The 57,671-nt window shown below is 63.8% G+C and carries 48 protein-coding genes (1 of these 48 running past the window's edge); 26 read left to right on the top strand and 22 right to left on the bottom strand.

The window, feature by feature from the left end:
- The first annotated feature begins 47 nt into the window (after positions 1-47).
- From HZR81_RS07555 to HZR81_RS07575, 5 genes are read left to right on the top strand one after another with little or no spacing between them, the layout of a single operon-like run.
- Positions 48-1,958 (top strand): ATP-binding cassette domain-containing protein, encoded by a 1,911-nt coding sequence (locus HZR81_RS07555; protein ID WP_500127727.1) that lies wholly within the window; start codon positions 48-50, stop codon positions 1,956-1,958.
- Positions 1,955-2,539 carry a mechanosensitive ion channel domain-containing protein gene (locus tag HZR81_RS07560; RefSeq protein ID WP_200596033.1) on the top strand — a complete coding sequence of 195 codons (585 nt, stop codon included), beginning with the start codon at positions 1,955-1,957 and terminating at the stop codon, positions 2,537-2,539. Before HZR81_RS07555 ends, HZR81_RS07560 begins: the two co-directional genes overlap by 4 nt.
- A 3-nt stretch (positions 2,540-2,542) precedes the next feature.
- On the top strand, positions 2,543-3,301 hold the full coding sequence (locus HZR81_RS07565; protein WP_500127728.1) for a TerC family protein: 759 nt from the start codon (positions 2,543-2,545) through the stop codon (positions 3,299-3,301).
- Positions 3,302-3,343: 42 nt separating this feature from the next.
- Positions 3,344-3,976, top strand: a complete 633-nt coding sequence (locus HZR81_RS07570; protein ID WP_230726088.1) for a LysE family transporter — start codon at positions 3,344-3,346, stop codon at positions 3,974-3,976.
- A 14-nt stretch (positions 3,977-3,990) separates the two neighbouring features.
- A complete protein-coding gene (locus HZR81_RS07575) occupies positions 3,991-4,446 on the top strand; it encodes a YaiI/YqxD family protein (RefSeq protein ID WP_267932937.1) in 456 nt (151 codons plus the stop codon).
- Here HZR81_RS07575 and HZR81_RS07580 read toward each other — a convergent pair.
- The 3 genes from HZR81_RS07580 to elbB all read right to left on the bottom strand — a co-directional run bounded on the left by HZR81_RS07580 (position 4,421) and on the right by elbB (position 7,942).
- Positions 4,421-6,553 (bottom strand): putative bifunctional diguanylate cyclase/phosphodiesterase, encoded by a 2,133-nt coding sequence (locus HZR81_RS07580; RefSeq protein WP_500127729.1) that lies wholly within the window; start codon positions 6,551-6,553, stop codon positions 4,421-4,423. The two genes, HZR81_RS07575 and HZR81_RS07580, sit on opposite strands and share 26 nt — an antisense overlap.
- Positions 6,554-6,664: 111 nt before the next feature.
- Entirely contained in the window at positions 6,665-7,132 is a 468-nt protein-coding gene (locus HZR81_RS07585) for a thioesterase family protein (protein WP_110778208.1), read from the bottom strand.
- Between the two features lie 144 nt (positions 7,133-7,276).
- Complete coding sequence (gene elbB, locus HZR81_RS07590) at positions 7,277-7,942, bottom strand: isoprenoid biosynthesis glyoxalase ElbB (RefSeq protein WP_500127730.1); 666 nt, start codon at positions 7,940-7,942, stop codon at positions 7,277-7,279.
- 302 nt (positions 7,943-8,244) lie between these two features.
- Between elbB and hemB the strand changes: the two genes are divergently transcribed.
- Together hemB and ppk1 are read left to right on the top strand one after the other, a co-directional pair.
- The gene (gene hemB, locus HZR81_RS07595; RefSeq protein WP_500127731.1) at positions 8,245-9,258 is read left to right on the top strand and encodes a porphobilinogen synthase; all 1,014 of its coding nucleotides are present in this window, start codon (positions 8,245-8,247) and stop codon (positions 9,256-9,258) included.
- A gap of 20 nt (positions 9,259-9,278) precedes the next feature.
- Entirely contained in the window at positions 9,279-11,495 is a 2,217-nt protein-coding gene (gene ppk1, locus HZR81_RS07600) for a polyphosphate kinase 1 (RefSeq protein WP_500127732.1), read from the top strand.
- Positions 11,496-11,550: 55 nt separating this feature from the next.
- On the opposite strand, the gene ppx is transcribed toward ppk1, so the two are convergent.
- Complete coding sequence (gene ppx, locus HZR81_RS07605; RefSeq protein WP_500127733.1) at positions 11,551-13,053, bottom strand: exopolyphosphatase; 1,503 nt, start codon at positions 13,051-13,053, stop codon at positions 11,551-11,553.
- A gap of 182 nt (positions 13,054-13,235) precedes the next feature.
- Here ppx and trxA point away from each other — a divergent pair, with 182 nt between their 5' ends.
- From trxA to HZR81_RS07625, 4 genes are all read left to right on the top strand, one after another.
- The gene (gene trxA, locus HZR81_RS07610) at positions 13,236-13,562 is read left to right on the top strand and encodes a thioredoxin TrxA (protein ID WP_003283463.1); all 327 of its coding nucleotides are present in this window, start codon (positions 13,236-13,238) and stop codon (positions 13,560-13,562) included.
- Between the two features lie 233 nt (positions 13,563-13,795).
- Entirely contained in the window at positions 13,796-15,055 is a 1,260-nt protein-coding gene (rho, locus tag HZR81_RS07615; RefSeq protein ID WP_003295563.1) for a transcription termination factor Rho, read from the top strand.
- 123 nt (positions 15,056-15,178) lie between these two features.
- Positions 15,179-16,645, top strand: coding sequence for a 4-hydroxy-3-polyprenylbenzoate decarboxylase (gene ubiD / locus HZR81_RS07620; protein WP_500127734.1), 1,467 nt, complete (start codon positions 15,179-15,181; stop codon positions 16,643-16,645).
- Between the two features lie 73 nt (positions 16,646-16,718).
- On the top strand, positions 16,719-17,690 hold the full coding sequence (locus HZR81_RS07625; RefSeq protein WP_500127735.1) for a CDP-6-deoxy-delta-3,4-glucoseen reductase: 972 nt from the start codon (positions 16,719-16,721) through the stop codon (positions 17,688-17,690).
- A 52-nt stretch (positions 17,691-17,742) separates the two neighbouring features.
- On the opposite strand, the gene HZR81_RS07630 is transcribed toward HZR81_RS07625, so the two are convergent.
- The 3 genes from HZR81_RS07630 to HZR81_RS07640 form a co-directional block, all read right to left on the bottom strand.
- A complete protein-coding gene (locus tag HZR81_RS07630; RefSeq protein WP_500127736.1) occupies positions 17,743-18,408 on the bottom strand; it encodes an SPOR domain-containing protein in 666 nt (221 codons plus the stop codon).
- Complete coding sequence (argS, locus tag HZR81_RS07635; RefSeq protein WP_500127737.1) at positions 18,409-20,148, bottom strand: arginine--tRNA ligase; 1,740 nt, start codon at positions 20,146-20,148, stop codon at positions 18,409-18,411.
- A gap of 115 nt (positions 20,149-20,263) precedes the next feature.
- Entirely contained in the window at positions 20,264-22,486 is a 2,223-nt protein-coding gene (locus tag HZR81_RS07640; RefSeq protein ID WP_500127738.1) for a primosomal protein N', read from the bottom strand.
- 195 nt (positions 22,487-22,681) lie between these two features.
- On the opposite strand from HZR81_RS07640, the gene rpmE reads away from it, so the two are divergent.
- The 3 genes from rpmE (at position 22,682) to HZR81_RS07655 (ending at position 25,121) form a co-directional block, all read left to right on the top strand.
- The gene (gene rpmE / locus HZR81_RS07645) at positions 22,682-22,894 is read left to right on the top strand and encodes a 50S ribosomal protein L31 (protein ID WP_003301052.1); all 213 of its coding nucleotides are present in this window, start codon (positions 22,682-22,684) and stop codon (positions 22,892-22,894) included.
- Positions 22,895-22,914: 20 nt separating this feature from the next.
- A complete protein-coding gene (locus tag HZR81_RS07650) occupies positions 22,915-23,709 on the top strand; it encodes a thermonuclease family protein (RefSeq protein WP_500127739.1) in 795 nt (264 codons plus the stop codon).
- 143 nt (positions 23,710-23,852) lie between these two features.
- A complete protein-coding gene (locus HZR81_RS07655; RefSeq protein ID WP_500127740.1) occupies positions 23,853-25,121 on the top strand; it encodes a malic enzyme-like NAD(P)-binding protein in 1,269 nt (422 codons plus the stop codon).
- A gap of 67 nt (positions 25,122-25,188) precedes the next feature.
- Here HZR81_RS07655 and HZR81_RS07660 read toward each other — a convergent pair whose 3' ends face one another.
- Positions 25,189-27,609, bottom strand: coding sequence for a penicillin-binding protein 1A (locus HZR81_RS07660; RefSeq protein WP_500127741.1), 2,421 nt, complete (start codon positions 27,607-27,609; stop codon positions 25,189-25,191).
- Between the two features lie 181 nt (positions 27,610-27,790).
- Here HZR81_RS07660 and HZR81_RS07665 point away from each other — a divergent pair, with 181 nt between their 5' ends.
- The 11 genes from HZR81_RS07665 to hemE all read left to right on the top strand — a co-directional run bounded on the left by HZR81_RS07665 (position 27,791) and on the right by hemE (position 43,320).
- Positions 27,791-28,855: a pilus assembly protein PilM gene (locus HZR81_RS07665; RefSeq protein ID WP_500127742.1), complete on the top strand. Its 1,065-nt coding sequence runs from the start codon at positions 27,791-27,793 to the stop codon at positions 28,853-28,855.
- Entirely contained in the window at positions 28,855-29,427 is a 573-nt protein-coding gene (locus tag HZR81_RS07670; protein ID WP_063539613.1) for a PilN domain-containing protein, read from the top strand. Before HZR81_RS07665 ends, HZR81_RS07670 begins: the two co-directional genes overlap by 1 nt.
- Positions 29,424-30,047, top strand: coding sequence for a type 4a pilus biogenesis protein PilO (gene pilO, locus HZR81_RS07675; protein WP_125868794.1), 624 nt, complete (start codon positions 29,424-29,426; stop codon positions 30,045-30,047). Before HZR81_RS07670 ends, pilO begins: the two co-directional genes overlap by 4 nt.
- Entirely contained in the window at positions 30,044-30,571 is a 528-nt protein-coding gene (gene pilP, locus HZR81_RS07680; protein ID WP_125868795.1) for a type 4a pilus biogenesis lipoprotein PilP, read from the top strand. Before pilO ends, pilP begins: the two co-directional genes overlap by 4 nt.
- A 53-nt stretch (positions 30,572-30,624) precedes the next feature.
- Positions 30,625-32,715 carry a type IV pilus secretin PilQ gene (locus HZR81_RS07685; protein ID WP_500127743.1) on the top strand — a complete coding sequence of 697 codons (2,091 nt, stop codon included), beginning with the start codon at positions 30,625-30,627 and terminating at the stop codon, positions 32,713-32,715.
- A 5-nt stretch (positions 32,716-32,720) separates the two neighbouring features.
- A complete protein-coding gene (aroK, locus tag HZR81_RS07690; protein WP_500127777.1) occupies positions 32,721-33,266 on the top strand; it encodes a shikimate kinase AroK in 546 nt (181 codons plus the stop codon).
- A gap of 22 nt (positions 33,267-33,288) precedes the next feature.
- Complete coding sequence (gene aroB / locus HZR81_RS07695) at positions 33,289-34,392, top strand: 3-dehydroquinate synthase (RefSeq protein WP_125877248.1); 1,104 nt, start codon at positions 33,289-33,291, stop codon at positions 34,390-34,392.
- Positions 34,393-34,402: 10 nt separating this feature from the next.
- The gene (locus HZR81_RS07700; RefSeq protein ID WP_500127744.1) at positions 34,403-35,962 is read left to right on the top strand and encodes an AAA family ATPase; all 1,560 of its coding nucleotides are present in this window, start codon (positions 34,403-34,405) and stop codon (positions 35,960-35,962) included.
- A 179-nt stretch (positions 35,963-36,141) separates the two neighbouring features.
- Positions 36,142-40,590 (top strand): glutamate synthase large subunit, encoded by a 4,449-nt coding sequence (gene gltB, locus HZR81_RS07705; RefSeq protein WP_500127745.1) that lies wholly within the window; start codon positions 36,142-36,144, stop codon positions 40,588-40,590.
- A 107-nt stretch (positions 40,591-40,697) separates the two neighbouring features.
- Positions 40,698-42,116 carry an FAD-dependent oxidoreductase gene (locus HZR81_RS07710; protein WP_014595713.1) on the top strand — a complete coding sequence of 473 codons (1,419 nt, stop codon included), beginning with the start codon at positions 40,698-40,700 and terminating at the stop codon, positions 42,114-42,116.
- Between the two features lie 139 nt (positions 42,117-42,255).
- Positions 42,256-43,320: a uroporphyrinogen decarboxylase gene (hemE, locus tag HZR81_RS07715; RefSeq protein WP_230726070.1), complete on the top strand. Its 1,065-nt coding sequence runs from the start codon at positions 42,256-42,258 to the stop codon at positions 43,318-43,320.
- A 58-nt stretch (positions 43,321-43,378) separates the two neighbouring features.
- On the opposite strand, the gene HZR81_RS07720 is transcribed toward hemE, so the two are convergent.
- Positions 43,379-44,605, bottom strand: a complete 1,227-nt coding sequence (locus HZR81_RS07720) for an MFS transporter (RefSeq protein WP_048330384.1) — start codon at positions 44,603-44,605, stop codon at positions 43,379-43,381.
- A 229-nt stretch (positions 44,606-44,834) separates the two neighbouring features.
- Between HZR81_RS07720 and HZR81_RS07725 the strand changes: the two genes are divergently transcribed.
- Complete coding sequence (locus HZR81_RS07725; protein WP_011911798.1) at positions 44,835-45,734, top strand: LysR family transcriptional regulator; 900 nt, start codon at positions 44,835-44,837, stop codon at positions 45,732-45,734.
- Between the two features lie 9 nt (positions 45,735-45,743).
- Here the strand turns inward: HZR81_RS07725 and HZR81_RS07730 are convergent, their stop codons facing one another.
- The 13 genes from HZR81_RS07730 to HZR81_RS07790 all read right to left on the bottom strand — a co-directional run.
- Complete coding sequence (locus tag HZR81_RS07730; RefSeq protein WP_013981662.1) at positions 45,744-46,034, bottom strand: hypothetical protein; 291 nt, start codon at positions 46,032-46,034, stop codon at positions 45,744-45,746.
- Positions 46,035-46,151: 117 nt separating this feature from the next.
- On the bottom strand, positions 46,152-46,592 hold the full coding sequence (locus tag HZR81_RS07735) for a hypothetical protein (RefSeq protein ID WP_045159379.1): 441 nt from the start codon (positions 46,590-46,592) through the stop codon (positions 46,152-46,154).
- A gap of 30 nt (positions 46,593-46,622) precedes the next feature.
- Positions 46,623-47,855 (bottom strand): beta-ketoacyl-ACP synthase, encoded by a 1,233-nt coding sequence (locus HZR81_RS07740; protein ID WP_181090286.1) that lies wholly within the window; start codon positions 47,853-47,855, stop codon positions 46,623-46,625.
- Positions 47,855-48,583, bottom strand: a complete 729-nt coding sequence (gene fabG, locus HZR81_RS07745; protein ID WP_063539628.1) for a 3-oxoacyl-ACP reductase FabG — start codon at positions 48,581-48,583, stop codon at positions 47,855-47,857. The genes HZR81_RS07740 and fabG overlap by 1 nt, the downstream gene beginning before the upstream one ends.
- Positions 48,580-49,032: a hotdog family protein gene (locus HZR81_RS07750; RefSeq protein WP_236450915.1), complete on the bottom strand. Its 453-nt coding sequence runs from the start codon at positions 49,030-49,032 to the stop codon at positions 48,580-48,582. Before HZR81_RS07750 ends, fabG begins: the two co-directional genes overlap by 4 nt.
- Positions 49,029-50,222: a beta-ketoacyl-[acyl-carrier-protein] synthase family protein gene (locus HZR81_RS07755; protein WP_084902497.1), complete on the bottom strand. Its 1,194-nt coding sequence runs from the start codon at positions 50,220-50,222 to the stop codon at positions 49,029-49,031. The genes HZR81_RS07750 and HZR81_RS07755 overlap by 4 nt, the downstream gene beginning before the upstream one ends.
- Positions 50,219-50,725, bottom strand: coding sequence for a DUF3261 domain-containing protein (locus HZR81_RS07760; protein ID WP_500127746.1), 507 nt, complete (start codon positions 50,723-50,725; stop codon positions 50,219-50,221). Before HZR81_RS07760 ends, HZR81_RS07755 begins: the two co-directional genes overlap by 4 nt.
- 10 nt (positions 50,726-50,735) lie before the next feature.
- Positions 50,736-51,986, bottom strand: a complete 1,251-nt coding sequence (locus tag HZR81_RS07765) for an NAD(P)/FAD-dependent oxidoreductase (RefSeq protein ID WP_500127747.1) — start codon at positions 51,984-51,986, stop codon at positions 50,736-50,738.
- Positions 51,973-54,321, bottom strand: coding sequence for an MMPL family transporter (locus tag HZR81_RS07770; RefSeq protein WP_500127748.1), 2,349 nt, complete (start codon positions 54,319-54,321; stop codon positions 51,973-51,975). The genes HZR81_RS07765 and HZR81_RS07770 overlap by 14 nt, the downstream gene beginning before the upstream one ends.
- Positions 54,311-54,922 (bottom strand): LolA family protein, encoded by a 612-nt coding sequence (locus HZR81_RS07775; RefSeq protein WP_063539632.1) that lies wholly within the window; start codon positions 54,920-54,922, stop codon positions 54,311-54,313. Before HZR81_RS07775 ends, HZR81_RS07770 begins: the two co-directional genes overlap by 11 nt.
- Complete coding sequence (locus tag HZR81_RS07780; RefSeq protein WP_015278361.1) at positions 54,919-55,344, bottom strand: acyl-CoA thioesterase; 426 nt, start codon at positions 55,342-55,344, stop codon at positions 54,919-54,921. Before HZR81_RS07780 ends, HZR81_RS07775 begins: the two co-directional genes overlap by 4 nt.
- Positions 55,337-56,869, bottom strand: coding sequence for an HAL/PAL/TAL family ammonia-lyase (locus tag HZR81_RS07785; protein ID WP_500127749.1), 1,533 nt, complete (start codon positions 56,867-56,869; stop codon positions 55,337-55,339). Before HZR81_RS07785 ends, HZR81_RS07780 begins: the two co-directional genes overlap by 8 nt.
- Positions 56,862-57,671, bottom strand: the 3' portion of a protein-coding gene (locus HZR81_RS07790; protein ID WP_500127750.1) for a lysophospholipid acyltransferase family protein. Its footprint extends 135 nt past the window's final position; the window shows 810 of its 945 coding nt (coding positions 136-945); its start codon lies off the right edge, out of view; the stop codon is at positions 56,862-56,864. The genes HZR81_RS07785 and HZR81_RS07790 overlap by 8 nt, the downstream gene beginning before the upstream one ends.

The raw sequence follows: 57,671 nt of genomic DNA on the forward strand, positions 1-57,671 counted from the left end.
GGCCGCCCGGCTGGCTTCCCAGGCGAACTGATAAACTCGCCGCCATTATGATCCGACTTCAGAACCTCACTCTACAGCGTGGCCCTCAGCGTTTGCTGGAAGGCGCCGAGCTGACCCTGCATCCCGGCCAGAAGGCCGGCCTGGTCGGTGCCAACGGTGCCGGCAAATCCACACTCTTCGCCCTGCTGCGTGGCGAGCTGGTGCCCGATGGTGGCGACTGCCAGCTGCCGCCGGATTGGCGCATCGCGCACATGCGCCAGGAGATCGATACCCTCGACCGCCTGGCGGTAGATTACGTGCTAGACGGCGACGTCGAGTTACGTCGTATCCAGCGTGACCTGGCTGCTGCCGAGCAGGCTCATGACGGCAACGCCCTGGCGCGCCTGCACAGCGAGCTGGACAATGCCGACGGTTACAGCGCCGATGCACGGGCGCGCAAGCTGCTCGCCGGGTTGGGCTTTTCCAACGAGCAGATGGCGCTGCCGGTCGGTAGCTTTTCCGGTGGCTGGCGCATGCGTCTGAATCTGGCTCAGGCGCTGATGTGTCCTTCGGACCTGCTGCTGCTGGACGAGCCGACCAACCACCTCGACCTGGATGCGATCCTCTGGCTCGAGGACTGGCTCAAGGGCTATCCCGGCACGCTGCTGCTGATTTCCCACGACCGCGACTTTCTCGACGCGGTGGTCGACCACGTCATCCACCTGGAGCAGCGCAAGCTGACCCTCTATCGCGGCGGCTACTCGGCGTTCGAACGCACCCGCGCCGAGCGTCTGGCCCAGCAGCAGCAGGCCTACGAGAAGCAGCAGGCGCAGCGCGCGCACATGGAAAGCTTCATCCGCCGCTTCAAGGCCAAGGCGACCAAGGCGCGCCAGGCACAGAGCCGGATCAAGGCGTTGGAGCGGCTGGAGGAACTGGCCCCGGCGCATGTGGATTCGCCGTTCGATTTCCGTTTCCGCGAAGCCGACAAGGTCTCCAGCCCGTTGCTGGATCTGGCCGAGGGCCGTCTCGGCTATGGCGACAAGCTGGTGCTGGACAAGGTCAAGCTGCAGCTGGTGCCCGGCGCACGGATCGGCCTGCTCGGCCCTAACGGTGCCGGCAAATCGACCCTGATCAAGACGCTCTCCGGCGAGCTTTCGCCTCTCGGCGGCCGCCTGCAGCGCGGCGAGAACCTGGTGGTCGGCTACTTCGCCCAGCACCAGCTCGATTCGCTCGACCCCAAGGCCAGTCCGCTGCTGCATCTGCAGCGCATCGCCGCCAACGAGCGTGAGCAGACCCTGCGCGATTTCCTCGGCGGCTTCGATTTCCGCGGCGATCGTTGCGACGAGCCGGTGTTGAACTTCTCCGGTGGCGAGAAAGCGCGCCTGGCGCTGGCGCTGATCGCCTGGGGCAAGCCCAACCTGCTGCTGCTCGACGAACCGACCAACCACCTCGACCTGGAAATGCGCCTGGCACTGACCCTGGCGCTGCAGGACTTCGAGGGAGCGGTGCTGGTGGTGTCGCACGACCGCCATCTGCTCAAGAGCACTACCGACGAATTTCTGCTGGTGGCCGATGGCCGAGTGCAGGACTTCGACGGCGATCTCGAGGATTACGCGCGCTGGCTGGTGGACTACCGGGCGCGCCAGCAACCAGTAGCGAGCGGCGAGCCTGCCGTGGACAAGACCGACAAGCGCGCCCAGCGCCAGGCCGCCGCCGCGCTGCGTCAGCAGCTGGCGCCGCACAAGCGCCAGGCCGACAAGCTGGAGAAGGACCTGGCTGGTGTGCACGAAAAGCTGGCCGCACTGGAAACCCGACTCGGCGACAGTGCGCTCTATGAGGTGGCGCGCAAGGACGAACTGCGAGAGCTGTTGGCCCAGCAGGCCGAGCTCAAGGTTCGCGAAGGCGAGCTGGAAGAGGCCTGGCTGGAAGCACTGGAAACCCTGGAAGCCCTGCAGGCGCAACTGGAGGCCAGCGCGTGAACGAAACCTGGCTGGCCCTGATCGAGGAGTGGCGCCTGCAGTGGATGCTGGGTCTGCAGGTGCTGCTGATCCTGTTGGTGGCGTATGTGCTGCAGCGCCTGGTCGTGCGCGGACTGACCCGGCTGTCGTCGCGCTATCCGCTGCCGCCGGAGTTGCTGATCCCGGTGCGCGGTGGTATCCGCTGGTTCATCATCGGCGGTGCGCTGATCATGGTGCTGGAGCGCTTCGGGGTGTCCGCCACGGTGCTCTGGACGGCCATTTCTGGTTTCGTCGCGGTAGCCGCGATCGCCTTCTTCGCGATCTGGAGCGTGCTGTCCAACCTGCTCTGTGCCGTGCTGATCCTCACCGTCGGTCCGTTCCGCCTGGGCGACGTGGTGGAGATCGTCGAGGCGTTCGACAAGCCGATCGTCAAGGGACGCGTCATCGACATCAATCTGCTCTACACGACCCTCGAGGAAGTGGCCGAAGCCGAGACCGGCGCCATCGTCCAGGTGCCCAACAGCCTGTTCTTCCAGAAAGCCGTGCGCCGCTGGCGCGGCGGCGACATGCAACTGATCAACCCTCCCACCCCAGAGAAGTAACCTATGGAATGGCTCAGCAACCCTGAAATATGGGTCGCCTTTCTGACCCTGACTGCCCTGGAGATCGTCCTGGGCATCGACAACATCATCTTCATCTCGATTCTGGTCAGCCGCCTGCCCAAGGCGCAGCAGCCCAAGGCGCGCATCTTCGGCCTGGCGCTGGCCATGGGCACGCGGATCCTGCTGTTGCTGTCCATCGCCTGGGTGATGCGCCTGACCAACGACCTGTTCACGGTGCTTGGGGAGGGTGTTTCCGGGCGCGACCTGATCCTGTTCTTCGGTGGCCTGTTCCTCCTGTTCAAGAGCACCATGGAGATCTGGCACAGCGTCGAGGGTGAGGAAGAGGACCAGGCTGCTGGCAGCGGGGTGAAGGCCGGGTTCCTCGGGGTCATCCTGCAAATCGCGGTGATCGATATCATTTTCTCGCTGGACTCGGTAATCACCGCGGTGGGCCTGGTGCAGAACGTTCCGGTGATGGTCGCCGCGATCGTCATCGCCGTGCTGGTCATGATGCTGGCGGCGGGTACCATCAGCGACTTCATCGACAAGCATCCGACGCTGAAGATTCTTGCCCTGTCGTTCCTCATCGTCGTCGGTACGCTACTCATTGCCGAAGCCTTCGACGTGCATGTACCCAAGGGCTACGTCTACTTCGCCATGGCCTTCTCGCTGGGCGTCGAAGCGCTGAACATCCGCATGCGCAAGGCCATGAAGCGCAAGCTGAAGGAACCGGTGAAACTGGGCAAGGACATGCCGGACTGACCATCGCGCCAAGTTCGCGCGCTCGACCAAGGGAGACTGACCATGACGCTGGAAACCTGGCTTGCCTTTTTCGTCGCCTGTTGGGTGATCAGCCTGTCGCCGGGGGCCGGGGCCATCGCTTCGATGTCCTGCGGCTTGCAGTACGGCTTCTGGCGCGGCTACTGGAACGCCATCGGTCTGCAGCTGGCGCTGGTGCTGCAGATCGCCGTGGTCGCCGCCGGTGTCGGCGCGGTACTGGCGACCTCGGAACTGGCGTTCGGCCTGATCAAGTGGTTCGGCGTCTGCTACCTGCTCTGGCTGGCCTGGAAGCAGTGGCAGGCACAACCGGAAGCGCTGGACGACTCGGCCGCGCCGCGGCCCATCGGCCGGCCGCTGAGCCTGGTCTTGCGTGGCTTCCTGGTCAATGCCAGCAATCCCAAGGCAATCGTCTTCATCCTTGCGGTGCTGCCGCAGTTCCTCGATCCGCAGCGGCCGCTGCTGCTGCAGTACAGTGAGATGGCGGCGACCATGGTGGTGGTCGATCTGCTGGTCATGGCCGGCTACACCGGGCTTGCGGCCAAGGTGTTGCGCCTGCTGCGTACGCCGCGTCAGCAGCGCCTGGTCAACCGCAGCTTTGCCACCATGTTCGCCGGGGCAGCGGCCCTGCTGGCGACTGTCCGGCGCGCCGCGGCATGAGTGCGGCAGGACCGATGCGTGTGTGGATCGACGCCGACGCCTGCCCACGCGCGGCCAAGGATCAGGTGATCAAGTTCGCCCTCAAGCGCAAGTTCGAGGTGCTGCTGGTCGCCGGGCAGAGCCAGGTCAAGCCGGCGTTCGCCTGTGTGCGCCTGATCGTCGTGCCGAGCGGGCCGGATGCCGCGGACGATTATCTGGTCGAGCATGCCGAGCCCGGTGACCTGGTGATCTGCAGCGACGTGCCGCTGGCCGACCGGCTGGTGAAGAAGGGTGTCGCCGCGCTCGACCCGCGCGGGCGCGAGTTCGACGAGCGCAACATGGGCGAGCGCCTGGCGGTGCGCAACCTGTTCACCGATCTGCGCGATCAGGGGCAGATGGGTGGCGGCCAGGCAGCTTACGGCGAGCGTGACCGACAGGCGTTCGCCAATGCGCTCGACCGGCTGCTCACGCGGTTGTCCCGGCCACAGTGAGCGGCCGCGCGGCCAGCCAGTCGCGCAGCGCCGGTAACGGCAGCGGCCGGCTGTAGTAGTAGCCCTGGATGAAGTCGCAGCCGTTCTCGCGCAGGTAGTCGAGCTGCACCGCCTCTTCCACCCCTTCGGCCACCACCTTCAGCCCCAGCTTGTGCGCCATGGCGATGATCGCCGCGGTGATGGCGCGGTCGTTGGCCTGCTCGGCGATTTCCCGGACGAAGGCGCGGTCGACCTTGAGCGTATCGACCGGCAGCTGACGCAGGTACGCCAGCGAGGAATAGCCGCTGCCGAAATCATCGATCGAAACCTTCACGCCCAGCTCGCGCACCGCATCCAGCGTGCGGATCGCCGCGCCGAGGCTGTTCATCAGGGCGTTCTCGGTGACTTCCACGGTCAGCCGCGCCGGCTCGAGCCCCGTGCGCTCGAGAATCCGCGCAACCACCGTGGGCATCTGCGGGTTGGATAGGTTGAGCGCCGAGCAATTGACCGCCATGCGCAGATCGTGACCTTCGCCCAGCAGCCCGGCCAGGTCGGCGCAGGCACGGCGCGCCACCCAGGTGTCCAGCTCGGCGACGAAACCGTGCTGCTCGGCCAGCCCGACGAAGCGCTCCGGACTGATGAATCCCTGCTGCGGATGCTGCCAGCGCACCAATGCTTCGAGGCTCACCGGACGCCCGCTGCGGCCGTCGACGATGGGCTGGTAGTGCACGCTGAGCAGGTTCTCGTTCAGCGCGCGGCGCAGGTCCTGCTCCAACGACAGGTCTTCCTGGGCGCGCAGTTCCAGAGCCGGGTTGAAGCGCAGGCTGCGGTTGCGGCCGCTGGCCTTGCACTGTCCGACGGCCAGGCCGGCGTGGCGGAACAGGGCATCGAAGTTGAGGCCATCCTCCGGGTACTGACTGATGCCGATGCTGGCCGTAAGGCGCAGCTGGGTGTCGCCGAGGACGAACGGTGGGCGCAGCTGCTCGAGGATCCGGTTGGCCAGTGCCTGGGCGTGCTCCCATGCGCCCAGGGTGAGCACGCAGAACTCGTCGCCGGAGAAGCGCGCCAGCATGTCGTGCTGACCGAGCACCGCGCGAATGCGCTGCGCCGTCTGCTGCAGCGCCAGGTCGCCGCTGCGGTGGCCGAGGCTGTCGTTGATGCGCTTGAAGCTGTCCAGGTCCACCACCAGTACGGCCAGCGCCTGGCGTTCCGCGCGCACGGCCAGCACCTGGGTGACCATCTCGGTGAAGGCACGGCCGTTGAACAGGTTGGTCAGCGGGTCATAGTGGGTCATCGCATTGAGCTGGTGCTCGGCCAGATCGAGCGCCTGGCGCTGCTCGCTGAAGCGCTGTTCGGCCCAGCTCGCAGCAATGCCGATGACGATCACCAGCAGGGCTACCAGGCCGATCGCCGAGGCGAGGGCGCCCTGGCCGGTATGGCTGCCGAATGGCGCGGCATGCTCCACGAGACCGGCGGGGACAGCCAGGGTCAGCGCGTGCATCCCGGTGTAGTGCATGGAGACGATCGCCGCGCCCATCACCAGGCTGCAGAGCAGGCGTTGCCAACGCTGATGGCGGCTCTGGCTGCTGCTGAAGTGGAAGCCCATTACCAATGCGGCGATGGAGGCGCCGATGGCGATCAGCACCGAGGCGGCGAAGGCCAGCGGCGCGTAGTACAGCGTGGCCAGCGAACGGATCGCGGCCATCCCGGTGTAATGCATCGCCGCAATGCCGATGCCGGCAGCGGTCCCGGCCAGGGCGTACTGCGCCACGCTCAACCGATCGCGGCCAAGCACGCGCATCACCACGTAGGACACCGCCACGGCGATCAGTAGCGAAAGGGCGGTGATGCCGTGCTCGTAGCGAATGTCCAGCGGCGCGCGGAAGGCCAGCATGCCGATGAAATGCATCGACCAGATTCCGCCGCCCAGGGCGAAGGCGCCGACCCAGCGCCAGAGCTCGCGCCCGCGCGGGCTGCTGCTGCGGCTGACCCGCTTGGCCAGGGCCAGGGCGGTGAAGGCCGCGGCGCTGGCGATCAGATAGGAGAGTACGACCAGCAGCGGGTCGTGGCTATGCCCGAGCAGGGCAACTTGGTCGGCGGGCAGGTCGGAAAAAAGCAGTCTGGACACGCGGCGGCACTCGAACTGTCGGGCGTCCTGCCTCGTGGAGATGATGGCTCATGGCTATGTGCGGCAGAGTGTACGAGAGCGCACCCCGGCCGCCAATCTCCTATCGGTCGGTCAGCCGCAAAGATAAGTGCCGGTGCCCACGGCGATCAGCGTGTCCGATTCGCTGTGCAGCTCCGAACGTACCACAGCGACCTTGTTGCCCGAGCGCAGCAGGGTCGCGCTGGCAGTGAAGCGCGTGCCGCGGCCGGGGCGCAGATAGTCGATGCGCAGGTCGATGGTGCCGAGGCGGGATAGGCGGGCGGCGCGTTCCTGCATGGTCAGGTGACGATGCTTGTCGAAGGCGCCCAGCATCGCCATGGCGCCACCGGCGACGTCGAGCAACGAGGCGATCACGCCGCCGTGGAGGATGCCATGGACGAAGTTGCCGACCAGCTCGGGCTTCATTGGCAGGTGCATCACCACCCGCGACGTGGAGATCTCATCGAGCTCGATGCCCAGGGCCTGGTTGAAGGGGATGCGCTCGAACATCTGGCGTACCGCCTGGGCCTGCTCGGCGAGCAGCGCGTCGTCATGGTTCATGGTCGGCATTCCTGAAGAGGGTCGGACCAAACTGCCCGAGGTCGCCCGGGCTGAACAGGCCAACGGCAAGAGCACCCGCGGCTTTGGCGACTTTCGCGCAAAAAAATCCCGGGTTGCCCCGGGATTTACAGCCTGTTCGAAGAATCAGTCCTCGGTGGTCATCTCCAGCACTCGGTCGACCAGCTTGTAGATGCCGGACGCCGCTTCGCTGATGGACTGCGCCAGCATGTAGGCCGGGGTGGTGACCAGGCGGTGCTGCTTGTCCACCACGATGTCGCTGACCTCGCAGGCCTGGTGGCTGGCACCCATCTGGCCGACGGCCTTGGCGGCGTCGGCGTCGTCGCTGCCGAGGGTGCAGATCACGCCGGAGCCGAAGATCTCCGCGGCCATGGTCGGCGCGATGCACATCATGCCGACCGGCTTGCGCGCCTCGGCGAAGGCCTTGACCAGCGCCACCACGTCCGGCAGGGCCTTGCTGTTCGCACCTTCGGTGGCGAAGGTGGAGAGGTTCTTCGCGGCACCGAAGCCGCCAGGCATGATCAGCGCGTCGAAATCCTCGGCGCGTGCCTCGCGCAGATCCTTGATTTCGCCACGGGCCAGGCGTGCCGATTCGGTCAGTACGTTGCGCGATTCCGGCATTTCCTCGCCGGTCAGGTGGTTGATCACATGCATCTGCGCAATGTTCGGTGCGAAGCACTGCACCTTGACGCCGCGCTGGTCCAGGCGCAGCAGGGTGATGACGCTCTCATAGATCTCCGAGCCGTCGTAGACGCCACAGCCGGATAGGATCACGGCGACTTTCTTGTTCATATCGATACTCCTGGTCAGTTTCAACGGCCCTGGGGTGGGCGCTGCGGATGGGCTCGATGCTAATACCTGGGGCGGTTCCAGGTAAGCCCCGCATGCTGGTTTGGATTCGCCTGACCGCCCGGTGTTCATTGCCGCGGGTCTGGCCCGCTGCTTTACGCTCGCTCAAAGCACTGGCAGTCGTGGGCGGGGCTGGCGACAATGGGGCGATTTCGCAGGCCCGGCGGCATGGCGCTGTCATCATTTCGTCATGCTTCAGGCCTATAAACGTCATATTCGCCCGTTCTGCGGGCCAGGAGTCCGTTGTGAGTTTCGTTCCTGCCAGCCGCCTGTTCCCCGCCACCCGCCTGCGCCGCAACCGTCGCGACGAGTTTTCCCGCCGTCTGGTGCGCGAGAACGTGCTGACGGTCGATGACCTGATCCTCCCGGTGTTCGTGCTCGATGGCGAGAACCGTCGCGAAGCCGTGCCGTCGATGCCCGGCGTCGAGCGGCTGTCCATCGACCTGCTGCTCGAGGAGGCCGAGGAGCTGGTGGCGCTCGGCATCCCGGCACTGGCGCTGTTCCCGGTGACACCGCTGGAGAAGAAATCCCTGGATGCCGCCGAAGCCTGGAATCCGGACGGTATCGCCCAGCGCGCAACCCGTGCGTTGCGTGCGCGCTTCCCGGAGCTGGGCATCATCACCGACGTCGCGCTCGATCCGTTCACCACTCACGGCCAGGACGGCATCCTCGACGACAACGGCTACGTACAGAACGACGTCACCGTCGATGCGCTGGTCAAGCAGGCGCTCTCCCATGCCGAGGCCGGTGCCCAGGTGGTCGCGCCGTCGGACATGATGGATGGCCGCATTCAGGCGATCCGCGAGGCGCTGGAAGTGGCCGACCACCACAACGTGCGCATCATGGCCTATTCGGCCAAGTACGCCAGTGCCTACTACGGCCCGTTCCGCGATGCGGTGGGTTCGGCAGCGAATCTCGGCAAGAGCAACAAGAACACCTACCAGATGGACCCGGCCAACGGCGACGAGGCACTTCACGAGGTGGGCGCGGACCTGGCCGAAGGCGCCGACATGGTCATGGTCAAGCCCGGCCTGCCGTACCTGGACATCGTCTGGCGGGTGAAGGAGGCCTTCAAGGCGCCGACCTTCGTCTATCAGGTCAGCGGCGAGTACGCCATGCACATGGCCGCCATCCAGAACGGCTGGCTGAGCGAGGCCGTCATCCTTGAGTCTTTGGTCGGCTTCAAGCGCGCCGGGGCCGATGGCATCCTCACCTACTTCGCCAAGCAGGCGGCACAACAATTAAAACGGGGCCAGTGAGCCCTTTTCGAGGCAAAGCGATGATCAACCAGGGACTCAGCGAAAAGGATCTGCAGGACGCCGTCGTCAGCGAGGCGCTGGAGGTGGTCGAGCCGGAAGCGGTAGCGGTGCCTTCCGCGCCGCCGGAAGTCGTCGAGGAGGCGCCGGTCGCACCGGTGACCAATCTGGATGACAGCGCGCTGTACATCCACCGCGAGCTTTCCCAGCTGCAGTTCAACATCCGCGTGCTGGAGCAGGCGCTGGACGAGTCCTATCCGCTGCTGGAACGGCTGAAGTTCCTGTTGATCTTCTCCAGCAACCTCGACGAGTTCTTCGAGATTCGCGTTGCCGGGTTGAAGAAGCGCGTCACCTTCGCCCGCGAGCAGGCCGGCGCCGATGGTCTGCAGCCGCATCAGGCGCTGGCGCGCATTTCCGAGCTGGTGCATGAGCAGGTCGACCGCCAGTACGCGATCCTCAACGACGTGCTGCTGCCGGCGCTGGCCGAACACCAGATCCGTTTCATCCGCCGCCGGCACTGGACGGCCAAGCTCAAGGCATGGGTGCGCCGCTACTTCCGTGACGAGATCGCACCGATCGTCACGCCGATCGGACTCGATCCGACCCACCCGTTCCCGCTGCTGGTGAACAAGAGCCTGAACTTCATCGTCGAGCTGGAGGGCGTCGATGCGTTCGGTCGCGATTCCGGTCTGGCGATCATCCCGGCGCCACGGCTGCTGCCGCGGGTGATTCGCGTGCCGGAGTCGGTCGGTGGTCCAGGCGACAATTTCGTCTTCCTCTCCTCGATGATCCATGCCCACGCCGACGACCTGTTCCATGGCATGCGGGTCAAGGGCTGCTACCAGTTCCGCCTCACCCGTAACGCCGACCTCTCGGTGGACACCGAGGACGTCGAGGACCTGGCCCGCGCGCTGCGTGGCGAGCTGATCTCGCGGCGTTACGGCGATGCCGTGCGTCTCGAGGTGGCCGACACCTGTCCGCAACACCTGGCGGACTTCCTGCTCAAGCAATTCAGCCTCGGCGAGAGTGAGATGTACCGGGTCAACGGCCCGGTCAACCTGACCCGGCTGTTCAGCATCACCGGCCTGGACAGCCACCCGGAGCTGCAATACAGCCCGTTCACCCCGTCGATTCCGAAGCTCCTGCAGAACAGCGACAAGATCTTCAGCGTGATCAACAAGCAGGACATCCTGCTGCTGCACCCCTTCGAGTCGTTCACGCCGGTGGTCGACCTGCTGCGCGAGGCGGCCAAGGACCCCTGCGTGCTGGCGATCAAGCAGACGCTTTACCGCTCCGGCGCCAACTCCGAGATCGTCGACGCGCTGGTGGATGCGGCGCGCAGCGGCAAGGAGGTCACTGCGGTGATCGAACTGCGCGCCCGCTTCGACGAGGAATCCAACCTGCAGCTGGCCAGCCGCCTGCAGCAGGCCGGCGCGGTGGTTATCTACGGCGTGGTCGGCTACAAGACCCACGCCAAGATGATGCTGATCCTGCGTCGCGAGAACGGCGAGCTCTGCCGCTACGCGCACCTGGGCACCGGCAACTACCACGCGGCCAACGCGCGGCTGTACACCGACTACAGCCTGCTGACCTCGGACGACGCGCTCTGCGAGGACGTCTCCAAGCTGTTCAGTCAGTTGATCGGCATGGGCAAAACCATGCGCATGAAGAAGCTGCTGCACGCGCCCTTCACGCTGAAGAAGACGCTGCTCGACTTGATCACCCAGGAGACCCAGCATGCGGCCGAGGGCCGGCCGGCGCACATCATCCTGAAGATCAACGCACTGACCGATCCGAAGATGATCAAGGCGCTGTACAAGGCCAGCCAGACCGGCGTGCGTGTGGACCTTATCGTGCGCGGCATGTGCTGCCTGCGCCCTGGCATCGCTGGGGTCTCGCACAACATTCATGTGCGCTCGATCATCGGTCGCTTCCTCGAGCACAGCCGGGTGTTCTACTTCCAGAACGATGGCGACGAGAAACTCTATCTCTCCAGTGCGGACTGGATGGAGCGCAATCTCGATCGGCGGGTGGAAACCTGCTTCCCGGTCGAGGGCAAGAAGCTGGTGACGCGGGTGAAGAAAGAGCTGGAGGGCTTCCTCAGCGACAACACCCAGAGCTGGATCCTGCAGCCTGACGGCAGCTACGTGCGCAACAGCCCGACCGGCAACCAGAACGCGCGCAACGTGCAGAGCACTTTGCTCGAGCGTCTCACCGGACCGCAGGTCGGGACGCGTTGAGTTCGGGCTGGCTGCCGGTTGACTGAATGAACAAGGGCCCCTGCGGGCCCTTGTTTCATTTCATGCGCAGGTCGTAGCCCACGCGCGCGAGCCAGGCGGCTTCGGCCTCGAAGTCGGCGCGGGTCAGCGGGTTGGCGTTCAGCCAGTCGATCGGGAAGATCAGCTCCAGGCTGCGCTCGTCGGCCTTCAGTTGCACGTCGGAGACGGCATTGGCGCCGCGGATGTGGTGGAACAGGATCGCGAAGCGCAAAAGGATGCACAGACGAACCAGGGCGTCGGCGTCGGCACCGAGTTCGCCGAACTTGTCCTGTGGGATGTTGCGCCGGTGGCCGCGCACCAGTAGCGCCAGCATGAGCTGGTCCTGGCGCGAGAAACCGGGCAGATCGGAGTGCTCGATCAGGTAGGCGCCGTGCTTGTGGTAGTGGTAGTGGGCGATGTCCAAGCCCACTTCGTGCACCCGTGCTGCCCAGGCGAGCAGCTCGCGGTGCCAGTCCTGATCCAGGTTCCAGGCTTCGGCCACCTGGTCGAAAGCCTCCAGCGCCTTGGCCTCGACCCGCGCGGCCTGCTCCATGTCGACGTGGTAGCGCTCCATCAGGAAGCTCAGCGAGCGATCACGAATGTCCTCGTCATGGTGGCGGCCCAGCAGGTCATAGAGCACCCCTTCGCGCAGGGCACCCTCGGAATGGGTCATGCTGCTGATCTCCAGGGCATCGAAGATCGCCTCGAGAATCGCCAGGCCAGCGGGAAACACGCCGCGGCGATCGGGCTTGACGCCGTCGATATCGATCTTGTCCACCTCGCCGAGCTTGAACAGCTTGCGCTTGAGCCAGCCGATACCTTCGACGTTGGCCTCACCGTTGCCCATGCCGCCGCTCTTGATCGCCAGCCCGACGGCGCGGATGGTGCCGGATGCGCCGATGGACTCCTGCCAGCCGAGCCGGCGCAGGCCATGCTCGATGCCCATCAGCTCGACCCGCGCCGCGGTGTAGGCCTGAGCGTAGCGTGCCGGGGTGATCTTGCCGTCACGGAAGAAACGCTGGGTGTAGCTTACGCAGCCCATCTGCAGGCTTTCGCGCAGCTGCGATTCGAAGCCTTCGCCGATGATGAACTCGGTGCTGCCACCGCCGATATCGGCTACCAGCCGCCGGCCCGAACCGCTCGGGATGGTGTGCGACACGCCCAGATAGATCAAGCGCGCCTCTTCGCGGCCGGAGATGACTTCCACCTGATGGTTGATGATCTCTTCGGCGCGGCGGATGAAGGTGGCGCGATTGCGCGCCTCACGCAGCGCGTTGGTGCCGACGATGCGTACGGCGCCCTGCGGCAGATGATTGACCAGCTGAGCAAACCGCCGCAGGCAGTCGAGTCCGCGCTGCATGGCGGCTTCGTCGAGCAAGCGGTTTTCGTCGATCCCGGCGGCCAGCTGGACCTTTTCGCCGAGACGTTCAAGGATGCGCATTTCGCCATTGCTGGTGCGCGCGAGCACCATGTGAAAACTGTTCGAGCCCAGATCCAGGGCAGCGATCATGGGAAAGGTCTCGGCGGTGTTCTGGCGCATTGGGCAGTCTCGATGCAAAACCCCGACATCCTGACATGATCGCCCCGATCCGCCAACGCAGTCTTCGCCGCAGCAGAGCCTCTGATCGGCTGCTCGTGGCCCGCTGGCGGGTCTGCGGCTTTCGATCCGCCCGCAGTAGGGCTATGATGGCGACCTTTCTGTTCCGACCCTGGAGAAAATCCATGAGCGAATACATCAACAATGTCAGCGACAGCAGTTTCGAGCAGGACGTCCTCCAGGCCGACGGTCCCGTGCTGGTCGACTACTGGGCTGAGTGGTGCGGCCCCTGCAAGATGATCGCGCCGGTACTCGACGAGATCGCCAAGGATTACGAAGGCCGCCTGAAGGTCTGCAAGCTGAACATCGACGAGAATCAGGAAACTCCGCCGAAGTACGGTGTGCGCGGTATCCCGACGCTGATGCTGTTCAAGAACGGTAACGTCGAAGCGACCAAGGTCGGCGCACTGTCCAAGTCGCAGCTGGCTGCCTTCCTCGACAGCAACATCTGAGTACGACGAAGATCGCCTCCAAAGCCCTCGCACTTGCGGGGGCTTTTTTCTTCGGCAGGGTGGACGCTTCGCCTGCACGGTGCTAAATTCGGCCTCGCGACGCTTTCTTCCGTCGCCCTCTGCATGCCGTCGCCGACGCACTTCAGCCTCATAAAGCACAACGAGCCTCGTTCGTCTCCTGCTGCGCGGCTTCTCAAGCTAATCGCTTTCTACATCCTTCCTGATCTCTTTCTATGAATCTGACCGAACTCAAGCAAAAGCCCATCACCGAACTGCTGGAAATGGCCGAACAGATGGGCATCGACAACATGGCCCGTTCGCGCAAGCAGGACGTGATTTTCTCCCTGCTGAAAAAGCACGCGAAAAGCGGCGAGGAAATCTCCGGTGATGGCGTGCTGGAGATTCTCCAGGACGGTTTCGGCTTCCTGCGCTCCGCGGATTCTTCCTATCTGGCCGGCCCGGACGACATCTATGTCTCGCCCAGCCAGATCCGCCGCTTCAATCTGCGCACCGGTGACACCATCATCGGCAAGATCCGCCCGCCCAAGGAAGGCGAGCGTTACTTCGCCCTGCTCAAGGTCGACTCGATCAACTACGATCGACCGGAGAACGCGAAGAACAAGATCCTCTTCGAGAACCTGACTCCGCTGTTCGCCAACCAGCGCCTGAAGATGGAAGCCGGCAACGGTTCCACCGAAGACCTGACTGGCCGCGTGATCGACCTCTGCGCGCCGATCGGCAAGGGCCAGCGTGGCCTGATCGTCGCACCGCCGAAGGCGGGCAAGACGATCATGCTGCAGAACATCGCCAGCAACATCACCCGCAACAACCCCGAGTGCCATCTGATTGTTTTGCTGATCGACGAACGCCCGGAAGAAGTGACCGAGATGCAGCGCACCGTGCGCGGCGAAGTGGTTGCCTCTACCTTCGACGAACCGCCGACCCGCCACGTGCAGGTCGCCGAGATGGTGATCGAGAAGGCCAAGCGCCTGGTCGAGCACAAGAAGGACGTCGTCATCCTGCTCGACTCCATCACTCGTCTGGCGCGCGCCTACAACACCGTGATCCCGAGCTCCGGCAAGGTGCTGACCGGTGGTGTCGACGCCCACGCGCTGGAGAAGCCCAAGCGCTTCTTCGGCGCAGCGCGCAACATCGAGGAGGGCGGCTCGCTGACCATCCTCGCCACCGCGCTGGTGGAAACCGGCTCGAAGATGGACGAGGTGATCTACGAGGAATTCAAGGGCACCGGCAACCTCGAACTGCAGCTGGATCGCCGCATCGCCGAGAAGCGCGTGTTCCCGGCCATCAACATCAACCGCTCCGGCACTCGCCGCGAGGAGTTGCTGACCGCCGAGGACGAGCTGCAGCGCATCTGGATTCTGCGCAAGCTGCTGCACCCGATGGACGAGATCGCCGCCATCGAGTTCCTCCTCGACAAGCTCAAGGACACCAAGACCAACGACGAATTCTTCATGTCCATGAAGCGCAAGTAAGCGACTCGTCGTTGCCAACAAGGCCGGGGAAACCCGGCCTTTGTCTGTCTGCAGATTTTGGAAAACCCGACGCCGGCGCTAAACTTTGCGCCCCGACCCTGCCGGCCCATGCGAGGCTCAAGCATGCAGTATCGCGATCTGCGCGACTTTATCAGCGGCCTGGAAAAACGCGGTGAGCTCAAGCGCGTCACGGCTGCCGTCTCCCCCGTGCTGGAAATGACCGAAATCTGCGACCGCACCTTGCGTAAGCAGGGCCCGGCGTTGCTCTTCGAAAATCCGACCGGTTTCGACATGCCGGTGCTCGGCAATCTGTTCGGCACGCCCCAGCGGGTCGCTCTCGGTATGGGCGCCGACGATGTGTCCGAACTGCGTGAGATCGGCAAGCTACTGGCCTTTCTCAAGGAGCCGGAGCCGCCGAAGGGCCTGAAGGACGCCTGGAGCAAGCTGCCGATCTACAAGAAGGTCATCAGCATGGCGCCCAAGGTACTCAAGGACGCGCCCTGCCAGGAAGTGATCCTCGAAGGTGACGACGTCGACCTGGCGAAGATTCCGGTGCAGCATTGCTGGCCGGGTGACGCCGCGCCGCTGATCACCTGGGGCCTGACTATCACCAAGGGCCCGAACAAGGAACGGCAGAACCTCGGCATCTACCGTCAGCAGGTCATCGGTCGTAACAAGGTCATCATGCGCTGGCTGAGCCACCGTGGCGGAGCGCTGGATTTCCGCGAATGGTGCGAGAAGTATCCGGATCGGCCGTACCCGGTGGCGGTGGCGCTGGGTGCCGATCCTGCGACCATTCTCGGCGCGGTCACGCCGGTGCCCGATACGCTGTCCGAATATGCCTTTGCCGGCCTGCTGCGCGGCTCGCGCACCGAGCTGGTCAAGGCGGTCGGCTCCGATCTGCAGGTGCCGGCGTATGCCGAGATCGTCCTCGAAGGGCATATCCATCCCGGCGAGATGGCCGATGAGGGGCCCTACGGCGATCACACCGGCTACTACAACGAGGTGGACCGCTTCCCGGTGTTCACCGTCGAGCGCATCACCCACCGCAAGAATCCGATCTACCACAGCACCTACACCGGACGTCCGCCGGATGAGCCGGCGATTCTCGGTGTCGCGCTGAACGAGGTGTTCGTGCCGATCCTGCAGAAGCAGTTCCCGGAGATCGTCGACTTCTATCTGCCACCGGAAGGTTGTTCCTACCGCATGGCGGTGGTGACCATGAAGAAGCAGTATCCCGGCCATGCCAAACGAGTGATGCTTGGTGTCTGGTCGTTCCTGCGCCAGTTCATGTACACCAAGTTCGTCATCGTCACCGACGACGACATCAATGCCCGCGACTGGAACGACGTGATCTGGGCCATTACCACGCGCATGGACCCCAAGCGCGACACGGTGATGATCGACAACACGCCGATCGACTACCTGGATTTTGCCTCGCCGATCTCCGGGCTGGGCTCGAAGATGGGCCTGGATGCGACGCACAAGTGGCCGGGTGAGACCAATCGTGAATGGGGCCGGGCCATCGTCCAGGACCCGGCGATCAAGCAGCGGGTCGATGAACTCTGGTCGCAGCTGGGTATCGACTGACATAACCGAAGAGGCGGGCCCGAGCCCGCCCGAAGCCTTGACGGGTTCTCCCGTTCACAGAAAAGACGTGCAGATGAAAGTGACCTTGCAGCCCTCCGGCGCCGTGCTCGATGTGCGACCCGGCGAACGCCTACTCGATGCAGCCAAGCGGCTGGGCTACGAATGCCCGCAGAGCTGCCGCAATGGCAATTGCCATATCTGTGCCTCGCTGCTGGTCGAGGGCCGTGTGCGCCAGGACGGCGAGGTGCGCGACCACGGCGAGCTGCTGGCCTGCCTGGCCGAGCCGCTGGAAGACTGTGTGCTGCTCTGGGATGGTGTGCTGGCGCCCGGCGAACTACCGGTGCGCGAGCTGAGCTGCCAGCTCAGTGACTACGAAGAGGTGGGTGGTGACGTGGTGCGCCTGCGCCTGCGCCTGCCGGCCGGGCGTCAGCCGCGTTATCACGCCGGTCAGTATCTGCTGCTGCAGCGCGAGGATGGCGAGTGGTCGGCTTTTTCGCTGGCCTCGGCGCCGGGCAGTGGCCGCGAGCTGGAGCTGCACGTGTTGGCTCGCGAGGAATCTGCTATCGAGTTGTTGACGTTCCTGCGTCGCCAGGGCTTCGCTCGAATCCAGATGCCCTTCGGCGACACGCACCTGGCCGAACTGCCGGAGGGTCCGCTGGTACTGATCGCCGCCGGCACTGGCATGGCGCAGATGCACAGCCTGATCGAGTACTGCCGCGCTGCCGGTTTTCAGCATCCGGTGCATCTGTACTGGGGGGTGCGGCGACCGGAAGACTTCTATCGACTGCCGCACTGGGAGGAGTGGCAGAGCATGAGCAACCTGCATCTGCACCGCGTGGTCAGTGATGTCTGCGGCTGGGAAGGGCGCTGCGGGATGCTGCACGAGGCGATTCGCGAAGACTTCAGCGACCTCAAGCCGCTGCATATCTATGCCAGCGGCTCGCCCTCGATGGTTTACGGCACTCTGGATGCGCTGGTGGAGGCGGGAATGGACCCGCATCAGATGCGCGCCGATGTCTTCGCCTACGCGCCGCGGGAAAGCTGAGCAGGGTTTCTCGGCTCAATCAAAAACGCCGGGTCATGCCCGGCGTTTTCATTTAGCGCGTCTGTCGTTGCTGCAACAGCAGGTTCTTGTAGCCGCTTGCCCCAAGGGTCTTCTGCGCTGCATTGAGTTGTTCGCGGCTGCTGAACGGGCCGACCAGTACCCGGTACCAGGGCTCGTCGCGAACCTTGACGCTTTCCACCCGCACATCCTGGCCGAGCAGGATGATCTGCGCGCGCACCCGGTCGGCCTCTGCCTGTTGGCGGAACGAGCCGGCCTGCAGGAAGAACTGCGTCACCGGTGCCTTGGCGACGGTCGGTGGTGGCGGTGGCACCTGGCCGTTGAGCGCGGCCTGGGCGCGTGCCTCGTCGATCTTCGCCGCTTCTTCGGCTGTGACCGGCGCAGTCGGCGGTTCAGGCTGTTTGGTTTCCGGCGGCAGAATCACTTCGGATTCGGGCAGCAAGGTATAGAAGTCATACTTCGGCTTGGGTGGCTGCTCGTTGGCGGGCGTGCGCTTGGGTTGCTCCTTGATCGCAGTCCTGGGCGCGTCCTTGTTGCGTTTGACCTCCTCGCCGCCCGGCTCGAGGCTCATCAGGAACATGATGAAGCCGCCGATGACCAGGCCGCAGACCAGCCAGATCCAGCCAGGCACGGGCTGCTTGGCCGGCGCCTGATAACGGCTGGCGCCTCGTTTGGGCGCGGCTTTCTTCCTTGCTGCCACTTACATGCGCTCCAGTGGTTCCAGGCCGAGCAGTTCCAGGCCCTGCTTGAGGGTGTGGCCGGTCAGGGCGGCCAGACGCAGGCGGCTCTGCTTTTGCGCATCCTGTTCGGCGCTGAGAATCGAGCAGTGCTCGTAGAAACTGGAGAACAACCCGGCCAGGTCGTAAAGGTAAGCGCACAGCAGGTGCGGTTCGCCTTTCTCGCCGACGCTGTTCAGCACTTCGCCGAACTGGGCGAGCCTGGCGGCCAAGGCGAGCTCCTGCTCGGCGTCCAGTTCGATCTGCCCGCTGATCTCGTCGATACCCTTGCCCAGCTTGCGGAACACACTGGCCACGCGGGTGTAGGCATAGAGCAGGTAGGGTGCGGTGTTGCCTTCGAAGCTCAGCATCAGTTCGAAGTTGAAGCGGTAATCGCTGGTGCGATGCTTGGACAGGTCGGCGTACTTGACCGCGCTGATGCCCACCGCACGGGCGATCTGACGCAGCTCGGCTTCGTCGAGCTCCGGGTTCTTGCCCTTGACCAGGGCATAGGCGCGCTGCTCGGCTTCGTCGAGCAGGTCGATCAGCTTGACCGTGCCGCCATCGCGGGTCTTGAACGGGCGGCCGTCGGCGCCGTTCATGGTGCCGAAGCCCATGTGCTCGAGCTGCATGCCTTCATGGACGAAGCCTGCTCGGCGGGCCACTTCGAAGGCCATCTGGAAATGCAGGGCCTGGCGCTGGTCGACGAAATACAACACGCGGTCGGCGTGCAGCTGCTGGCTGCGATAGCGCATGGCGGCCAGGTCGGTGGTTGCGTAGAGATAGCCGCCACCGGCCTTCTGCACGATCACCGGCAGCGGGTTGCCTTCGGCGTTCTTGAATTCATCGAGGAAGACGCACTGGGCGCCATTGTCTTCGGTGAGCAGGCCCTTCTCGCGCAGGGCCTCGACGATGTCCGCCAGGTCGGCGTTGTAGGCGCTTTCGCCCTTGACGTCAGCCGGGGTCAGCTTGACGTTGAGACGGTCATAGATCTTCTGGCAGTGCGACAGCGAGATATCGTTGAAGCGCGTCCAGAGGCTCAGACACTGGTCATCGCCCGCCTGCAGTTTGACCACCAGTTCACGGGCGCGATCGGCGAACTCGGGTGACTCGTCGAAGCGCTGCTTGGCGGCGCGGTAGAACTGCTCGAGGTCGGCCAGCTCGCTTTCCGCGGCGGCCGGCTTCTCCTCAAGATAGGCCAGCAGCATGCCGAACTGGGTTCCCCAGTCGCCGACGTGATTCTGCCGGATCACCTCGTCGCCGAGGAACTCCAGCACCCGGCCCACCGCATCGCCGATGATGGTCGAGCGCAGGTGGCCGACGTGCATCTCCTTGGCCAGGTTCGGCGAGGACAGGTCGATCACCACACGCTGCTTGGCGCTCGCCTTGTGCACCGCAAGTTGCGCATCGGCCAGAGCGGTTTCGAGGCGCTGGGCCAGGGCGTCGCTGTTCTGGAAGAAGTTGAGAAAGCCCGGGCCGGCAATCTCGACCTTGCTGATCTGCGCGTCCTGCGGCAGCGCGGCGATGAGCTTCTCGGCCAGGTCGCGCGGCTTCATGCCGGCTGGTTTGGCCAGCATCATGGCGATGTTGCTGGCGAAGTCACCGTGGCTCTTGTCCTTGGTGTTTTCCACCTGGATCGCGGGCGTCAGTCCCTCCGGCAGCACGCCCTCGCTGGTCAGGCGAACAAGGGCTTGCTGGATCAGGTGGCGAATGCTGTCTTTCATGGTCGGCTCGGTCCGCAGGAAGTGCGCGAAAACCCGGCATTATCGGGGCGTGATGGGTGTGGCTTCAAGCCGTGTGGTTCGCGCTGCCGGAAAGTCATGCGTTCCGACGGCACCATCAGAGCAGATCGATCGGGTCGACATCCAGGCTCCAGCGCACGGCGCGTCCGCCGGGCAGCTGCTCGAGCAGTGGCACCCAGGCATCCATCAGGCGATGCAGGGCCGCGCGGGCGTTGCCCTGCAGCAGCAGCTGCGCCCGGTAGCGCCCGGCGCGACGTTCCATCGGCGCCGGCACCGGGCCGAGCAGCTCGATGCCGCTGAGCTGCAGCTGCCCGAGCGTCTGCTCCGCCAGCGTGCAGGCTTCGTCGAGGAAGGCCTCGGCCTGACCGGGCTTCTGCGCTTCGGCGCGCAGCAATGCCAGATGGCTGAAGGGCGGCAGGCCGGCGGCGCGCCGTTCGGACAGCGCCTGCTCGGCGAAGGCGAAATAGCCCTGGTCGGTCAGCTGCACCAGCAGCGGGTGGTCGGCCAGGTGCGTCTGGATGATCACCTTGCCCGGTTCCTCCGCGCGTCCGGCGCGCCCAGCGACCTGCACGATCAACTGGGCCATCCGCTCGCTGGCGCGAAAATCGGCGGAAAACAGCCCGCCGTCGGCATCGAGAATCGCCACCAGGGTCACCCGCGGAAAATGGTGGCCCTTGGCGAGCATCTGGGTGCCGACCAACAGGCAGGGCTCGCCACGGTTGATAGTTGTGAACATCTTTTCCATCGCGCCCTTGCGCGCCGTGCTGTCGCGGTCGATGCGCAGCACCGGGTAATCGGGGAACAGGACGCCGAGCCGCTCTTCGGCGCGCTCGGTCCCGGCGCCGACCGGACGCAGGTCTACCTTGCCGCAGTCGGGGCAGTTGCGCGGCGGCCGCTCGGCGTGCCCGCAGTGGTGGCAGCGCAGTTCGTTGTGCCGTTGGTGCAGGGTCATGCGCGCATCGCAGCGCGGGCACTGGCTGAGCCAGCCGCAGTCGTGGCAAAGCAGGGTTGGGGCGAAGCCACGGCGGTTGAGGTAGACCAGTACTTGCTGCCCGGCTGCGAGCGTCTGGCCGATGGCCTGTTGCAGCGGGCCGGATATGCCGGCGTCCAGGGGGCGGCTTTTCACATCCAGACGCAGGAAACGCGGCTGCTGGGCATTGCCGGCGCGCTGGCTCAGCCTGAGCAGCGCGTAGCGGCCGCTGTGGGCGTTGTGCAGGCTCTCCAGCGAGGGCGTCGCCGAGCCGAGCACGATAGGCAGGTTTTCCTGGCGAGCACGGACCAGCGCGAGATCGCGGGCGTGATAGCGCAGGCCTTCCTGCTGTTTATAGGAGGCGTCATGTTCCTCGTCGATGATGATCAGGCCGGGATTCTTCATCGGCGTGAACAGGGCCGAGCGGGTGCCGATGATGATGTCCGCCTCACCATCGCGGGCCGCCAGCCAGGCATCGAGCCGCTCGCGATCGTTGATGTTGGAGTGCAGCAGCGCGATCCGCGCATTGAAACGCTGCTCGAAGCGGGCCAGTGTCTGTGGGCCGAGGTTGATCTCCGGGATCAGCACCAGGGCCTGCTTGCCGGCTGCGAGCACGCGATGGATCAGCTGCAGATAGACCTCGGTCTTGCCGCTGCCGGTGACGCCGGCCAGCAGAAAGGCCCGAAAGCTGCCGAGGCCGGCGCTGACTGCTTCGAAGGCGGCGCGCTGTTGCGCATTCAGCGTCAGCTCGGCCTGCAGCAGCCAGCTACCACTGTGCTGTCGCGCTGGGCTGCTGCGGCGCGACTCCACCCTTACCAGGCCCTTCTCCTGCAGCAGGTCGAGGCTGTCCTTGTTCAGCTGCAGCTTGCCGATCAGGGCGTGGGGCAGGCCGTGGGCATGCTGTGCGATGACCTTCAGGGCTTCGCGCTGACGCGGGGCACGGGCCAGTCGCGGATCGTCCGGGCTGGCACCTTCGACCAGGCGCCAGTAGCGTTCCAGGCGCGCTTCGGCCGGTTCGCCCTGGCGCAACAGCACCGGCAATGCCCAGCTCAGGGTATCTCCGAGGCTGTGCTGGTAATACTGAGCGGTCCACAGGCAGAGCTTGAACAGGGGGAGCGGCAGTGGCGGCTTGCTATCCAGCAGCTCGAGCGCAGGCTTGAGTTTTTCCAGCGGCACTTCGCTCTGATCGCTCAGCTCTACCAGCACGCCGATGACCTCGCGCCGGCCGAACGGCACGCGCAGGCGCATGCCCGGCTGCAGCGAGTCGGGAGTTACGCCATGTGGCGGTAGGTAGTCGAACAGGCGGCGCAGCGGCGAAGGCAGCGCCAGGCGGAGGATGCTGGAAGGCACGCGTTGATCCTTGGTGACGAGTGCCGATGGTAAACGATCGCGGTGCTCGGTGCCGTCCGATAGCGCGTCCGGAGGCGCCGGAACGTCGGTCGCCTGCGCTTGCATCACCTTTGTGCTCTGGTATGATTCGCGCCCTACTTCGTGCGGTACTCGACATAGGGTCGGGTGGCGGCACGCAATCCTAGAGGATTCACCATGAAAGCCGATATCCATCCGAACTACGTCGAAATTGAAGCCACCTGCAGCTGTGGCAACGTCATCAAGACCCGCTCCACGCTGGGCAAGAACCTGAACATCGACGTGTGCTCCGAGTGCCACCCGTTCTACACCGGCAAGCAGAAGGTGCTGGATACCGGCGGCCGTATCGACCGCTTCAAGCAGCGTTTCGGTGTGTTCGGCGCCAAGTAAGCCGGCACAGCGGGAATCCGATGAGGTTTTCCGAGCACATGAAAAAGGCGTCCCTCGTGGGCGCCTTTTTCGTTTCCGTCATCTGCAGCCTCCCGGCGCTCGCGTTCTGTCCCTCGCCTGGGGCACTGCCGCGGGTGGGCGTGGCGAAGGTGGTTGATGGCGATACGCTGCGTCTGGTCGATGGCCGAAGCGTGCGCCTGATCGGCATCAATGCGCCGGAACTTGGGCGTGACGGTCGCAAGGCCGAGCCCTTCGCCGTGGCGGCACAGCGTCGGCTGCGCGCGCTGGTCGAGGCCAGCAACGGACGGGTGGGGCTGGTCCTTGGGCGCGAGTCAAAAGATCGCTATGGTCGTACCCTGGCCCACGCCTATGACGAGCAGGGCCGCAATCTGGAATCGGCCTTGCTGGCCGAGGGCCTTGGCTTGATGGTGGCGATCGCCCCCAATACGGCGCTGGTGGCTTGTCATCTGCGGGCCGAGCGGCTGGCGCGGCAATCCCGCCTGGGTATCTGGCGCAAGCTGACGCCGGGCTCGACCCGCGCGGTGAGGCAAGGTGGATTCGCCTTGTTGCAGGGCCTAGTCGAGCGCGTCGAGCACAATCGCGGCGGCTATTGGCTGGAAATGGATGGCCCGGTAGTGGTGCACATTCCGCCACAGGCATTCGATGCTTTCGATCTGGCACAGTTGCCCCGACTCGCTGGCGCGGCGCTCGAGCCCAGAGGCTGGTTGGTGGATCGTCGCGGGCGGGCCGGAAAAGGACAGGCTCGCTGGATGTTGCGGGTGACCCATCCGGCGATGCTCGGGCTGCCTCACTGACTGGGCAGTCAGCTCCGGTCTACCCGAAAAGTCGTACTTGCCTGGGCTTGACAGCCTGCGCCGCGCGCTGGCTTGTGAGCGCGCTCGTTCTTGGCGTATGCTCGACCGCCTGTCTGTCCCAGTAAAATAAGCGGAAATGCCACATGACTGACCTGAAAACTGCCGCGCTCGAATACCATGCCCAGCCCCGTCCGGGGAAGTTGAGCGTCGAGCTCACCAAGCCCACCGCCACTGCTCGTGACCTGTCCCTGGCCTATAGCCCAGGCGTCGCCGAGCCGGTTCGCGAGATTGCTCGCGATGCGGAGCTGGCTTACCGCTACACCGGCAAGGGCAACCTGGTGGCGGTTATCTCCGATGGCACCGCTATTCTCGGTCTGGGTAATCTCGGTCCGCTGGCTTCCAAGCCGGTGATGGAAGGCAAGGGTGTGTTGTTCAAGCGCTTCGCCGGTGTCGACGTATTCGACATCGAGGTCGATGCCGAGAGCCCGCAGGCCTTCATTGATACCGTCAAGCGCATCTCGATCACCTTTGGTGGCATCAACCTCGAAGACATCAAGGCGCCGGAGTGTTTCGAGATCGAGCGCGCGCTGATCGAGCAGTGCGATATTCCGGTCTTCCATGACGACCAGCACGGCACGGCGATCGTCACTGCGGCCGGTATGCTGAACGCACTGGAAATCGCCGGCAAGACGCTGGAACAGGCCAAGATCGTCTGCCTCGGTGCCGGTGCTGCCGCGACCTCCTGCATGAAGCTGCTGGTCAGCATGGGTGCGAAGATCGAGAACATCTTCATGATCGATCGCAAGGGCGTGATCCATGCCGGTCGCGACGATCTCAATCAGTACAAGGCCGTGTTCGCCCACGAAACCGACAAGCGCACCCTGGATGACGCGCTGCATGGTGCTGATGTCTTCGTCGGTCTGTCGGGTGCCAACCTGCTGAGCCCGGAAGGTCTCAAGCGCATGGCGGCCAATCCGGTCGTGTTCGCTTGCTCCAACCCTGATCCGGAAATCAGTCCTGAGCTGGCGCATGCGACGCGTTCCGACGTGATCATGGCGACCGGCCGTTCCGACTATCCGAATCAGGTCAACAACGTGCTGGGCTTCCCGTTCATCTTCCGTGGCGCCTTGGACGTTCGCGCCAAGCGCATCAACGAAGAGATGAAGATCGCCGCCGCGCTGGCCCTTCGTGATCTGGCCAAGCTGCCGGTGCCGGCCGAAGTCGCCGCTGCCTATGGTGTGGACAGCCTGGAGTTCGGCCGCGAGTACATCATTCCGAAGCCTATGGACCCGCGCCTAATCACTCTGGTTTCGGACGCTGTAGCCAAGGCTGCTATCGAAAGTGGTGTAGCTACGTTGCCTTACCCGTCGCACTATCCGCTGAAGTCAGTGAACGACGTCTTCAACGGTTGACAGCGAGAACACAAAAAACCCCGCCTTGGCGGGGTTTTTTGTGCCTGCGGTAGGCTGGGGACTGTGCTTAGAACAGATCTAGCGGAGCCGCCTCGTCAGCAGGTAGAGGGCTGCCAGGAGCCTGATAGCCCGACTCGAACTCGCCCATCGGCGGCGGCGAGTCCTCGCTCTTGAATACTTCGAAATAGGCGTCAGGGGTGTCTGGCGTTGCGGCGCGACCGCTGACCGGATCGACACGCAATTTCAGCAAGCCGTCCGGTTCGGCGGGCGGATGCTCGGGCATGTCCTTGAGCACGGCGCTCATGTAGGTCATCCAGATCGGCAGGGCGACCGTGCCGCCGTATTCATTGCGCCCCAGGCTCTGCGGCTGATCGAAGCCTGCCCAGACGGTCGTGACGATGTCGGCGTTGTAGCCAGAGAACCAGCTGTCGATCGAGTCGTTGGTGGTGCCGGTCTTGCCGGCAATGTCGTCGCGCCCCATGGCCAGCGCACGCCGGCCGGTACCCCGCTTGATGACGTCCTGCAGCATGCTGGTCATAATGTACGCGGTGCGTTCATCGAGGACCCGCTCGGCGAAGCGAGGCTGGCCATCAGTCTGCTCATCAGCCGAGAGCTCGTGTTCCGGCGCAGCACTGACCTCCACAGCATGATCCTGCGATTCATGCTGCGGTACACGCGCCGGGTTTGCTTCGAAGAGCAGTTTGCCCTCGCGATCCTCGATTCGCTGGATCAGGTACGGCTCTATCTTGTAACCACCATTGGCGAAAGTGGTCCAGCCGGTCGCAATCTCCATCGGGGTCAAGGTAGCGGTCCCCAAGGCAAGTGACAGGTTGCGTGGCAGATCTTGCGGGTCGAAGCCGAAGCGGCTGATGTAGTCGATCGTATGCCCAACGCCGAGGGTCTGCAGCAGCCGAATCGATACCAGGTTTCTGGATTTATAGAGCGCCTCGCGCATGCGAATCGGGCCGAGGAACGTGTTGTTGTCGTTCTTGGGTCGCCAAATGCGATCCATCCCTTCCTCGACGAATACGATCGGCGAGTCGTTGACGAGACTTGCCGCGGTGTAGCCGGCATCCAGAGCGGCGCTGTAAATGAAGGGCTTGAAGCTCGAGCCGGGCTGTCGTTTGGCCTGGATGGCTCGATTGTAGTTGCTCTGTCCGAACGAGAATCCACCTGCAAGGGCCTCGATCGAGCCGTCCCGCGGGTCGAGTGACACCAGCGCGGCTTGTGCTTGCGGGACCTGGCTGAACAGTGCCGAGTCGTCCTGCCAGCGAACACGCACGACGTCCCCGATTTTCACAACGTCCGCGGGGCGTTGTGGCCGCGGACCCATGCTGTTCGTTCCGAGAAACGGGCGCGCCCATTTCATGCTCTCCCAGGCGACCGGATGCTCGTTGCCGTCGCGAGTGAGAACCAGGATGCCGCTGTTGTCCACTTGCGTGACAACGGCCGGGTGCAGCCCGGAAAGACTCCTGAGCTTGCGCAGCTCCTGCATCCAGGACTCGCGCGGGAGATCACCCAGACGTGCCTCCGGGCCGCGGTAGCCGTGTCGTTGGTCATATTCGATAAGCCCACTATCGAGTGCGATGTTGGCGGCTATCTGCCTTTCGCTGGAGACTGTGGTATGCACCCGGAAACCGTCGGTATAGGCCGCGCTGCCATAGCGTCCGACCATCTCGGCGCGGGCCATTTCCGCTATATAGGCAGCATCGAGTTCGGGGGCCGCGCCGTGGTACCGAGCGGTCTCAGGTTCGGCCAGTGCCTGCCGATAGCTCGTTTCATCTAGCGAACCAAGCTTGTACATCCTTCCGAGAATCCAGTCGCGTCGCTCCTTGCTGCGAGCCGGGTTGACCAATGGATTGAAGGCTGACGGAGCTTTGGGTAGGCCGGCAATCATTGCCAGCTGGGCGACGCTTAGCTCGGAGATCGACTTGCCGTAATAGACCTGAGAGGCGGCCTCTATGCCGTAGGCGCGGTTGCCCAGGTAGATCTTGTTGACGTACAGCTCGAGGATCTCGTTCTTGCTCAGTTCGCGCTCGATCTGCAGCGCCAGCAGAATCTCGTTGATTTTGCGTGAAAAGCTACGTTCGCTGGTTAAGAAATAGTTCTTGGCGACCTGCATGGTGATGGTGCTGCCGCCTGTCTGGATCTGCCCGCTTTTCAATAATTGCGTGGCAGCGCGCATCAGGCCGGTTATGTCGACGCCATAATGATTGGCGAAATTATCGTCCTCGGCAGCGAGTAGGGCGTGGATGAAGTCCTCTGGGATTTCCTCGAAGCGGATAGGCGATCGGCGCATCTCGCCGAACTCGGCGATCAGCTTTTCGTCGGCGCTGTAAACCCGCAGTGGAATCTGCAGCTGTATGCTGCGCAAGGATTCAACCGAGGGAAGGTTGGGATTGAGGTAGAGAAACGCACCGCTGATGCTCAGCAGCAGTGCGCAGAAGACTGCGAAGCACGACCAGGCAAGAAATTTCAAAAGACGCATCGGGGTTCTGGGAATCCGGGAATTTTGGGAGGGGGAAGGTGGCGATGCTGAAAGAGGAAAACCGTTCACATTATATGCGTTTTTTTTGCCGGGTAGCCATTTGCGCTTCTGTCAAGCCTGTTATTTAATGTGGATAAACATAATTAATCCGTAAGTTGCGGATAAAGATAGGAAATCGGTCGTGCTAGGGCTCTTCACTAAGAAAGCGAACACGCTGCTTGGGATCGATATCAGTTCGACCTCAGTCAAGCTTCTCGAATTAAGTCGATCGGGGAACCGCTACCGGGTTGAGGCTTATGCGGTTGAGCCGCTCCCACCAAATGCCGTGGTCGAAAAGAACATCGCTGAACTGGAAGGCGTTGGCCAGGCTCTGCAGCGTGTGGTCGCAAAGGCTAAGACCGGCTGCAAGTCAGCCGTGGTAGCCGTCTCCGGCTCAGCGGTGATCACCAAGACGATCGAGATGGACGCCGGGCTGTCCGACGAAGAGCTGGAAAACCAGCTGAAGATCGAAGCCGACCAATATATTCCCTATCCGTTGGAAGAGGTAGCGATCGACTTTGAGGTCCAGGGGCCCGCGCCGCGTGCGCCCGGTCGGGTCGAGGTTCTGCTCGCTGCCTGTCGCAAGGAAAACGTCGAGGTGCGCGAAGCGGCACTGGCCCTGGCCGGGCTCACCGCGAAGGTCGTTGATGTCGAGGCCTATGCGCTCGAGCGCTCCTATGGCCTTCTGGCGCCGCAGTTGGGGAGCACGCATGGTGAACTGACCGTCGCCGTCGTGGATATCGGTGCAACGATGACGACTCTGAGCGTCCTGCATAACGGACGCACCATATACAGTCGTGAGCAATTGTTCGGGGGGCGGCAGCTGACCGAGGAAATTCAACGCCGTTATGGGCTTTCACAAGAGGAGGCTGGCCTCGCTAAAAAGCAGGGAGGGCTTCCCGATGACTACGACAGTGAAGTTTTGCTTCCGTTCAAAGAAGCGGTCGTTCAGCAGGTCTCACGCTCGCTGCAATTCTTCTTCGCTGCTGGGCAGTTTCATGATGTCGATTGCATTCTGCTTGCTGGTGGAACGGCTTCCATCCCGGGGCTTGATCATCTCATTCAGCAGAAGATCGGCACCCAGACTCTAGTTGCCAATCCGTTTGCCGATATGGCTTTGAGTAGCAAGGTCAACGCAGGCGCGCTGGCCAGTGATGCGCCCTCGCTGATGATTGCGTGTGGGTTGGCGCTAAGGAGTTTCGACTGATGGCGCAGATCAACCTTCTGCCTTGGCGCGAACAATTGCGTGAAGAACGCAAGCAGCGTTTCCTTGCCTCTCTTTTCGGTGTGCTGGTCGTTGCGGCTGGCCTTGTTTTTCTTGGTGATCGCTATCTTCAGGGTGCGATCGAGCAACAGAGTGCGCGCAACGAATTCATAAAAAAAGAAATTGCCGTGCTGGATGCGCGAATCAAGGAGATCAAAGAACTCAAGGAACGTCGTCAGCAATTGCTGGAGCGTATGAAGATCATTCAGGACCTACAGGGAAATCGCCCGATCATTGGTCGCGTATTCGATCAGCTGGTGCGCACGCTGCCAGATGGAGTTTATTTCACTTCGTTAAAAATGACCGGCAAGAACATTGCGATCGTCGGGGCTGCTGAGTCGAATAATCGGGTTTCCAATCTCATGCGCAATCTTGATGGGTCGGACTGGCTCGAATCACCCAACCTGAATGAAGTCAAGGCGGTAACGGCTGGTGCGGTGGATCAGGAAAACGTCTTTCAGCTGACGGTACAGCAGACCCAGCCAGCCGTCTCCACGGAAGGAGCGAAGCCATGAGTCTGGCTGATTCGTTGCAGAGTCTTCGTAAGATCGATGTCGCCGATCTCGATCTAAACAACCTCGGTTCGTGGCCCGCGCCGGTCAAGTTCATTACGGGCGTCATTCTGCTCGCCGTGGTGCTGGCTCTGGGTTATTACCTTCATTTGCAGGATATGCAGGTGCAGTTGGAGCAGCAGCAGGCTCAGGAAGCGACCCTGAAGCAACAGTTCTCCAGCAAGGCATTTCAGGCGGCGAACCTAGATGCTTATAAAAAGCAGATGTCGGAAATGGAAACTTCATTCGGTGCACTGCTGAGGCAGCTACCAAGTGATACGGAAGTTCCTGGGCTGTTGGAGGATATAACCAGGACAGGTCTGGGCAGTGGTTTGGAGTTCGAAGAGATCAAGTTGCAACCGGAAGTGGTGCAGCAGTTCTATATCGAGCTTCCGATAAACATAAAGGTGATTGGTGGCTACCACGATCTGGCTACATTCGTGAGTGGTGTTTCCAGTCTGCCGCGAATCGTTACGTTGCACGACTTTGAAATAAAGCCAGAAAAAGACGACTCGACTTCAAAGCTACAGATGAACATCGTCGCGAAGACTTATCGGTATAACGACAAGGGGTTGCAGAAATGAGAGGCTCGCAGCTCGTTGCGCTGGGCTTAAGCCTGGCGATGTTGGGGGGCTGTGGTGGCGGCTCGGATTTCAGCGACCTGCAGTCGTTCATGGATGAGGTTCGGGCAAAGCCAAAGGGAACGATTGAGCCGCTGCCGGCGTTCATCCCCTATGAAGCTTTTACATACAGCGCGGCCGCGTTGCGGCATCCGTTCCAGCCGCCCGTCAAGCTGGATCTGGCACAGCGGCAAAAAGGTTCTAAAGATATCCAGCCCGATGAGTCACGCGTCAAGCAGTTCCTCGAAGGGTTCAATATCGAAAATTTCACCATGGTCGGCACGCTCTCTAACGGGCAGGGGCGTTATGCGCTGATCCGGGGAGGTGACGGTGTTCATCGCGTCAGGATTGGTGACTATCTCGGCCGTAACCATGGCCGCATCGTCGAGATCAGCGAAGCGGCGGTGGATGTAGTGGAAATCGTTCCGGATGGAGAGGGTGGGTGGCTGGAGCGCCCGCGCAGTCTGACCTTGAAAGAGCGCACCTAGCGCGGGGCACAAGCATGGAAAACCTTTACCGGTCTGCACAACGGAAGCAATTTATGAACAGTACTCTCTCGCGTCTCGGCATTTCAGTGCTTGTGGCGTTCGTCTCGCCGGCTGTACTGGCAGCCAATCTCAATGCCTTGGATGTGGCCGCTCTGCCGGGCGATCGAGTCGAGCTCAAGCTGGCTTTCGACGAGCCCGTTGCGCCGCCGCGTGGTTACACCCTTGAACAGCCTGCTCGCATTGCCCTGGATCTGCCGGGTGTATCGAACAACCTGGGGGCGAAGAATCGTGAGCTGGGGGTTGGTAATGCGCGTAGCGTTACGGTCGTTGAGGCGCAAGGACGTACTCGGTTGATCGTGAACCTCACTTCGCTGGTGCCCTATTCCACTCGAGTGGATGGCAAGAATCTGTTCGTCGTGCTGGGCGAAAATGCCGGCGCGAGTGGCCCGGCAGCGGTCTCAGCGCAGCCGAGCGCAGTGGCACAGCCATCTGTTACGACGGCTCCCGCGAAGGCGGTGGCTGTTGGTAAGGCCATTGACAACATTGACTTTCGGCGTGGCGATGATGGAGCCGGTAATGTGATTATTACGCTATCCGATCCATCAATCAGCTCGACCATTGAAGAGCAGGGCGGAAAAATTCGCGTAAATTTCGCCAAGGCTCAGTTGCCGGAATCGCTGCGTGTGCGCCTGGATGTCCAAGACTTCGCTACGCCTGTCAGGTTCGTTGATTCCGCTTCTCAAGCAGGTGGTGCGAGCATCGCAATCGAGCCGGCCGGGCGATATGACTATTTGGCCTATCAGACCGACAACAAGCTGACTATCAGCGTCAAACCTCTTACGGAAGACGAAGCGGAAAAGCGTAAGGCTGATCGATTTGCTTATTCCGGCGAGAAGCTGTCGCTTAATTTCCAAGACATCGACGTTCGCTCGGTATTGCAGCTAATCGCTGATTTCACGGATCTGAATCTGGTTGCAAGCGATACCGTTAGCGGCAATATCACGCTGCGTCTGCAGAACGTGCCGTGGGATCAGGCTCTGGATCTGGTGCTCAAGACCAAGGGGTTGGACAAGCGCCAGGTCGGTAACGTGCTACTGGTCGCCCCTGCCGACGAAATTGCCGCACGTGAACGTCAGGAGCTTGAATCTCAGCGGCAGATTGCCGAACTGGCGCCGCTTCGCCGTGAGGTGGTACAGGTTAATTACGCCAAGGCGGCAGATATCGCTCGCCTTTTTCAGTCTGTAACCAATACCCAGGGTGAAACCGAGGACCGCGGTTCGATAGCCGTTGATGATAGAACCAACAATATCATTGCCTACCAGACGCAAGAGCGTCTGGACGAGCTACGGCGGATCGTCGCGCAACTCGACATCCCTGTCCGGCAGGTCATGATCGAGGCTCGAATTGTTGAAGCGAACGTCGATTACGATAAAGCCCTGGGTGTGCGCTGGGGCGGCACACAGCTATTTGCCAACGGGCGGGGCGCTGTCTATGGCAACGACGATTTCGGCGATGAGGGTGGAGACTCAGGGGAAGAAAGCAGCGGTAATTTCCCTTTCGTTGATATGGGCGTTGCTAACCGTACTGCCGGTATCGGCATCGGTTACCTCACCGACAACCTGATCCTTGACCTTGAGCTGTCGGCAATGGAGAAGTCTGGTAACGGCGAGGTCGTTTCGCAGCCTAAGGTTATGACCGCTGACAAGGAAACCGCGAAGATCCTCAAGGGCTCTGAGATTCCTTACCAACAGGCCAGTTCAAGTGGCGCTACATCGACTACCTTTGTCGAGGCAGCTCTATCGCTGGAGGTTACGCCTCAGATCACCCCAGATAATCGCATCATCATGGAAGTCAAAGTGACCAAGGACGAACCCGACTTTGCCAACGATGTAAACGGAACTCCTACCATTCGCAAAAACGAGGTGAATGCAAAGATTCTGGTGAATGACGGTGAGACGGTTGTCATCGGAGGGGTCTTCTCCAACACGCAGAGCAAGTCGGTAGATAAAGTTCCTTTCTTGGGTGATCTGCCTTATCTTGGACGGATGTTCCGCCGAGATGTTGTGGCGGATTCGAAGTCCGAATTGCTGATATTTCTGACTCCCAGAATACTCAATCATCAGGCCGTCGCTGTAAGCCGTTGACCCAATTGAAGAACACTATTCTTATAGGCCCGATGGGAGCTGGGAAAAGCACCATCGGGCGTTTGCTTGCCAAAGAGCTGCGTCTGCCGTTCAAGGACTCCGACAAGGAGATCGAACAGCGTACGGGCGCCAGTATTCCGCTCATCTTCGATGTCGAGGGCGAGGGTGGCTTCCGTGAGCGCGAGCATGCGGTGATAGCTGATCTTTGCCGGCTCGACGGCGTGGTGCTCGCCACCGGCGGGGGCGCCGTGATGCGTGAGGACAATCGCAAGGCGCTTCGTGCTGGCGGGCGGGTGGTCTACCTCTGCACTTCGGTCGATCAGCAACTCGAGCGCACCGCCCGGGATCGTAATCGTCCACTCCTGCAGGCTGCTGATCCGCGCGGTGTGCTTGCCAGCCTGATGGCAGTTCGTGATCCGTTGTATCGATCGATTGCGGACGTCATCATCGAGACCGACGAGCGGCCGCCGCGTTTGGTGGTGATGGAAATTCTCGATCGTCTCGCGTCGCTTGCGCCCGGTGAAAGCCGCGACGAATCTGCGTTATCCTAAGCCCCTTTATTTCGGGGGTGTCATGCGGACTCTTCAGGTCGATCTCGGTGAGCGTAGCTATCCCATCCACATCGGCGAGCGGTTGATCGACCGCCGCGATCTCTTCGAGGAAAAGATTCGCGGGCGCCAGGTTGCCATCGTTACCAACGAGACAGTCGCGCCGCTGTATCTCGAGCAGCTCAGGCAAGCGCTCTCCGGGTACGCTGTTACCTCCATAATTCTGCCTGATGGCGAGAAGCACAAAAACTGGCAGACGCTTCAGCTGATTTTCGATGCGCTGCTCGAGGCGCGTCATGACCGCAACACCATGATCATTGCGTTAGGTGGTGGGGTCATTGGTGACATGGCGGGATATGCCGCGGCAAGCTATCAACGTGGGGTCGATTTTATTCAGGTGCCGACAACCCTGCTGTCCCAGGTGGACTCTTCAGTCGGCGGCAAAACCGGTATCAATCACCCGCTGGGCAAGAACATGATCGGTGCCTTTTACCAGCCTCGAGCGGTGATCATCGATACTTCGACACTCGCCACTCTGCCATCCCGTGAGCTGTCGGCCGGGCTGGCAGAAGTCATCAAGTACGGGTTGATCTGCGATGAAGAGTTTATCGGCTGGCTCGAGTTGAATGTCGACCGGCTGCGGGCTCTCGACCCGGTCGCCTTGACTGAAGCGATCCATCGTTCGTGCGCGGCGAAGGCGCGGGTGGTCAATGCCGACGAGCGCGAGTCCGGCGTGCGGGCCATCCTTAATCTGGGGCACACCTTCGGCCATGCTATCGAGACCCATATGGGTTATGGCGTCTGGCTGCATGGTGAGGCGGTAGCTGCGGGAACCGTCATGGCCCTTGAGATGTCTTCTCGGCTTGGTTGGATTCAGCAGGCGGAGCGTGATCGCGCTATTCGCTTGCTGCAGCGCGCGGCTCTACCCGTGTCCCCCCCTGCCGAAATGCAGCCAGGCGACTTTCTGCAGCACATGGCGGTCGACAAGAAGGTCCTGGACGGCAAGCTGCGTCTGGTCCTGCTGCGTGGAATGGGAGAAGCCGTGGTGACTGGCGACTTCCCTCGCGATGTACTGGAAGCGACCTTGAACGCCAACTACGGCGCAATGACGGAACAGATGGGAGCGTAAGAAAATTTCCATGACCAGTTTGTCGGCCGACGATGCCTATCTGAGCCACTATGGGTTCAGCCATGACCCCTTCGCGGCGCGTGTTCCGGGTTTCAAATTCTTTCCCGCGCAGCGTAAGCCAGTGCTGGGGCAGTTGCATCACCTCGCGCGCTACAGTCAGCTGCTGCTGTTGGTGACGGGGCCCGAAGGCAGCGGCAAGACATTGCTCCGGCAGGCCTTGGTGGCCAGCAGCAACAAGCAAGCGGTCCAGAGCGTCGTTATCACACCGCAGGACACTACCGATTCCACGGCGTTGATCGCGCAGATCGCGCAGGCGCTGAACAGTCGCGAGGCTGACTTTGAGGGTGTGATGGCGCAGGTCGTCCAGCTGGCCCTCACGGGGCAGGAAGTCTATCTGCTGGTAGACGACGCGGAACGTCTCACTGCAGCCGCGATCGAGACGCTGCTGCGCCTTGCTGCGGGAGTTCCTGAAGCCCGCCCTCACGTTTTTCTATTCGGTGAAACAGCCCTTGCCGGACGTCTCGAGGCCCTGAGCGAGGGCGACGAGCGCTACCATGTCATTGCCTTGCAGCCATACGAGGAAGACGAGACGCGCGAGTACCTGGCGTTGCGGCTCGAGGGCGCGGGTAGCGGCATCGATTGCCTCAGCGAAGAGCAGATCGCGCGCATCCACGATGAATCGGGCGGCTGGCCTGGCTCGATCAACCAGATCGCCCGTGATGAACTCCTTGCCGCGATGCAGGGCAGCCGCGGGCGCCACAAGGCCGGCGGCATTGGCTTCGCGCTACCGCGCAAGCACGTACTGGCCGCCCTTGCGGTTGTTCTGCTCGTTGCGGTGGCTTTCCTGTTGCTGCGTGGGCAGGACGTTCGGCAGTCTGTCGCGCCGGAGGTGACTCAGCTACCGCTCGATACCGCGGCCACGGCTGATGCCGGTCAGGAGCCAGCCGGGCAGGACGGGCAGGCTGCTATCGAGTTCGATGGCAGCGAGCGTCCGTTGTCCTTGCCGTTGGGTAATGATGCGCAGCCTGTGATTCGAGAACCTCTCGCTGCCGCAGCGGGTGGGGAAGACGAGAGTGGCGTCGCGATGTCCGACTCTGATGATTCGGAGCCGGTTAACGCTACCTCTCCCGTAGCGCCCGCTCCCGCTCCGCAAATATCGGAGCAGGCTTCGTCGGTCGCATCCGCGGCGCCGGCACCGGCGACTACGCCAGAGCCGGTCGCTGTGCGACAGAGCGCTGCTGCAGCCAAGCCCAGTGTCACCACCGAGGCTTCACCGCCCGTGTCGGGGCACGGTGGCTGGTATGCGAGCCAGCCTGCGAGCAACCACCTGGTCCAGATTCTCGGCACACGTGCCGAGAAAAATGCGCAGGCAATTGTCCGGCAGCAAGGAAGTGGCTATCGCTATTTCGTCAAGCAGCATGACGGCAAGCCGCTCTATGTCGTGACCTATGGCAGTTTCAACAGTCGCGCCGCGGCGCTAGCGGCGGTCAGATCACTGCCTGCGTCGCTGCGATCCGGCAAGCCTTGGGTGCGTACATTTGGCAGCGTGCAAAAAGAAATCGGCCAATAGCGCAAAAAATGCCCCAAAAAAGTGCGCAATGCACTGTTTTGGGGCTTGCAAAAAATAAATTGTGTCGCTCTAGCTGGCTTTGTAAACTGCTCCCCCTTTTGCCCACGTGAATGACGGGGTGATTTGCTGCGCCGTCAATAAGGGGTTGATTTACAACGTATTTAGCTGGTGGAGTGCCTATGAGAGCAGGTCTGTTTCGTCCTGAAGAGTTCAAGGATAACTGCGGCTTCGGTCTGATTGCCCACATGCAGGGCGAGGCTAGCCATCACCTGCTAAAGACTGCCATCCAGTCCCTGACCTGTATGACGCACCGCGGTGGCATCAATGCCGATGGCAAGACCGGCGACGGTTGCGGTCTGCTGATGCAGAAGCCAGATGCCTTTCTGCGCGCGAAGGCACTGGAGCACTTCAATGTCGAGCTGCCCGCGCAATATGCCGTCGGCATGGTGTTCCTCGATCAGGACGCAGCCAAGGCTGACCAAGCACGAACTCGCCTGAGCGAGGAGATCGTCGCCCAGGGCCTGACGCTGGTAGGCTGGCGCGAGGTGCCGGTCGATACTGGCGTCCTGGGCCAACTCGCGCTCGAGCGGCTGCCGCGCATCGAGCAGGTGTTCGTTGCCGGAGACGGTATCGCTGAGCGTGATTTCGGCATCAAGCTGTTCTTCGCCCGGCGCCGCGCGGAAGTGGCGCTGGCTGACGACAGCGCCTTCTATGTATGCAGTCTCTCCGACAAAGACATCATCTACAAAGGCCTGATGATGCCGGCCGACCTGGCCCAGTTCTACCCGGACCTGGGTGACGAGCGCCTCGCGACCGCGATCTGCGTGTTCCACCAGCGTTTCTCCACCAACACCATGCCGCAGTGGCGGCTGGCTCAGCCGTTCCGCTTCCTGGCGCACAACGGTGAAATCAACACCATCACCGGTAACCGCAACTGGGCCCAGGCGCGCCGTCTGAAGTTCGCCAACGAATTGCTGCCGGATCTCGAAAGCCTGTCGCCGTTGATCAACCGCACCGGCTCTGACTCCTCGAGCATGGACAACATGCTCGAACTCTTGGTCACCGGCGGAATGGATCTGTTCCGTGGCCTGCGCATGATCATTCCGCCGGCGTGGCAGAACGTCGAGACCATGGACCCCGATCTGCGCGCCTTCTACGAATTTAACTCCATGCACATGGAGCCCTGGGACGGCCCGGCTGGCGTGGTGTTGACCGACGGACGCCACGCGGTCTGCCTGCTCGACCGTAACGGCCTGCGCCCGGCGCGTTGGGTGACCACCAAGAATGGCTACATCACCCTCGCCTCGGAAGTCGGCGTGTGGGATTACAAGCCCGAGGACGTCCTGGCCAAGGGCCGTGTCGGCCCGGGGCAGATCCTCGCGGTGGACACCCACACCGGCAAGGTGCTGCACACCGACGACATCGACAACCACCTGAAGGCGCAGCAGCCCTACAAGAAGTGGCTGCGGCAGAACGCGCTGCGCATCCAGTCGACCCTCGATGACAACGATCACGGTTCGGCCTTCTACGACGCTGACCAGCTCAAGCAGTACATGAAGATGTACCAGGTCACCTTCGAGGAGCGTGATCAGGTGCTGCGTCCGCTGGCCGAGCAGGGCCAGGAAGCGGTCGGCTCGATGGGCGACGATACACCCATGGCAGTTCTGTCGCGCCGCGTACGGTCGCCCTACGACTACTTCCGCCAGCAGTTCGCCCAGGTCACCAACCCGCCGATCGACCCGCTGCGCGAAGCCATCGTGATGTCGCTGGAAACCTGTCTGGGTGCCGAGCGCAATGTCTTCGAGGAAACCGCCGATCACGCCAACCGCGCGATCCTGACTACCCCGGTGATCTCGCCAGCGAAGTGGCGCACGATCATGAACCTGGAGCGTCCGGGTTTCGAACGTCTGGTCATCGACCTGAACTACGACGAAACCATCGGCCTCGAGGCGGCGATTCGCAATATTGCCGATCAGGCCGAGGAAGCCGTACGTGGTGGCAAGGTGCTGCTGGTCCTCAGCGATCGTCATATCGCACCAGGCAAACTGCCGGTTCATGCTTCGCTGGCCGTGGGTGCGGTTCACCACCGTCTGGTGGAAACCGGCCTGCGCTGCAGCTGCAACATTCTGGTGGAAACCGCCACTGCGCGAGATCCGCATCACTTCGCCGTGCTGATCGGCTTCGGCGCGACTGCGGTCTACCCGTTCCTTGCCTTCGAGGTGCTGGGCGACCTGATCCGCACTGGCGAGGTGCTTGGCGACCTTTACGAAGTGTTCAAACACTATCGCAAGGGCATCTCCAAGGGGCTGATGAAGATCATCTCCAAGATGGGCATCTCTACCATCGCCTCCTACCGCGGTGCGCAGCTGTTCGAAGCTGTCGGCCTGTCCGACGAGGTCGTGGAGCTCAGCTTCCGTGGCGTCGCCAGCCGTATCAAGGGGGCGCGCTTCGAGGATCTCGAGGCCGAGCAGAAGGCGCTGGCCGCCGAAGCCTGGAGCAACCGCAAGCCGATCCAGCAGGGCGGCCTGCTGAAGTTCGTCTACGGCGGTGAGTACCACGCCTACAACCCCGATGTGGTCAGCGCGCTGCAAGTGGCCGTGCAGAGCGGTGACTACAGCCGCTTCAAGGAATACACCGCACTGGTCGATCAGCGTCCCGTGGCCATGCTGCGTGACCTGCTCAAGGTAAAGGTGGCCGAGCAGCCGCTGGCGCTGGAAGAGGTCGAGCCGCTGGAAGCGATCCTCAAGCGTTTCGACTCCGCCGGTATCTCGCTCGGTGCCCTGTCGCCGGAAGCGCACGAGGCCATCGCCGCGGCGATGAACCGCATCGGCGCGCGCTCGAACTCCGGCGAAGGCGGTGAAGATCCAGCCCGCTACGGCACCGAGCGCAGCTCGAAGATCAAGCAGGTCGCAACCGGTCGCTTCGGTGTCACGCCGGAGTACCTGGTCAACGCCGAAGTGCTGCAGATCAAGGTCGCCCAGGGCGCCAAGCCAGGTGAAGGCGGTCAGCTGCCCGGTGGCAAGGTCAACGGCCTGATCGCCCGACTGCGCTATGCCGTGCCGGGCGTGACGCTGATCTCGCCGCCACCGCACCACGACATCTACTCCATCGAGGACCTGGCGCAGCTGATCTTCGACCTCAAGCAGGTCAACCCACAGGCGCTGGTGTCGGTCAAACTGGTGGCGGAGCCGGGCGTCGGTACCATCGCTGCCGGCGTGGCCAAGGCCTATGCTGACCTGATCACCATCTCCGGCTACGACGGCGGCACCGGCGCTTCGCCGCTGACGTCCATTCGCTATGCCGGCTCGCCGTGGGAACTCGGCCTGGCCGAAACCCACCAGACCCTGCGCGGCAACGACCTGCGCGGCAAGGTCCGGGTGCAGACCGATGGCGGCCTGAAGACTGGTCTTGACGTGATCAAGGCCGCGATCCTCGGCGCTGAAAGCTTTGGTTTCGGTACCGCGCCGATGATCGCGCTGGGCTGCAAGTACCTGCGCATCTGCCACCTGAACAACTGCGCCACCGGTGTTGCCACGCAGAACGAGCAGCTGCGCAAGGATCACTTCATCGGCACCGTGGACATGGTGGTCAACTTCTTCCAGTTCGTCGCGGAGGAAACCCGCGAATGGCTGGCCAAGCTGGGCGTGCGCAGCCTCGGCGAGCTGATCGGCCGTACCGATCTGCTCGAGGTGCTGCCGGGCGACACCGTCAAGCAGAACAACCTCGACCTGACGCCGCTGCTAGGCGGCAGCAACATTGCCGCCGACAAACCGCAGTTCTGCGAGGTGGAGAAGAACCCTCCGTTCGACCAGGGTCTGCTGGCCGAGGAGATGGTCAAGCTGGCCAAGGGCGCCATCGACGCCAAGAGCGGTGGCGAGTTCGAGCTGGAAATTTGCAACTGCGACCGTTCCATCGGTGCCCGCGTCTCCGGCGAGATCGCCCGTCAGCATGGCAACCAGGGCATGGTGGGCGCGCCGATCACCTTCCGCTTCAAGGGCACAGCCGGTCAGAGCTTCGGCGTGTGGAACGCCGGCGGCCTCAACCTGTACCTGGAGGGCGACGCCAACGATTACGTCGGCAAGGGTATGACCGGCGGCAAGCTGGTGGTCACCCCGCCGCAGGGCGCCAGCTATCGGTCGCAGGATTCGGCGATCATCGGCAACACCTGCCTGTACGGCGCCACCGGCGGCAAGCTGTTCGCTGCCGGCACCGCGGGTGAGCGTTTCGCGGTGCGCAACTCCGGCGCCCATGCCGTCGTCGAGGGTACCGGCGACCATTGCTGCGAGTACATGACCGGCGGCTTCGTCTGCGTGCTCGGCAAGACCGGACACAACTTCGGTTCGGGCATGACCGGCGGTTTCGCCTATGTGCTGGACATGGACAACAGCTTCGTCGACCGCGTGAACAACGAACTGGTCAACCTGCAGCGCATTACCGGCGAGGCGATGGAAGCCCATCGCAGCCACCTGCAGGACGTGCTGCGCGAGTACGTTGCGGAAACCGCAAGTGAGTGGGGGGCTGAACTGCTGGATAATCTCGACGACTACCTGCGTCGGTTCTGGCTGGTCAAGCCCAAGGCGGCCAACCTGGCTTCGCTGCTGTCGAGCACCCGGGCCAACCCGCAATAACAATAAGCCGCTTCAGGCAGCGGCCTCAGCCAACGCGGGGCCGCTGCTCACCCTGATTGTCTTGCAGCCGTATGTATCGTCTACGGCCGCTGTTGAGAGGTTTTGAAATGACTGAACGTCTGAATAACGACTTCCAGTTCATCGAGGTCGGGCGCAAGGATCCGAAGAAGAAACTGCTGCGCCAGCGCAAGAAGGAGTTCGTCGAGATCTACGAACCCTTCAAGCCGCAGCAGGCCTGCGAACAGGCCCACCGCTGCCTGGGCTGCGGCAACCCCTATTGCGAGTGGAAGTGCCCGGTCCACAACTACATTCCCAACTGGCTCAAGCTGGTCTCCGAGGGCAACATCCTCGCCGCTGCCGAGCTGGCGCACCAGACCAACACCCTGCCGGAAGTCTGCGGCCGCGTCTGCCCGCAGGACCGCCTCTGCGAAGGCGCCTGCACGCTGAATGACGGTTTCGGTGCGGTGACCATCGGCTCGGTAGAGAAATACATCGCCGATACCGCCTTCGCCATGGGCTGGCGGCCGGACATGTCCAAGGTCAAGCCGACCGGCAAGAAGGTCGCCATCATCGGTGCCGGCCCGGCGGGCCTCGGTTGCGCGGATATTCTCGTGCGCAACGGTGTGACCCCGGTGGTGTTCGACAAGAACCCCGAGATTGGTGGCCTGCTGACGTTCGGCATTCCCGAGTTCAAGCTGGAAAAAACCGTGCTCAGCCGCCGCCGCGAGATCTTCAGCGGCATGGGCATCGAGTTCCGCCTGAACACCGAGGTGGGCAAGGACATCAGCATCGACCAGCTGCTGGCCGATTACGATGCGGTGTTCATGGGCATGGGCACCTACACCTACATGAAGGGCGGCTTCCCTGGCGAGGATCTGCCGGGCGTGTACGACGCGCTGGATTTCCTCATCGCCAACGTCAACCGCAACCTCGGCTTCGAGAAGTCCGCTGAGGACTTCATCGACATGAAAGGCAAGAAGGTCGTGGTGCTGGGCGGCGGTGATACCGCGATGGACTGCAACCGCACCTCCATCCGCCAGGGCGCCAAGAGCGTGACCTGCGCCTATCGTCGTGATGCGGCAAACATGCCGGGTTCGCGCCGTGAAGTGAAGAACGCCAAGGAAGAGGGCGTGAAGTTCCTCTTCAATCGCCAGCCCATCGCCATCGTCGGCGAAGGCAAGGTCGAAGGCGTGAAGGTGGTCGAGACTCGTCTCGGCGCGCCGGATGCCCGTGGCCGCCGCAGCCCCGAGCCGATCCCAGGCTCCGAGCAGGTGCTGCCGGCCGATGCAGTGGTCATTGCCTTCGGTTTCCGGCCGAGCCCGGCACCGTGGTTCGAGGGCCAGGGTATCCAACTGGATAACCAGGGCCGCGTCGTCGCTCCGGAGCAGGGTCAGTTCAAGCACCAGACCAGCAACCCGAAGATCTTCGCCGGTGGCGATATGGTTCGCGGCTCCGATCTGGTGGTGACCGCGATCTACGAAGGGCGCCAGGCTGCCGAAGGCATCATGGACTACCTCGGCGTCTGATCGGTGTTGATAGAGCGCCGACAGGGGCTCGGAACGGCCTGATTTGAATCAAGCCCAAAGGTAAAAGGCACGGCACTCGCCGTGCCTTTTTTTTTCCGCTTTGCGACAATGCACGGCACTTTTTCGCTGGAACCCTGCCATGACTGCCTTGAAGAACGACCGCTTCCTTCGTGCCCTGCTCAAGCAGCCTGTCGACGTCACCCCTGTGTGGATGATGCGCCAGGCCGGCCGCTATCTGCCCGAATACCGGGCCAGCCGCGCCAAGGCCGGTGACTTCATGAGCCTGTGCATGAATCCGGAGCTCGCCTGCGAGGTGACGCTGCAGCCGCTGGATCGCTATCCGCTGGATGCTGCGATCCTGTTCTCCGATATCCTCACCGTGCCGGACGCCATGGGCTTGGGTCTGTACTTCGAGACCGGCGAAGGCCCGCGCTTCAAGAAGGTGGTGAGCAGTGCGGCGGACATCGAGGCGCTACCGATTCCCGATCCGGAGAAGGATCTTGGCTACGTGATGGAGGCGGTGCGTACCATCCGCCGCGAACTCAATGGCCGCGTACCGCTGATCGGTTTCTCCGGCAGCCCCTGGACCCTGGCGACCTACATGGTCGAGGGCGGTTCGTCGAAGGACTTCCGCAAATCCAAGGCGATGCTCTACGAAAACCCGCAGGCGATGCACGCGTTGCTGGACAAGCTGGCCCAGTCGGTTACCAGCTACCTCAACGGCCAGATCCTGGCCGGCGCCCAGGCGGTGCAGATCTTCGATTCCTGGGGTGGCAGCCTGTCGGCCGCGGCCTATCAGGAGTTCTCTCTGGCCTATATGCGCAAAATCGTAGACGGTCTGATCCGCGAACATGACGGCCGCCGCGTGCCGGTGATCCTGTTCACCAAGGGTGGCGGGCTGTGGCTGGAGTCCATGGCCGACGCCGGTGCCGAAGCGCTGGGGCTGGACTGGACCTGCGACATCGGCGAGGCGCGCCGCCGCGTCGGCGACAAGGTGGCGCTGCAGGGCAACATGGACCCGAGCGTGCTTTATGCCAAGCCCGACGCCATCCGCGCCGAGGTCGCGCGTATCCTGGCGAGCTTCGGTCATGGCAATGGCCACGTGTTCAACCTGGGCCACGGCATCACGCCGGAAGTCGATCCAGCCCATGCCGGCGCCTTCATCGAGTCGGTGCACGAACTGTCCGCGCAATACCACGCCTGATTTTTCAACGGCTCGAAACGAAACGCCCCGCATCAGCGGGGCGTTCTGCATTGCGGGCTCAGTGTGCCGTCTGCGGCTCCGGCAACGGACGCAGGCGCGCCAGGTGCAGCGCCACGGCGAAGGCGATCAGCAGCAGCGAGGCGATGAACAGGCCGACGCCATCCCAGCCGGCGGCGTGCCAGAAGACCCCACCCAGCGTGCCGGCGATGCTGGAGCCCAGGTAGTAACTGAACAGATAGAGCGAGGAGGCCTGGCCGCGCGCCTGCCGGGCGCGGCGGCCAATCCAGCTGCTGGCGACCGAGTGGGCGCCGAAGAAACCGAAGGTGAACAGCAGCATGCCCAGCAGCACCAGCGGCAGCCGGTCGAACAGGGTCAGGCCCACGCCTGCCAGCATCAGGGCGATCACCAGCCAGAACACCCGGCGCCGGCCGAAACGATCGGCGAGTGCGCCGACTTGAGCCGAGCTGTAGATGCCCGACAGGTAGAGCACCGCCAGCAAACCGATCATGGTCTGGCTGAGGTGGAACGGCTCGGCAATCAATCGATAGCCGATATAGTTGTACAGCGTGACGAAACTGCCCATCAGCAGAAAGCCCTGCAGGAACAGCCAGGGCAGGCCGGCATCGCGGAAGTGCAGGCGGTAGCCCTGCAGCAATCCCTGCGGGCGCAGCGGTCGCGGACGGAAGTGCCGCGATTCCGGTAGAAAGCGCCAGAGCAGCAGGGCCGCCAGCAGCGCCAGCCCGCCCATCAGTCCCAGCACGCTATGCCAGGACAGGTAGTCCACCAGCACGCCGCTCAGCAAGCGTCCGCTCATGCCGCCGATGGCGTTGCCGCCGATGTACAGCCCCATTGCCAGGCCCAGATGGTGGGGATGAATCTCCTCGCTCAGGTAGGTCATGGCCACTGCAGCCACGCCGCTGAGCGCCAGGCCGACCAGTGCGCGCATCAGCAGAACGCCATGCCAGCTGGGCGCCAGCGCACTACCGACGGTGAACACCGCGGCAGCGAGCAGGGAGGCGACCAGCACCTGCTTGCGGCCGATGGCATCGGAGATCGGCCCGGTGATCAGCAGGCCGACGGCCAGGGTCAGCGTCGAGAGCGAAAGGATCAGGCTGCTCTGCGCTGCGTTGATGCCGAATGCCTGCGACAGCATGGGCATCATCGGCTGCACGCAGTAGAGCAGGGCGAAGGTGGCGAAGCCGCCGGCGAACAGCGCCAGGGCGGTGCGCGCGAAGCGCGGGGTGCCTTTCTCTGTATGGCTGATGGGCGCGCCAGGCGCCGGTATCTCTGCTGACGCGTCGCTGGCGTCGTGCGTACTGCTCACGATGAAGACCTCTGTCCGATTCGTTTTTTCCGGCCAAAAGCGGCCCGTTACGCCTGTGATCGCTTTTTCGATCGACGGGCGCGATTGCTGTTGTTTGGGTTTATGGACGAAATGATAGGAAGCTTTGTTTAAGCTATCCAATATATTATTCGACCTGAATGATATGTTTTGCGACTCATAAGGAATCCTCATGGAGCTGCGTCATCTTCGCTACTTCGTGGCGGTCGCCGAGGAACTGCACTTCGGTCGCGCCGCCGAACAGCTGCGCATTTCACAGCCGCCGTTGAGCCAGCAGATCCAGGCGCTGGAACAGGAACTCGGCGTAAGGCTGTTCGATCGGACCAACCGGCGCGTGGCGCTGACCGACGCGGGACGGCTGTTTCTCGAGGAAACGCGGCGCACGCTCGCGCAGGTCGACAAGTCGGTAGACGTGGCCAGGCGTGCCGAACAGGGCGAGATCGGCGAGCTCAAGGTGGGGTTCACCTCATCGGCGCCGTTCACCTCGATTCTGCCGCGGGCGATTCTGGCCTTTCGCCGCACCTTTCCTGCGGTGCATCTGGATTTGCAGGAGATGACCAGCAAGCAGGTGGTCGATGCCGTCCAGGACGAGACGCTGCAAGTGGGCATGATTCGCCCGTTCGCGTTGCCGGCGGGCCTGCAGACCGTCGAGCTGTTCAGTGAGCCGCTGGTGGCGCTGATGCATGCGGGACACCGGCTGGCGGATGCCGGGGACGAGGGGCTGACGCTGGCTGATCTGGCCGAGGAGCCCTTCGTGTTCTTCCCGCGCAGCTACGGTACGGGACTGTACGACCAGTTGCTCAGCCTGGCGCGCCGTGCGGGCTTCAATCCGCGCATTGCCCAGGAGGCGAACGAGGCGCTGACCATCATCGGCCTGGTCGCCGCCGGGTTGGGAGTATCGGTGTTGCCGGCGTCGTTCCAGCGCATCCGCATCGACGGCGTGCGCTTTCTCACCCTGCAGGACAAGGATGCGACCACCGCCGTCTGGCTGGTCAAACGCCGGCAGGAGCAGTCGCCGTTGGCGCAGGCCTTCATGGAGCTGGTAACGCGCGAGGCCTCTGCGCAGCGCTAGGGCGTTCGCTCAGGGCTGCTTGTAGTGGCCGGGTGTATCGCCCTTCTCGTGCTTGTGCACGCGGGTCACGCGGATGTCGGTGATGCCCATGACTTCGGCCTGCTCCAGCAGCTGCGCCTCGTCGGCATCGGCCTTCGGCATCACCAGGCTGTTCTCGGCATCGGCATTGTGCAGCTGGATGAGGTGCCGCGCCGCCTCGCCCTGGGACAGGCTGTCGACGTCGGCGTCATAGGTCTCTGCGCGTGGGTCGTTCTGGTAGATGTAGTTGATTTCGAAGGTGTGCGAAGACTTGCCGAACATGAGGCGCTCCTGTGGAGGTCACTGATGTTCAGTGGACTCGACGGCAACGGCAAACGTTCCAGCAGACGGTCGGTCGCGGTAGAGCCGATGCCTTGGCCAGCGCATCGGCAGGGATGCTTACTTGACGTTGGCCAGATCGCCCTTGAGGGCAACGCCGGCCATGATGGCGCCAGCGTGGCACTCGTACTTCTGACTGTCCTTGTATTCGACATGCTTGTAGTTGCTGGCGATGTTCACCACCGCATTGGCACCGGCGGCCTTGGCGGCCTGCTGCATGGCGATCAGCGCCGATTGCAGCGCCCAGCTGCAGGCGCCTTCGTCGGTCTTGTTGAACGCATTGGTCTTCTTGCTGGTGGTAACGCCGCTGCGCACGACCGTGGCATTACCCGGCGTCTTGCCGGCCAGGTAGAACTTGACGCTGCCATCCAGTCGACCGGCCTGGGTCGCTTCGGCAACCACTGCATCGAAGGGCAGGTAGTGAGTGGTGTCACGGGCCTGGCTGATGCCGGGCAGCACCAGAAGCGTCAGCGCTGTGCCTATCCATGCGGTTGTTTTCATCGGCGTTTTCCTTGCGGTTGTGGGGGAAACTCAGGCCCAGCGACGGAAGATCAGCGAGGTGTTGATCCCGCCAAAGGCGAAATTGTTATTCATCACGTACTCGTGCTGCATGGTGCGCGGAGCACCCCGCAGGTAGTCGAGATCGCCGCAGCGCGGGTCGACCTTGTCCAGGTTGAGCGTGTGGATATAGCGGTCGCGGTTCATCATCTCGATGCTGAACCAGGATTCCAGAGCGCCACACGCACCCAGGGTGTGACCGAGAAAGGACTTCTGCGAGCTGATCGGCATGCCGCTGCCGAACAGCGCCTGGGTCGCCTGGGTTTCGGCGATGTCGCCCTGTTCGGTCGCAGTGCCGTGGCCATTCACGTAGCCGATGGCCGCCGGTGCGAGCCCGGCATCTTCCAGGGCCAGTTCCATGGCGCGGCGCATGGTCAGCTGTTCCGGCTTGGTGGCATGTTGGCCATCGGCGTTGCTGCCGAAGCCGACCAGCTCGGCGTGAATCGTCGCGCCGCGGGCCAGTGCGTGCTCCAGTTCCTCGAGCACCAGCATGCCGGCGCCTTCGCCAATCACCAGGCCATCACGGCCGCTGTCGTAGGGGCGCGGCGAAGTATGCGGTGCGTCGTTCTTCAGGCTGGTGGCATAGAGCGCATCGAAGACCATGGCCTCGGTGGCGCAGAGCTCCTCGGCGCCGCCGGCCAGCATCAGTGGCAGACGGCCGAACTTGATCGCCTCATAGGCGTAACCGATGCCCTGGCTGCCGCTGGTGCAGGCGCTGGAGGTGGGGATAACCCGCCCGGTGAGGCCGAAGAAGATGCTGATATTGGCCGCGGTGGTGTGCGGCATCATGCGAATGTAGGAGTTGGCGTTCAGCCCGTCGGCCACCGAGTTCAGTAGCATGTTGCCGAACGCCTTGATCTCCTCGGTGCTGCCGGTGGACGAACCGCAGGCGACACCCATGCGGCCGTCCCGGATCGACGCGTCTTCCAAAAGACCGGCGTCGGCGAGCGCGCGTTCGGCGGCCAGCACCGACAGTCGTGACACGCGGCCCATGCTGCGCAGCTGCTTGCGTGTCCAGTGCGGCGGCACGCTGAAGTCGTCCACCGGGCCGGCCAGGCGGGTGTTGAGCTCCGTGAAGCGGTCCCACTCGGCCATGCGGCGGATGCCGCTGCGGTTGGCACTGAAATTGGCTTCGATGCTTGTCCAGTCGCTGCCCAGGGAGGTGATGCCGGCCATGCCGGTGACCACCACGCGTCTGCCGTTCATCAGCACAGCCCTCCGTTGACGGCGATCACCTGCCGGGTGATATACGCCGCCTCGGCGGACATCAGGAAATTCACCGCACCGGCGACCTCTTCCGGGGTGCCCATGCGCTGTGCCGGAACCATCTTCAGCATTTCTTCGATGGGCAGTTCGGCATCGAGCATCTCGGTATCGATCAGTCCGGGGGCAACGCAGTTGACGGTGATCCTGCGCTTGCCCAGCTCCACCGCCAACGCCTTCGCCGCACCGATGACGCCAGCCTTGGACGCGCTGTAGTTGACCTGGCCGCGGTTGCCGATCAGGCCGGATACCGAGGTGATGCAGACGATGCGCCCCGGCTGGCGGCGGCGAATCATCGGCATGGTCAGCGGCTGCAGCACATTGTAGAAACCGTCCAGGTTGGTACGCAGTACCTGGTCCCAATCGTCGTCGCTCAGGGCCGGGAAGGCGCCGTCGCGGGTCAGGCCAGCGTTGCAGACCACGCCATAGTACGCGCCGTGCGCTTCGATATCGGCTTCCAGCTCACGTCGGCAGGCGGCGCGGTCGGCGATGTCGAACTGCAGGATGCGCGCGCTGCGACCCATCGTCTGTATCTCGGCCTGGACCGCTTCGGCCTGGTCGCGGCGCGAGCGGCAGTGCAGCACGATGTCATGGCCGGCGCGGGCCAGGCGCAGCGCGATGGCGCGGCCAATGCCTCGGCTGGAGCCGGTGACGAGGACGGTTTCACTCATGGGGCAGACTCTTGTAGGTAACTCGCCACTTCGGGCGGGCGGAACACGTTCAGACGGGCCTCGGCATGGATACCGTGGCCGTCGAGATGACATTCGAACACGCCCATGCCGTTGTCGTCCTGCAGCGAACGAGTGGCACGGACGCGCAGCCGGGCGCCGACCGGGAAGGTTTCGACATTGCACTGGTAGCTACGGGTGCCGAGCAGGAAGCCCAGCTCCACCGGCTGACCGGCCTGACGCGCATGGCAGCCGGCGAAGGCCGCGACGCTTTGCGCCATGATCTCGACGCCGACCCAGGCAGGCAGACTGCCGTCGGCGGCGCTGAGCAGGCCGTCGGCGCGTACCTGCAGGTGTGTCTCCACGCTGTCTTCATCGAAGCGCTCGACAGCGTCGAGCAGGATCATGTCGCCAGCGTGGGGTAGCAGTTCGGCGAGGGGCCAGTCGATCACGGCGCGTCTCCCAGGATCAGGCTGATATTGTTGCCACCGAAGGCGAAGGAGTTGCTCATCATTCGGCGCGGCGAGGTTCTACCCATTCGCAGTTCGGCGGTCACCAGGCGCAGCGGTGGCAGCTCCGGATCCGGCTGGCCGTCCCAGCGATGCGGTGGCAACTGCTGGTCGGCGTTGAAGCGCGATAGCGCAAGCCAGCAGAACGCCGCCTCCAGCGCGCCAGCGGCGCCGAGGGTATGGCCGGTCAACGGCTTGCTCGAAGAACAGGCGACACCCTGAGGAAACAGCGTGGAAACGGCCTGGCTTTCCATGGCGTCGTTGTGCGCGGTGGCTGTGCCGTGCAGGTTGAGGTAATCGACCTCTTCCGGTGTGCAGCCGGCAGTGGCCAGCGCCTGGCGCATGGCGGCAAGCGCGCCGCGGCCTTCCGGTTCGGGGGCGGAGATATGGTAGGCGTCGGAACTGGCGCCGCCGCCAAGCAGGGCGATGGCGCCATCAGCGGGCTCGCGGGTCATCAGAAACAGCGCCGCCGCCTCGCCGATGTTGATGCCGTTGCGGTTGCGCGAGAAGGGATTGCACAGCGACTCGCTGGTGGCTTCCAGCGCGGTGAAGCCTTGCAGGGTCAGGTCGCTCAGGCTGTCGACACCGCCGCACAGCACTGCATCGCAAATGCCGGCGTCGAGCAGGCGTTTGGCGCTGAGCAGGGCGCGTGCACTGGAGGTGCAGGCGGTGGAGATGGCATAGCAGGGGCCGCCCAGTTGCAGCCATTGGCCGAGAAAGCTCGCCGGCGCCGCCAGTTCCTGATGCCCATAATGGTAGCCCGGCGGAAAGCTGCCATTGTGCAGCAAGCCGGCGATGCCTTCTCCGGCTTCCTGGATGCCGGTGGTGCTGGTGCCCAGGACCACACCGATGCGATGCCGGCCGTGGCGGGCGATGGCCTGGCGTATATCGCGTTCGATCTCCAGTGCAGCGGCCAGCAGCAGTTGGTTGTTGCGGGTGGCATGGCGCGGATCGTCATCAGGCATTGCTGGCAACGCTGAGCGGACCGCGCCCACCGGTAAGCGTCGACCGGCCACCGGCTGCGTATGGGGCTGCATGCCGGAGGTGTCGCCGGCGAACAGCCGTCGGGCCACCTCGGCCTTGCCACTGCCGAGCGCGCAGATCACGCCAAGGGCGTCGAGGTAGGCGGTCATCGTTGGCTTCCGGTCGAGTCGGGCAGGGGGGCGACACGATAGGTCAGCCCTGGCGCCACGTCGAGTTCGAAGCGCTGTGCCGCGCGATAGCGAACCTGCCAGCGCAGGTCGTCACCCTGGCGCAGCCGGCGCTCGCCAGCACCTGGCTGTTCGGCTGCGGCGCCATACAGCGCGGCCAGCTGGTCGCGCTCGGTCAGGGCGAACAGCAGGACGGCGAACAGCTCGCGCGCCTCCGGATTGGGTCGAAGCAGCCCATCAGCCTGCCAGGCGCCGTCGCGCAACTGCTGCCGCGCCAGTGGAATGCCCAGCGGGTCGAGCAGCGACCAGCGCAGCGACGCCCCTTCGCGCTGGATCACCAGCAACCAGTCGGCCGGCTCGCTGCCCTGGCGTTGCACATGCAGCTGCAGCGGTACCTGCAATTCGGGTGTGCCGGCAGGCAGCGGCAGGCGCGCGGCGCAACCGGCCAGCAAGACCAGACACAGGCCCAGCAGGAGTCGCCTCATCGCCGCGCGCTCACGCGTCGGCACCGGCCGAGCAGAGTTCGGCCAGGACGCGCAAGCGGCGTTTGGGTTCGGCGACATAGGGGTTCTTTTCGTCCCAGGCATAGCCTGCGAGGATCGAGCTGATCATCCGGCGGATCTCCGGCTGGGCGTGTTCGTAGTAGATCACGTCCTGGAAGCTGCAATCGTACCAACCCTCCACGTAGGTCCGGAAGGTATCGACGCCGCGCTTGAGCGGCGCGGCGAACTCGCGTTCCCAATCCACCGGTTCGCCGCTCAGCTGGCGATGCAGCACGGCGGCGGCCATGTGTGCCGAGCGCATGGCGATGGTCACGCCGGAAGAAAACACCGGGTCGAGGAACTCGGCGGCGTTGCCCAGCAGGGCGAAGCCCGGACCGTGCAGGCTCTTGACGTTGGCCGAGTAGCCGCCGATCAGGCGCGCCGGGGTGTCCCATTCGGCATTCGCGAGAATGCGCCTGAGGTTCGGTGCCTCCTGGACAAATTCGCGCAGGCAGGCATCGAGGTTCACCGGCCGGCCTTCGTAGCGCTCGGCACTGGCGACCACACCCAGCGAACAGCGGCCGTTGCTGAACGGGATGGTCCAGTACCAGACGTCCCGCAGCTCGGGATGGGTGGTGATAAGGATCTTCTCGCGGTCGAAGCGTGGATCGTCGATACGGTCCTCGATATGGGTGAAGATCGCCCGGCGCACCGGGAAGCCCGACGGCGCTTCCAGATCCAGCAGCTGCGGCAGTACCCGGCCATAGCCGCTGGCATCGAGCACGAAGGCGGCATCGACGCGGTACTCGCTGCCATCGGCCCGACGAATCTGCAGCCAGGGCTGCGCGCCGGTGAAATCCACCGCGGTGACTTCTTCCTCGTAGCGGATTTCCACACCCTGCAACTCGGCCTGGTCCGCCAGCAGCTTGTCGAAGTCGGCGCGCTGGACCTGGTAGGTGCTGCCATGGCCAGCGGTGAACTTGTCGCGGAAATCGAATTCCGTGTAGCGCTCGCCCCAGCCGAAGGCCGCGCCGTGCTTGGTCTGGAACCCCGCCGCGCGCACCGCCTCGAGCATCCCGGCTTCCTCGATGAAGTCCAGGCAGTGCGACAGCAGGCTCTCGCCGATGGAGAAGCGCGGGAAGCGCTGGCGTTCGACGATCAGCACGTCGTGGCCCTTGCGCTTGAGCAGCGCGCCAGCGATTGCGCCGGACGGGCCGGCTCCGATGATCACGACTTCACGGTGTTGCGTCTCAAGCGGCGCCATACGGCCTCCCTGCCTGTGGTGGTGTGTCTTGCTGATGGATGGCCCAGGGGGCCAGGAAAAAACTGAATACCAGGCCGAGGCTGACGGTGAGGCCGAAGTTGCTCACCGCCGGCGTGCTGGACACCGCCAGCAGGCCGAACGACAGCCAGGTGGTGGTGGCCGCCAACAGGGTGCCGACCAGGCTGACCGCGGCGCCGCCAATCTGCTCGCGCATCAGAATGGCGTAATCCACGCCGATCGCCGTGACCAGCAGCAGGCCGAACAGGCCAAACAGCGTCAGCGGCTGACCGAGCCAGCCGAGACTGGCCAGGCTCGCCAGGGCGGCCAGCAGGGGCACGGCCAGGCAACGCAGGGCGCCGCCCGGGCCGAAGGGAAAGCAGAGCAGGGCAAAGATCAGCAGGCTGGCGAGCAGCTTGAGTTCGCCGGCCTGAAGCTTGGTCGCGGCAAACAGCTGGTTGAGGCGGGCCGGCTGATCGACCAGTGTCGTGCCGGGCACGTCTTCAGCGATGTGTTCCAGAGCGACTCCGTCGCGCAAGCCCTGCAGGCTGATCAGCCCAGCGACGCCGTCGTTCTGCGCGCCGAGCCAGAGCGCACGCCAGGGCTCGCCCAACGGGCCTGTCAGCGCCGCCTCGATGGTCACCGGTGGCTGTGCCTGCAGGCGCTCGAGCTCGGCCTGCAGGTTGTTCGTCGCGGCACCGAGGGCGGCGAGCGGCTGGCTGGCTGGGAGCAGTTGCGGCAGGGCGGCGCGCAGGCGGTCCTGTTCGGCAGTCGGTGCAACCAGCTGGCTCAGGGCAAGGTGCCCGCCCAGGCGTTGCTCGGCCTGCAGGCCGGACAGGCGGCGGCTGAGCTCGGCCTGGCGTTCGAGCAGCGCGTCGGCATCGGCGGCGCGCACGAGGAGGTACTGGCTGGTGGGCTGGAAGCCGCTGATCGTACCGATACGCTCGGCTTGCTGCTGCAGTACCGGCGCGCGGCTGACCCACTGGCGCAGGTCGTCCTCGAATGACAGCTGCAGCACGCCGCCCAGGCAGAACAGTCCGAGCACGGCCAGCAGCCAGGGCGAGCCGATGCGTGCAAGCAGGGCCTGGCGCACCTGCAGCCAGCGCTGCGCCCAACCCAATGGGCGTGGCCAGGGCTGCAGGCGACCATTGAACAGCAGCGGCAGCAGGCCGGTGGTGCAGAGAAAGGCGCCGAGCAAGCCGGCTGCAGAAAACACTGCCACCTGGGTCAGCGCCGGGAAGGGCGTGAAGGCCAGCGCGAGATAACCGATCAGGTTGGTTAGCAGGGCCAGCGCCAGTCCCGGCAGGATCAGACCAAGCGCGCGCCGGCCGTGCCAGGGTTGTAGCGTCCAGCTCTTGGACAGGTAGTGCAGCGGGAAATCCAGGCTGACGCCGATCAGGCTGGCGCCGAGCACCAGGGTCAGTACGTGCATCTGGCCGAACAGCGCGACGCAGGCGGCCGCCCCCGACAGCGCGCCGACCAGCACCGGCAAGGCGGCGAGCAGGATGCGCGGCGTGCGGAATAGCCAGAGCAATAGCAGCAGGGTGGCACCCAGCGACAGGCTGCCGATCAGGCTCGCCTCTGTGCGGGCCGAGCGCTGGCCATGGGCAGCATGCAGCACGCCGCCGGCACTCAGCAGCTCGCCCCCCGCCGCTTCGATGTCGTCACGAGCCCGTTCGACGAGGGTTACCACCTGCTGCGGCGAACCCTCGTCGAAGGCATCGCCTTGCGCACGCGCGTGTATCACCCGCCAGCGCTGACCGGCATATTCGGCGACCAGGCTGCCGTCGCTCTCGGCGCCAACGTTGCCCAGCTGCGGCAACCGTTGCAGGGCCAGGCCGGCGATGCCGAACCAGTCCTGTTCGAGCGGCAGCGGGCTGGCGGCGAAGGGGTCGTAGAGGCGCTCGATGCGCTGCTGGACGAACCGAGCGGGATGTTCGATGAGCTGCCGGCGCTCGGTATCGCCAAGCAATCCGAGGGACTGCTCGCGCAGCTGGCGCGCGACTGCCGGCAGGTCGGGCTGTACCCGCTCGCGCACCTGGGCGAACAGGCCGCTTCCACGCAGTTCGGCTGCCAGGCTTTCAGTCAGGCGCCAGGTTTCACGCTCGTCGTCATGCCGGATCAGCAGCATCAGGTCGCGCTTGAGCGGCTCCTGCATGCGTTCGGTTGCCAGCTGTTCGAGCGCGTCGTGGCTGCCGCTGGGCAGCAATTGCAGCAGATTGGCGCTCAGCGGCGGGCCGTCGCGCCATTGCCAGGCATTCAGCGCCAGCAGGCCGAGCAGCGCCAGGCAGAACAGCGCGGCCGGCCAGCGGCGGGGCTGCAGGCGCTCAGTCGGCAAGATCGCGTTGCTCGCTGGCCGTGAGGGCGACGTCGGTCTGGCTGTCGAGCAGACGGATCAGCGTGCGATCACCCTGGGTTTCGTGCAGCTCGATTCGAGTCACCGTCTCACCGCCCTGGATCTCGATGTCGGCGAAGATCTGCTTGAGCAGCGCGCCGCGTGGCGTCAGTTGCAACCGCCACGCGTCGGGGTCGCCTTTCAGCTGCAGGTCGAAGTCGCGCTGCAACGCCTGGGTGTCGCCGCTCAGCACGGCGAGGAACAGCTGGTTCTGTCGGGCCGAACCGCCCTGCGGGTCGACCGCCTGCCAGCCCTGTTCGCCGCGCCGCGCGATCCCCTGAGGCGTAATGCGATAGTCCTGGCGGATCGGCTGTTGCAGCAGCCAGAGCAGGCCGTGGTCGCGGGACAGGGTGAACTGGCCGTGACTGGTCAGCGGCTGCGGCAAGGCTCTCAGGTGCTTTTCCTGAATGAAGTCGCCACGTACCACGGCCGGCCCGCTCAGTTGTCCGGCGAGCTGTGGCAGGTCGAAGGGTTGCGCCATGGCGATGGTGGTGACCAGCAGCAGGACGGCGGCGGCCAGCCATTTCTTGAAGAGCGGCGTCATGCCAGTGCGCGCTCCACCGCGTCGACGAACACTCGTGGCGAGGCCAGCAGCATCTCGCGGCTGGCGATCTCCACGGCGACCTGCACGGTGCTGCCGCGGGTCATGCGCTCGCCGGTTTCGGCATCGCGGATCAGGTAGTTGATCTTCAGGCGGTTCTCCCACTCCACCAGGTCGGCGCGCACCACGATGCGCTGGTTGAAGCGCGCGCCGCGCATGTAGCGCAGCTGCACGTCGATGATCGGCCAGGCATAGCCGGCGTCGCGCATCTGCTGGTAGTTGTGGCCGATACGCTCGAGCAGCGCACAGCGGGCGACCTCGAAGTACTTGACGTAGTGGCCGTGCCAGACAACGTCCATGGAGTCGACATCGAAGAACGGCACGAGCATCTCGACCTCGGCCTGCAGTACGCCGTCCTTACGCATAAAGCCTCCAGTGGCGGTTGCGGATCTGTTCGAGGCACAGGCGCAGTTCGCCTTCCAGTGCCCGGTCTTCGATCAGCGGGGGGAAGGTCGCCGCCAGCTCGCTGTGCATGGCCGCCAGTGGCGCGGGCAGCGGGCGCGCGTCTTCCAGGCGCTGGCGCAGCCAGACGCCCTGCTGGGCGGCGAGCAGCGTGGCCGCGGCGACCTGCTCGCTCAGCTCCAGGCTGCGCAGCGCGTCGCGGGCGGCGATGGTGCCCATGCTCACCTTGTCCTGGTTGTGGCATTCGGTGGAGCGCGAGAAGACGCTGGCCGGCATGCTGTTCTTCAGCGCTTCGGCGGTCCAGGCGCTGGCGCCGATCTGCACCGCCTTGAAGCCGTGGTTGATCATCGCCGTGGCGGCCGGCGCGCCGGAGAGGTTGCTCGGCAGGCCGTGGTTGTAGCGCGTGTCGACCAGCAGGGCGAGCTGGCGGTCGAGCAGATCGGCGACGTTGGCCACCAGGTTCTTCAGGCTGTCCATGGCGAAGGCGATATGCCCGCCGTAGAAATGCCCGCCGTGCAGCACGCGCTCGTTGTCGGCATCGATGATCGGGTTGTCGTTGGCGCTGTTCAGTTCGGTCTCGATGAACTGGCGCAGCAGGCCCAGGCTGTCGGCCAGCACACCGAGCACATGGGGCGCGCAGCGGATGGAGTAGCGGTCCTGCAATCGATGCAGCGGCGCCGCGGGCGCATCGATGGCCAGGTCCTGACGAATCCAGGCGGCGACCTGAGCCTGTCCAGGATGCGGCTTGGCGGCGAACAGGCGCTCGTCGAAGTGCTCGGGGTTGCCCTGCAGGGCGATCACGTTCAGTGCGGTGATGCGGGTCGCCAGCTGCAGCAGGTAGTCGGCGCGGGCGTAGGCCAGGCAGGCGAGGCCGGTCATCACCGCGGTGCCGTTCATCAATGCCAGCGCCTCCTTGGGACGCAGGGTCAAGGGTGTCCAGCCGAGCTGGCGATGCACTTCGGCGGCGCTGCGGCGCTCGCCGCGATACAGCACCTCGCGCTCGCCGGCGAGGGCGGCGGCGACATAGGACAGTGGGGTCAGGTCGCCGCTGGCGCCGACCGAGCCTTCCTCAGGAATCAGCGGCAGCACATCGTGTTCGAGAAATGTCTGCATGCGTTCCAGCAGCTCGATGCGTACACCGGACATGCCATGGGTAAGCGAACGCAGGCGCGCGGCGAGCACGGCGCGGGTGGCTTCGGCGTCCAGCAACTTGCCGAGCCCGCAGCCATGAAAGGTGAACAGGTGCTGCGGCAACGCCTCGACCTGATGCAGCGGCACCGCCACCACGCAGGAATCGCCATAGCCGGTGGTAACGCCGTAGATCACGCCCTCGCGGTCCAGCAGGGTGTCGAGAAACTGCGCGCCGCGGGTGATGCGGCTGCGAAAGGTCTCGTCCGCCTGCAGCCGTGCCGGCGCACGGCGCTGCGCCACGGCCAGCACGTCCTCGATGCGCAGAAGGTGTTCGCCAAAGATCACGGGCTCAGTCACGACGCGGGTCCTGTGTGTTCCAGAAGGGATAGAAGTTGAACCATTGCAGCGGCGCCTCCAGGCAACGCGCGGCGAGGCGGTCGGCGTAGCGCTGCACTGCCTGCGCGATCACCGCGTCGCGCTCGGCGCGGCGCCAGCGGATGCGTTCGGCGAAGGGCTCGAGATGCACATGGAAGCGCTCGTCCTGCTTGAGACAGAACAGCAGATTCACCGGGCATTCCAGCAGGCCGGCGAGCAGCCAGGGCCCCTGGGGAAAGGCTGCCGGCTGACCGAGGAAGTCCGCCACGGCGGTGCGCCCACCGTGCAGCGGCACCCGATCACCGGCGATGGCCAGCCACTCGCCGCGCTCCAGACGCTGGGACAGCTGCAGCATGGTCGCCGGGTCCAGTTCGCTGACCTGGATCAGCCGCAGGTTGTCGGCGCCGGACTGGTCCAGCAGGCGATTGAACTGCTCGGCGTGACGGGTGTGCACCAGCACGTTCATCCGCACTTCGCCGCCGATCTCCGCCAGCGCCCGGCAGATCTCCAGATTGCCCAGATGCGAGCCGACCAGCAGCTGACCGCGCGCGCCGGCGAGGCTGTCGTGCAGGTTGGCCGGGTCGTGTATCACCAGGCGTTCTCGCCCGACGCGCCCGCTCCAGACATCCAGCTTGTCCAGCAGCGCTTCGGCGAAACTCATGAACTGGCGATAGACCGAGCGCGTGCTCGGCTGCAGTTCGGCGCGACCGCTCCAGCGCGCCAGGTAGCCCTGATACTGGCGCGCGCTGTCACGGGCGCTGCGGCCGAACAGATAGAAATACAG

Source organism: Pseudomonas sp. LM13 (assembly GCF_041381355.1).
Lineage (GTDB): Bacteria > Pseudomonadota > Gammaproteobacteria > Pseudomonadales > Pseudomonadaceae > Stutzerimonas > Stutzerimonas frequens.

Bases quoted from the DNA above. Each gene is read 5' to 3' on its own strand.
- HZR81_RS07555 (WP_500127727.1), top strand. From the start codon at position 48: ATGATCCGACTTCAGAACCTCACTCTACAGCGTGGCCCTCAGCGTTTG.
- HZR81_RS07565 (WP_500127728.1), top strand. From the start codon at position 2,543: ATGGAATGGCTCAGCAACCCTGAAATATGGGTCGCCTTTCTGACCCTG.
- HZR81_RS07570 (WP_230726088.1), top strand. From the start codon at position 3,344: ATGACGCTGGAAACCTGGCTTGCCTTTTTCGTCGCCTGTTGGGTGATC.
- HZR81_RS07575 (WP_267932937.1), top strand. From the start codon at position 3,991: ATGCGTGTGTGGATCGACGCCGACGCCTGCCCACGCGCGGCCAAGGAT.
- HZR81_RS07585 (WP_110778208.1), bottom strand. From the start codon at position 7,132: ATGAACCATGACGACGCGCTGCTCGCCGAGCAGGCCCAGGCGGTACGC.
- elbB (WP_500127730.1), bottom strand. From the start codon at position 7,942: ATGAACAAGAAAGTCGCCGTGATCCTATCCGGCTGTGGCGTCTACGAC.
- ppk1 (WP_500127732.1), top strand. From the start codon at position 9,279: ATGATCAACCAGGGACTCAGCGAAAAGGATCTGCAGGACGCCGTCGTC.
- ppx (WP_500127733.1), bottom strand. From the start codon at position 13,053: ATGCGCCAGAACACCGCCGAGACCTTTCCCATGATCGCTGCCCTGGAT.
- trxA (WP_003283463.1), top strand. From the start codon at position 13,236: ATGAGCGAATACATCAACAATGTCAGCGACAGCAGTTTCGAGCAGGAC.
- rho (WP_003295563.1), top strand. From the start codon at position 13,796: ATGAATCTGACCGAACTCAAGCAAAAGCCCATCACCGAACTGCTGGAA.
- ubiD (WP_500127734.1), top strand. From the start codon at position 15,179: ATGCAGTATCGCGATCTGCGCGACTTTATCAGCGGCCTGGAAAAACGC.
- HZR81_RS07625 (WP_500127735.1), top strand. From the start codon at position 16,719: ATGAAAGTGACCTTGCAGCCCTCCGGCGCCGTGCTCGATGTGCGACCC.
- argS (WP_500127737.1), bottom strand. From the start codon at position 20,148: ATGAAAGACAGCATTCGCCACCTGATCCAGCAAGCCCTTGTTCGCCTG.
- rpmE (WP_003301052.1), top strand. From the start codon at position 22,682: ATGAAAGCCGATATCCATCCGAACTACGTCGAAATTGAAGCCACCTGC.
- HZR81_RS07650 (WP_500127739.1), top strand. From the start codon at position 22,915: ATGAGGTTTTCCGAGCACATGAAAAAGGCGTCCCTCGTGGGCGCCTTT.
- HZR81_RS07655 (WP_500127740.1), top strand. From the start codon at position 23,853: ATGACTGACCTGAAAACTGCCGCGCTCGAATACCATGCCCAGCCCCGT.
- HZR81_RS07660 (WP_500127741.1), bottom strand. From the start codon at position 27,609: ATGCGTCTTTTGAAATTTCTTGCCTGGTCGTGCTTCGCAGTCTTCTGC.
- HZR81_RS07670 (WP_063539613.1), top strand. From the start codon at position 28,855: ATGGCGCAGATCAACCTTCTGCCTTGGCGCGAACAATTGCGTGAAGAA.
- pilO (WP_125868794.1), top strand. From the start codon at position 29,424: ATGAGTCTGGCTGATTCGTTGCAGAGTCTTCGTAAGATCGATGTCGCC.
- pilP (WP_125868795.1), top strand. From the start codon at position 30,044: ATGAGAGGCTCGCAGCTCGTTGCGCTGGGCTTAAGCCTGGCGATGTTG.
- HZR81_RS07685 (WP_500127743.1), top strand. From the start codon at position 30,625: ATGAACAGTACTCTCTCGCGTCTCGGCATTTCAGTGCTTGTGGCGTTC.
- aroB (WP_125877248.1), top strand. From the start codon at position 33,289: ATGCGGACTCTTCAGGTCGATCTCGGTGAGCGTAGCTATCCCATCCAC.
- HZR81_RS07700 (WP_500127744.1), top strand. From the start codon at position 34,403: ATGACCAGTTTGTCGGCCGACGATGCCTATCTGAGCCACTATGGGTTC.
- gltB (WP_500127745.1), top strand. From the start codon at position 36,142: ATGAGAGCAGGTCTGTTTCGTCCTGAAGAGTTCAAGGATAACTGCGGC.
- HZR81_RS07710 (WP_014595713.1), top strand. From the start codon at position 40,698: ATGACTGAACGTCTGAATAACGACTTCCAGTTCATCGAGGTCGGGCGC.
- hemE (WP_230726070.1), top strand. From the start codon at position 42,256: ATGACTGCCTTGAAGAACGACCGCTTCCTTCGTGCCCTGCTCAAGCAG.
- HZR81_RS07725 (WP_011911798.1), top strand. From the start codon at position 44,835: ATGGAGCTGCGTCATCTTCGCTACTTCGTGGCGGTCGCCGAGGAACTG.
- HZR81_RS07730 (WP_013981662.1), bottom strand. From the start codon at position 46,034: ATGTTCGGCAAGTCTTCGCACACCTTCGAAATCAACTACATCTACCAG.
- HZR81_RS07735 (WP_045159379.1), bottom strand. From the start codon at position 46,592: ATGAAAACAACCGCATGGATAGGCACAGCGCTGACGCTTCTGGTGCTG.
- HZR81_RS07740 (WP_181090286.1), bottom strand. From the start codon at position 47,855: ATGAACGGCAGACGCGTGGTGGTCACCGGCATGGCCGGCATCACCTCC.
- fabG (WP_063539628.1), bottom strand. From the start codon at position 48,583: ATGAGTGAAACCGTCCTCGTCACCGGCTCCAGCCGAGGCATTGGCCGC.
- HZR81_RS07755 (WP_084902497.1), bottom strand. From the start codon at position 50,222: ATGACCGCCTACCTCGACGCCCTTGGCGTGATCTGCGCGCTCGGCAGT.
- HZR81_RS07760 (WP_500127746.1), bottom strand. From the start codon at position 50,725: ATGAGGCGACTCCTGCTGGGCCTGTGTCTGGTCTTGCTGGCCGGTTGC.
- HZR81_RS07765 (WP_500127747.1), bottom strand. From the start codon at position 51,986: ATGGCGCCGCTTGAGACGCAACACCGTGAAGTCGTGATCATCGGAGCC.
- HZR81_RS07775 (WP_063539632.1), bottom strand. From the start codon at position 54,922: ATGACGCCGCTCTTCAAGAAATGGCTGGCCGCCGCCGTCCTGCTGCTG.
- HZR81_RS07780 (WP_015278361.1), bottom strand. From the start codon at position 55,344: ATGCGTAAGGACGGCGTACTGCAGGCCGAGGTCGAGATGCTCGTGCCG.